This window comes from Jutongia hominis, from assembly GCF_014384965.1.
In the GTDB taxonomy this organism is placed as follows: domain Bacteria; phylum Bacillota; class Clostridia; order Lachnospirales; family Lachnospiraceae; genus Butyribacter; species Butyribacter hominis.
In genome coordinates this window covers 346,029-403,699 of record NZ_JACRSW010000027.1, presented here as the reverse complement: position 1 = coordinate 403,699, position 57,671 = coordinate 346,029, and the positions used below count along the sequence as shown (strand labels likewise).

Annotated in this window: 52 protein-coding genes (1 of these 52 only partly in view); all 52 read right to left on the bottom strand. The window is 39.4% G+C overall.

The annotated features are described in order from the left end of the window. A protein-coding gene (locus H8700_RS07270; protein ID WP_249304739.1) for a hypothetical protein crosses the window boundary here: on the bottom strand, positions 1-632 show its 5' portion. The gene continues 817 nt to the left of window position 1, outside the view; 632 of the gene's 1,449 nt are visible here — the first part of the coding sequence; it begins with the start codon at positions 630-632; its stop codon lies beyond the left edge, outside the window. A 162-nt stretch (positions 633-794) separates the two neighbouring features. Then, complete coding sequence (gene queF, locus H8700_RS07265) at positions 795-1,289, bottom strand: preQ(1) synthase (protein ID WP_249304737.1); 495 nt, start codon at positions 1,287-1,289, stop codon at positions 795-797. A 150-nt stretch (positions 1,290-1,439) separates the two neighbouring features. Beyond that, the gene (gene queC / locus H8700_RS07260; RefSeq protein ID WP_249304735.1) at positions 1,440-2,123 is read right to left on the bottom strand and encodes a 7-cyano-7-deazaguanine synthase QueC; all 684 of its coding nucleotides are present in this window, start codon (positions 2,121-2,123) and stop codon (positions 1,440-1,442) included. 14 nt (positions 2,124-2,137) lie between these two features. Beyond that, positions 2,138-2,746, bottom strand: a complete 609-nt coding sequence (folE, locus tag H8700_RS07255; RefSeq protein ID WP_022142462.1) for a GTP cyclohydrolase I FolE — start codon at positions 2,744-2,746, stop codon at positions 2,138-2,140. A 50-nt stretch (positions 2,747-2,796) separates the two neighbouring features. After that, positions 2,797-3,459 (bottom strand): putative 7-carboxy-7-deazaguanine synthase QueE, encoded by a 663-nt coding sequence (queE, locus tag H8700_RS07250; protein ID WP_022142461.1) that lies wholly within the window; start codon positions 3,457-3,459, stop codon positions 2,797-2,799. Next, a complete protein-coding gene (gene queD, locus H8700_RS07245) occupies positions 3,456-3,878 on the bottom strand; it encodes a 6-carboxytetrahydropterin synthase QueD (protein WP_249304733.1) in 423 nt (140 codons plus the stop codon). Before queD ends, queE begins: the two co-directional genes overlap by 4 nt. Before the next feature lie 894 nt (positions 3,879-4,772). Continuing rightward, a complete protein-coding gene (locus H8700_RS07240) occupies positions 4,773-5,303 on the bottom strand; it encodes a hypothetical protein (protein ID WP_249304730.1) in 531 nt (176 codons plus the stop codon). 133 nt (positions 5,304-5,436) lie between these two features. Further along, complete coding sequence (locus H8700_RS07235) at positions 5,437-5,784, bottom strand: Hpt domain-containing protein (RefSeq protein ID WP_249304726.1); 348 nt, start codon at positions 5,782-5,784, stop codon at positions 5,437-5,439. Between the two features lie 7 nt (positions 5,785-5,791). After that, positions 5,792-6,682 (bottom strand): LysR family transcriptional regulator, encoded by an 891-nt coding sequence (locus H8700_RS07230; protein WP_249304723.1) that lies wholly within the window; start codon positions 6,680-6,682, stop codon positions 5,792-5,794. A gap of 467 nt (positions 6,683-7,149) precedes the next feature. Continuing rightward, entirely contained in the window at positions 7,150-8,091 is a 942-nt protein-coding gene (locus H8700_RS07225; protein WP_022142456.1) for a thiamine pyrophosphate-dependent enzyme, read from the bottom strand. Between the two features lie 13 nt (positions 8,092-8,104). Next, complete coding sequence (gene porA / locus H8700_RS07220) at positions 8,105-9,283, bottom strand: pyruvate ferredoxin oxidoreductase (protein ID WP_249304721.1); 1,179 nt, start codon at positions 9,281-9,283, stop codon at positions 8,105-8,107. Beyond that, on the bottom strand, positions 9,283-9,588 hold the full coding sequence (locus tag H8700_RS07215; protein ID WP_249304719.1) for a 4Fe-4S binding protein: 306 nt from the start codon (positions 9,586-9,588) through the stop codon (positions 9,283-9,285). Before H8700_RS07215 ends, porA begins: the two co-directional genes overlap by 1 nt. 31 nt (positions 9,589-9,619) lie before the next feature. Then, positions 9,620-10,228 (bottom strand): 2-oxoacid:acceptor oxidoreductase subunit gamma family protein, encoded by a 609-nt coding sequence (locus H8700_RS07210; protein WP_249304716.1) that lies wholly within the window; start codon positions 10,226-10,228, stop codon positions 9,620-9,622. A 233-nt stretch (positions 10,229-10,461) separates the two neighbouring features. Continuing rightward, positions 10,462-11,112, bottom strand: a complete 651-nt coding sequence (locus tag H8700_RS07205; RefSeq protein WP_249304714.1) for a hypothetical protein — start codon at positions 11,110-11,112, stop codon at positions 10,462-10,464. A 142-nt stretch (positions 11,113-11,254) separates the two neighbouring features. Continuing rightward, complete coding sequence (locus H8700_RS07200; RefSeq protein ID WP_249304711.1) at positions 11,255-12,613, bottom strand: CHAP domain-containing protein; 1,359 nt, start codon at positions 12,611-12,613, stop codon at positions 11,255-11,257. Between the two features lie 346 nt (positions 12,614-12,959). Then, on the bottom strand, positions 12,960-14,588 hold the full coding sequence (locus H8700_RS07195) for a CHAP domain-containing protein (protein ID WP_249304708.1): 1,629 nt from the start codon (positions 14,586-14,588) through the stop codon (positions 12,960-12,962). Positions 14,589-14,975: 387 nt separating this feature from the next. After that, entirely contained in the window at positions 14,976-15,692 is a 717-nt protein-coding gene (locus tag H8700_RS07190) for a leucine-rich repeat protein (RefSeq protein ID WP_249304706.1), read from the bottom strand. Positions 15,693-15,833: 141 nt separating this feature from the next. Beyond that, positions 15,834-16,655, bottom strand: a complete 822-nt coding sequence (locus H8700_RS07185; protein WP_249304703.1) for a hypothetical protein — start codon at positions 16,653-16,655, stop codon at positions 15,834-15,836. Positions 16,656-16,693: 38 nt separating this feature from the next. Further along, positions 16,694-17,236, bottom strand: a complete 543-nt coding sequence (locus H8700_RS07180) for a hypothetical protein (protein WP_249304699.1) — start codon at positions 17,234-17,236, stop codon at positions 16,694-16,696. 43 nt (positions 17,237-17,279) lie between these two features. After that, positions 17,280-18,164 (bottom strand): hypothetical protein, encoded by an 885-nt coding sequence (locus tag H8700_RS07175; RefSeq protein WP_249304697.1) that lies wholly within the window; start codon positions 18,162-18,164, stop codon positions 17,280-17,282. Between the two features lie 18 nt (positions 18,165-18,182). Continuing rightward, entirely contained in the window at positions 18,183-18,446 is a 264-nt protein-coding gene (locus H8700_RS07170; RefSeq protein ID WP_249304694.1) for a DUF4176 domain-containing protein, read from the bottom strand. 5 nt (positions 18,447-18,451) lie between these two features. Beyond that, positions 18,452-19,660, bottom strand: coding sequence for a hypothetical protein (locus H8700_RS07165; protein ID WP_249304691.1), 1,209 nt, complete (start codon positions 19,658-19,660; stop codon positions 18,452-18,454). A gap of 24 nt (positions 19,661-19,684) precedes the next feature. Then, positions 19,685-20,173, bottom strand: coding sequence for a DUF3592 domain-containing protein (locus tag H8700_RS07160; protein WP_249304688.1), 489 nt, complete (start codon positions 20,171-20,173; stop codon positions 19,685-19,687). Further along, a complete protein-coding gene (locus tag H8700_RS07155; protein WP_249304686.1) occupies positions 20,167-21,255 on the bottom strand; it encodes a hypothetical protein in 1,089 nt (362 codons plus the stop codon). Before H8700_RS07155 ends, H8700_RS07160 begins: the two co-directional genes overlap by 7 nt. Beyond that, the gene (locus H8700_RS07150; protein WP_249304684.1) at positions 21,255-21,533 is read right to left on the bottom strand and encodes a DUF4176 domain-containing protein; all 279 of its coding nucleotides are present in this window, start codon (positions 21,531-21,533) and stop codon (positions 21,255-21,257) included. The genes H8700_RS07155 and H8700_RS07150 overlap by 1 nt, the downstream gene beginning before the upstream one ends. Before the next feature lie 83 nt (positions 21,534-21,616). Continuing rightward, the gene (locus tag H8700_RS07145; protein WP_249304682.1) at positions 21,617-21,931 is read right to left on the bottom strand and encodes a WXG100 family type VII secretion target; all 315 of its coding nucleotides are present in this window, start codon (positions 21,929-21,931) and stop codon (positions 21,617-21,619) included. Between the two features lie 30 nt (positions 21,932-21,961). Continuing rightward, on the bottom strand, positions 21,962-22,279 hold the full coding sequence (locus H8700_RS07140; RefSeq protein WP_249304680.1) for a WXG100 family type VII secretion target: 318 nt from the start codon (positions 22,277-22,279) through the stop codon (positions 21,962-21,964). An 18-nt stretch (positions 22,280-22,297) separates the two neighbouring features. Beyond that, the gene (locus H8700_RS07135) at positions 22,298-23,992 is read right to left on the bottom strand and encodes an FHA domain-containing protein (RefSeq protein WP_249304678.1); all 1,695 of its coding nucleotides are present in this window, start codon (positions 23,990-23,992) and stop codon (positions 22,298-22,300) included. Positions 23,993-24,161: 169 nt separating this feature from the next. Beyond that, positions 24,162-24,410: an EsaB/YukD family protein gene (locus H8700_RS07130; protein ID WP_249304676.1), complete on the bottom strand. Its 249-nt coding sequence runs from the start codon at positions 24,408-24,410 to the stop codon at positions 24,162-24,164. Between the two features lie 129 nt (positions 24,411-24,539). Then, positions 24,540-29,531, bottom strand: a complete 4,992-nt coding sequence (essC, locus tag H8700_RS07125; RefSeq protein WP_249304673.1) for a type VII secretion protein EssC — start codon at positions 29,529-29,531, stop codon at positions 24,540-24,542. Then, positions 29,528-29,704, bottom strand: coding sequence for a hypothetical protein (locus H8700_RS07120; RefSeq protein ID WP_249304670.1), 177 nt, complete (start codon positions 29,702-29,704; stop codon positions 29,528-29,530). The genes essC and H8700_RS07120 overlap by 4 nt, the downstream gene beginning before the upstream one ends. Positions 29,705-29,786: 82 nt before the next feature. Then, the gene (locus tag H8700_RS07115) at positions 29,787-30,101 is read right to left on the bottom strand and encodes a WXG100 family type VII secretion target (protein ID WP_249304667.1); all 315 of its coding nucleotides are present in this window, start codon (positions 30,099-30,101) and stop codon (positions 29,787-29,789) included. Positions 30,102-30,175: 74 nt separating this feature from the next. Further along, positions 30,176-30,481 carry a WXG100 family type VII secretion target gene (locus H8700_RS07110; protein ID WP_249304664.1) on the bottom strand — a complete coding sequence of 102 codons (306 nt, stop codon included), beginning with the start codon at positions 30,479-30,481 and terminating at the stop codon, positions 30,176-30,178. A gap of 76 nt (positions 30,482-30,557) precedes the next feature. Next, on the bottom strand, positions 30,558-30,857 hold the full coding sequence (locus H8700_RS07105) for a WXG100 family type VII secretion target (RefSeq protein WP_249304661.1): 300 nt from the start codon (positions 30,855-30,857) through the stop codon (positions 30,558-30,560). Between the two features lie 137 nt (positions 30,858-30,994). Then, positions 30,995-31,708 (bottom strand): zinc ribbon domain-containing protein, encoded by a 714-nt coding sequence (locus H8700_RS07100; RefSeq protein ID WP_249304659.1) that lies wholly within the window; start codon positions 31,706-31,708, stop codon positions 30,995-30,997. 67 nt (positions 31,709-31,775) lie between these two features. Next, positions 31,776-33,191 carry an FHA domain-containing protein gene (locus H8700_RS07095; protein WP_249304657.1) on the bottom strand — a complete coding sequence of 472 codons (1,416 nt, stop codon included), beginning with the start codon at positions 33,189-33,191 and terminating at the stop codon, positions 31,776-31,778. A 94-nt stretch (positions 33,192-33,285) separates the two neighbouring features. After that, entirely contained in the window at positions 33,286-33,663 is a 378-nt protein-coding gene (locus H8700_RS07090) for an FHA domain-containing protein (RefSeq protein ID WP_249304655.1), read from the bottom strand. Next, positions 33,644-34,369 carry a LytR/AlgR family response regulator transcription factor gene (locus tag H8700_RS07085; protein ID WP_249304653.1) on the bottom strand — a complete coding sequence of 242 codons (726 nt, stop codon included), beginning with the start codon at positions 34,367-34,369 and terminating at the stop codon, positions 33,644-33,646. The genes H8700_RS07090 and H8700_RS07085 overlap by 20 nt, the downstream gene beginning before the upstream one ends. Positions 34,370-34,435: 66 nt before the next feature. Then, the gene (locus tag H8700_RS07080) at positions 34,436-35,947 is read right to left on the bottom strand and encodes an FHA domain-containing protein (protein ID WP_249304651.1); all 1,512 of its coding nucleotides are present in this window, start codon (positions 35,945-35,947) and stop codon (positions 34,436-34,438) included. 104 nt (positions 35,948-36,051) lie between these two features. Next, positions 36,052-37,398, bottom strand: coding sequence for a serine/threonine protein kinase (locus H8700_RS07075; RefSeq protein ID WP_249304649.1), 1,347 nt, complete (start codon positions 37,396-37,398; stop codon positions 36,052-36,054). Positions 37,399-37,459: 61 nt separating this feature from the next. Next, positions 37,460-38,935 carry a serine/threonine protein kinase gene (locus H8700_RS07070; protein ID WP_249304648.1) on the bottom strand — a complete coding sequence of 492 codons (1,476 nt, stop codon included), beginning with the start codon at positions 38,933-38,935 and terminating at the stop codon, positions 37,460-37,462. A 108-nt stretch (positions 38,936-39,043) separates the two neighbouring features. Continuing rightward, positions 39,044-41,107 (bottom strand): protein kinase domain-containing protein, encoded by a 2,064-nt coding sequence (locus tag H8700_RS07065; RefSeq protein WP_249304645.1) that lies wholly within the window; start codon positions 41,105-41,107, stop codon positions 39,044-39,046. A 21-nt stretch (positions 41,108-41,128) separates the two neighbouring features. Continuing rightward, positions 41,129-43,339: a serine/threonine protein kinase gene (locus H8700_RS07060; protein WP_249304641.1), complete on the bottom strand. Its 2,211-nt coding sequence runs from the start codon at positions 43,337-43,339 to the stop codon at positions 41,129-41,131. A gap of 18 nt (positions 43,340-43,357) precedes the next feature. Continuing rightward, positions 43,358-46,033, bottom strand: a complete 2,676-nt coding sequence (locus H8700_RS07055) for a hypothetical protein (RefSeq protein ID WP_249304639.1) — start codon at positions 46,031-46,033, stop codon at positions 43,358-43,360. A 58-nt stretch (positions 46,034-46,091) separates the two neighbouring features. Beyond that, on the bottom strand, positions 46,092-48,464 hold the full coding sequence (locus tag H8700_RS07050; RefSeq protein WP_249304637.1) for an FHA domain-containing protein: 2,373 nt from the start codon (positions 48,462-48,464) through the stop codon (positions 46,092-46,094). A gap of 23 nt (positions 48,465-48,487) precedes the next feature. After that, positions 48,488-50,800 (bottom strand): serine/threonine protein kinase, encoded by a 2,313-nt coding sequence (locus H8700_RS07045; RefSeq protein WP_249304634.1) that lies wholly within the window; start codon positions 50,798-50,800, stop codon positions 48,488-48,490. 3 nt (positions 50,801-50,803) lie between these two features. Beyond that, positions 50,804-51,928 carry an FHA domain-containing protein gene (locus tag H8700_RS07040; protein WP_249304632.1) on the bottom strand — a complete coding sequence of 375 codons (1,125 nt, stop codon included), beginning with the start codon at positions 51,926-51,928 and terminating at the stop codon, positions 50,804-50,806. 15 nt (positions 51,929-51,943) lie between these two features. Further along, positions 51,944-52,801 (bottom strand): FHA domain-containing protein, encoded by an 858-nt coding sequence (locus H8700_RS07035; protein WP_249304630.1) that lies wholly within the window; start codon positions 52,799-52,801, stop codon positions 51,944-51,946. 52 nt (positions 52,802-52,853) lie between these two features. Next, on the bottom strand, positions 52,854-53,840 hold the full coding sequence (locus tag H8700_RS07030) for a PP2C family protein-serine/threonine phosphatase (RefSeq protein WP_249304627.1): 987 nt from the start codon (positions 53,838-53,840) through the stop codon (positions 52,854-52,856). A gap of 2 nt (positions 53,841-53,842) precedes the next feature. Beyond that, the gene (locus H8700_RS07025) at positions 53,843-55,141 is read right to left on the bottom strand and encodes an FHA domain-containing serine/threonine-protein kinase (protein WP_249304625.1); all 1,299 of its coding nucleotides are present in this window, start codon (positions 55,139-55,141) and stop codon (positions 53,843-53,845) included. A gap of 23 nt (positions 55,142-55,164) precedes the next feature. Continuing rightward, positions 55,165-56,943 (bottom strand): FHA domain-containing protein, encoded by a 1,779-nt coding sequence (locus tag H8700_RS07020; protein WP_249304623.1) that lies wholly within the window; start codon positions 56,941-56,943, stop codon positions 55,165-55,167. Then, a complete protein-coding gene (locus H8700_RS07015) occupies positions 56,928-57,563 on the bottom strand; it encodes an FHA domain-containing protein (RefSeq protein WP_249304620.1) in 636 nt (211 codons plus the stop codon). The genes H8700_RS07020 and H8700_RS07015 overlap by 16 nt, the downstream gene beginning before the upstream one ends. Positions 57,564-57,671 lie beyond the last annotated feature (108 nt).

The window sequence follows — 57,671 nt, the reverse complement described above, 5'->3', positions numbered from 1 at the left end:
CGATACGCCTCGGTAAACTCTTCTTCATGTCCTACCTTTAATTCTTCTGCATCCAGATCCATCACAGCTCCGGCACAAAAAACAGTCAAAATATTCGGTGCCTCTTCTTTGATGATCTTACTGAACCGAACAAAGAAATCGCCAATCTCCTGATAAGAAAATCTCTGATTATGAGTAAACCAGTCTCCATCACATTCATGATTGATACGCAGTCGCATGCGTCCAAAATTACGAAGATCTCTTGCAATCTTTCTTAAATACTCATCAGATAAGGAACAGTCTATCGTTAATGTCAATGTAACATCTTGTCCATGTCTTCTGATATCACGGATCTGTTCAAATGGTTGCCCGCTGGTATCTTCTCCGATACCGCCTTCATATGGAAAATAATCATCATAAGGATAATCCCATTGAAAATGAATTTCCATATCTTTGCAAGCTTCACTGATCCTTTGCGGCCATTCTTTATCTTTTGGATAATATGTATACATAATATTAATATTGCGATGCGGACGCCCTAATGTCTGTAAAATATAATCCTGATCAACATATTCAGCACGCTCACTGCCATCACCAAGATCCAGACCACATTTTGCGGGTCGAAGCATCACTTTTGATATTTTGTTTACCATGATAAAATGACTTCTCCTTTTTGTTCTCTCGATATATTCTACACTATTTTCTCCCATAAGTCCAATAATATAGACATTTTTAACAAAAGATTAATGATTGCTGACATAAAATTCCACCAAAAATGCCATCCTGCATCGTCTTCTCTGTACAAGATGATTTTTTTATCTGTTGTCTACTTTTTCCGGATACATATCATGTTCGAAAAGTCTTTTTCTTGCTACTTCTTCCCAATCCGTTCCTTTCTTTCCATAATTACAATACGGATCGATCGAAATACCTCCTCTCGGCGTAAATTTACCCCAGACTTCAATATATTTCGGATCCATTAAGCGTATCAGATCTTTCATGATCACATTGACGCAATCTTCATGAAAATCTCCATGATTGCGGAAACTAAATAAATATAATTTTAGCGATTTGCTCTCCACCATTTTTTCACCCGGTACATATGAGATTGTGATCGTTGCAAAATCCGGCTGTCCCGTAATCGGACAGAGACTCGTAAATTCCGGACAGTTAAATTTTACAAAATAGTCATTGTCCGGATGTTTGTTGACAAATGTTTCCAATACTTCCGGTGCGTAATCATCTGCATATTTAGTATTCTGGTTTCCTAATAAAGTAATACTCTTTTCTTCTTCTCTATGACTTGCCATCGTTTTCTCCTATCTGTTTATTTTTATCCTCTTTTGGCAACAAAGCTTTTCCGGCTTAGCCTGTATGTTTTTTTCTCTTTTCCGAAGCTCTGCCATCTCATTTTTGCAATCTTTTCCATAGCATTGCATTTCTACCGCTCTTCTACTGTCTTATTGTAATAACAACGGATCTGTCACACCATTTTTCAAAAAAGCTTCCTGTCTGTCAATACAGGTTCCGCAGACACCACATGGCTTGTCTTTTCCTTCATAACAGCTCCATGTCAGCTCATAAGGCACTTTCAGATCCAGACCGATCTTTACTACTTCGGCTTTTGTCAGATTAACAAACGGAGCTTCCACGACAAGCTGGTTGCCGCTTCCGATATAAATGGCATCTGAAATGGCTTTATTAAAGCTGCTGCTACAATCCGGATATGCATTTCCGGCTGCATCATCCGCATGCGCTCCATAATAGATCACATTGCATTCTTTGGATAATGCAATACTTGCCGCACAAGATAAAAATAATCCATTGCGAAAAGGAACATACGTAGAAACAGGTTTTCCGTCTGTCTTTTCTAACTGCTCAGCATATGATTCTTCCGGGATTTCCTGATCAGAATGCTGCAAAAGAGAACAATCACTATAAGCAAATATCTTTTCTAAATCCATTTGAAGATGTTCTACTCCATAATACGCCGCAATTTTATTAGAAGCTTCTATTTCTTTAAGATGTTTTTGTCCATAAGAGATCGATAATGCGATCACATTCTCTTTTCCATATTTGTCAATTGCCATGCCAAGACAGGTTGTACTGTCTACGCCACCGCTAAATAAAACCACTGCTTTCATTTCTTTTTCCTTTCTTACTCTGTCTTATTCTGTGGCATTGCTAATGAAGATTCCAGACGCATCTGTAAAAATGAATCCTCACGAAATGCTCCGCGCAGAGTATATGTCTTTGTCGATGCTGCATTCTTTTTAATTCCTCTTGCCGTCATGCAGCTATGTGTTCCTTCTATGACAACAGCTACATCTTTTGTATCCAGGATTTCCTGCATGATCTCTGCTATATCAGAACCGATCCGTTCCTGTAACTGTAATCTTTTTCCAACCATATCAGCGATTCGGGCAATCTTGCTAAGCCCGATCACTTTACCATTCGGCACATATGCGACCGATACTTTCATATCATACATCAACGCAAGATGATGTTCACAATAACTAAAGATTTCAATATCTTTTACCATGACCATATCATTGCCTGCTTCTTCAAAGTCCATTTTGTCCTGAAAGGTCTTGTTAAACATCTGTGCAATCTCATGATTGCTGTAATTCATTCCTTCAAACACTTCTTCATACATTTTGGCTACCCGTGCCGGTGTCTCTTTCAATCCTTCTCTGTCCGGGTCATCACCAAGTGCAACCAATATACCACGAATGTGTTTTTCTATCGCATCCTTATCTATTGCCATAACCAATCGACTCCTTCCTGAATCATCTACTCTGTCTTTTGCTCTTTTTTCTATACACCGCGTGCCTGTGGATCCCATATTACTTTATGCATCTGAATTTGCATTCTGGCTGTCACCCATTTTTTCTCCATCATAAAGGCTACCATATCTGCCGGAATGATTTTTCCAAAGACCGGGCTGATCAATACATGGCATTTCTGTCCCAGAGCGTATTTTTGTTCGATCTCATAAGCACGTTCCAGATCTGTCTGATCCGATACGACAAACTTCACGGTATCGTCCCTTTGAAGCAGGGCAAAATTAGACAGACACATCTGTTCTTCCATGCCACTGCCTTTTAATTTGTAATCCATGGTAAAGATCACTTTACGATCCTTTTTACAAAACGGATCTAAAGCAATGCTTCCATTTGTCTCAATCTCAACACAGAATTTTTCAGACAATGCTTCTAATAATTCCAAAACATGTTCTGCTAACAGAGGCTCTCCGCCTGTCAGCGTCACATTTTTTGTGCCATATGCTTCTGCCTTTTGAACAATCTGCCTGGCTGTCATTTCCTGATATGGGGCATCTTTTTCATTTGCCCAGCTTGTATCACAATAAGAACAATGCAAATTGCATCCGCAAAGACGGACAAATACCGATAATTCACCGGCTTTCATACCCTCTCCATTGATACTTTCAAAAATCTCTACTACTTTATATGTGTTCATGATTCTGTATATGTCGCACAATTATTCGGTGTTTCATACACCTGTACTCTGGCAACATCATATCCTTTCTGCGAAAACAGATCATAAAAATGTTTCGCAAAATTCTCGGCAGTCGGACGAAACTCCAGCTCAACCCAGCTAAAGCCTTCCTCTTTTAAGGCTTCTAATGTTCTCTCTTTTAATGTGTCTTTTTCAATTAAAAAACTGTGATCATATTGATCTGCAACCTCTTTTAATTCATCCTTTAGCGTTGAAAAATCCACACACATACCACGCTGTTGCTGTTCCTCTTTTAGTTTTTCTTCCTGGATCACAAGCAGCACTCTCCAGCGATGCCCATGAATATTTCCGCATTTTCCCTGATAACCGGCCAAAAAATGAGCCGAATCAAAACTCTGTTCTATTGTCAACTGATACATAATTCACCTCTTTTATTTTGTCTGGCAGACATTCACGAAACACCATGCCCCTTCCACGATCGTCCTCACAAAAATAATAGATTTTCCAGTGCGTCATATCACAAACGTTACAATTCATGCTTTCTATTTTCTTTTGTATTTTGAATAGACACGCCAACTGATTAGAATTTCTGATTTTTATGCTTTTTTGCTGATTGGGCGCGGGTTATCACTATAGGGGCGACTCAGCCTGAGTAGCATTGTTGTTTGGGACACGCTCCCGCTTCGCAAAGCCACGTAGCGCACACATAGCATTGCAAAAAGCAAATACACTTTTTGCAACGCAAGTGGCGACGGCCTTTGAGATTCCCAAACAGCAATGTACATCAGACCAGCCTTGCCCCTATATCAGATGAGAGCGCCCATAATCAGGGCAAAAAAGCAAAAATCTTAGAAATTCTTATCAGGTGATACAGTGCTTCAAAATACAAAGAAAATAGAAACATGAAATCAAAACTGATAATATGACGCTTGTTTGTATCCTTTTTTGTGAGGATGCTTTTAAGGGTGTACAGGTGTTTTGTAAATGTCTTTTGTTTGTGCAAAAAAGAAAAAGCAGACCTACGTCTGCTTTTTCATGTAATATGATCTAAAAAATCCCATGTCAGTGCTTTCGCATCAACATAGTCTTTTCTCTTTTAAAATCCATACATTTTGGCAGCCCTAGTTTTATTTTAAGACAGGATGGTACTAATGAACTGTCTGTTACAAACTTAATCAGTATAACATATGCTTTCTTTTTGTCAAGACTGTCGTTCATTTTTTAGTAAAATTTTACAATTCATTTTTCATTACTAAAAGCATAATTTATACATTCACAATACATGATCTGTATATAACTTTGTCATCCCTAAATTAATGCTCCGGTTCCTTGACTGTCATTTTGTATTTCTTAGCTAACGCACGCAGCGAATCGTTATAATCCTGTAAATCCGTTCCAACGTTTGAAATCTCACTTCGTGCCTGTTCGAGTGCCTGTGTATCTTGTGCCGAAGCAGCTGTCGCACATTGAGTCAATGCCTGCTTATAACCTTTCATTGCTTTTAAATACTTATCTTTCAGTGCTTTGATCTCTTTTTGACCGGTCTTGATCGCCTGCGTCTGCTTAATGATATCATCTAACTGCGTCAGCAATGTATCATTGACATAACTTGCATAGATTTCCATGCCTTCTGCATAAGACGGGCTTGCAACATAAGCTTTTGCAAATTTGTTATATGCCACATTAATCTTTGCCATATCCCGATTTGCAAACTTTTCCAAAGCGGCTGCTTTTGTATCTTTGCCACAGGATACAAACAACAGACAGCTGCTAAGCAATAGTAGTACACAGGATATCCTACTAAATAAAACAGACCGTTTTTTCATATTTTTCCGGCTTTTCATAGGCTCTCTACCTCCTGTTCTAAAGTGAATTTTTTACGATTCTTTATTATCTTTTCACGACAACAGCAAACACTTTTCTTCTACAATTTAATCAACACTCTAAATCAGCCCTTGACGTATCTTATCCTGTTTTTCAGGTATCCTGATAAATTTGCATCACACGCTGATATTCTTTTTCCAGCCATTCCATATTTTGAGGAAGCTTATCATATTCTTCTTTTCTGATATTATCCACCACTGCTGATGATGCCTGATATACCTCTTCCATTGCCAAAGTTCCCGAAAATCCTTTTAAAGCATGGATTGCCTTTAAAACACCATCATAATCTTTTTGTTCGTATGCTTTCTTGCCATCTGTAAAATGTGTATTATCTGCAAAACGATACAAAAATTTTTCAAAAATTTCTTCGTTATCTCCAAAGCGCTCCATTGCAATCTTATAATCAATTCCTGCCGCTTCTAGCCTTTTTTCATCTACCATTCCCTTTTTACCCCTTTCTCCATTCTTCCTGCTGGTATTGTTCTAATACATGATTATACATCGTACGTACTGCAGGTGCCATGAATTCCTTATTCATCGCTGCAATTCCAATGATACGATATGCATCCGGTTTGACCGGGTAACAATCCACCTGATATGGGATGTCATTCATAGTGATTGCCGGCATAATACAAATACCAAATCCATGCTCCACTAATGCAACTGTTGACAGATCATCCACCACATGATAATTCGACTGGATATTCAGATCATTTTCTTTTAGAAAATTCTGTATATCTGCGTCCGTAGATTCTCTTTGTGTTACAAACTGGTGGTTACGCATCTCGTCAATACCCATATATTCTTCAGGCTCTCTTTTCGGTGTGCCTTTCGGTACAACGCAGAGCAAAGGATCCTTATACAATGGTTCGATCGGTATATCTTTAGCACTGGAAACCGATAGAAACCCAAGATCCACAACACCATTTTTTAACCAGTAAATGACATCATCATAGGTTCCCTGAAAAACCTCTATGCTGATGCCCGGATATTCATTTTGAAATGAATGCAGAATAGAAGGCAGCCAGTTCGTACAAATACTTGAAAAGCAGCCAACTTTTACTTTCCCCTGCTTCAAACCGTTAAATTCTGCGATTGCCTGCCATAAGCTTTCATCACTGTTTAAAACCGCATTTACATATGGCAGTAAATGTTCACCGTAGTTAGTTAAAGTAACGCCTGACTTACTTCTGTTCAACACAGAAAAACCAAGTTCACTTTCCATCGCTGAAATCGTATGACTGATCGCTGACGGTGTCAATCCTAATATATCCGCAGCTTTACGAAAACTCCCCTGATCCGCAACCGTCTTAAACACCTGATATGTCAAAAGTGTCATATTTCGTTTCTATGCCTCCTGCCTGCTTTCAAACCGATCTCTGCATTTTCTTTTTAACAAAGAACAAATCTGCATAAAATGGTTCTTTTTACTATATTTTTCATACCTATTTTTATTATATACTATACCAGAATACACTGTCAAAATTCTTTGGGCAATTTTGCCCATTTTTATCATATTCCTGTTATTATTTTATTTTTTCGGAAAGCTGTTTTCTTTTTGCTAGATGTGACCAGATGCAGAATTTTTTTCTTATTTTCTCTTTTAACATTAAAAATTTCAACTTTTCCCGATACAATAGGATATAATAACTTTTCTGTTTCTCCGGTTACAATGAAACAGAAAAGTTGTGTAAAGCCTATGGCTGCTCTACACAACTTTCTTATATAATCATTAAGGATTGGAACTAACAAAATTTACATACCGCTTAAACTCACTCTAAACGGTAAGCCTAAAAAATCAATTTATTATCTTGCACATTTATAAAGAAGGTCTTCCCATCTTCTGTCAACTTCCTTTTGGAACTGTTCGATCAGTTCCTCATTTCCTTTCTTGAACAGGTGTTTGAAACGGCCCTGTGGTTTTAAGAAATCTTCGATCGGAAGTTTTTTCTTAGGTTCATAGCTTAATGTCCACTTGCCATGATCTACTTCAAACAATGGCCAGTAGCAGGTGTCAACGGCAAGCTTACAGATCTTCATGATCTCTGCCGTATCATATCGCCAGCCTCTTGGACAAGGTGTCATTACATTTAAGAACGAAGCACCTTCTGTATAAATGGCTTTTTCTGATTTACGATGTAAATCTTTAAAGTCGTTTGTAAATGTTGTCTGTGCTACATAAGGCACATCATGATCTGCAATAATACTTGCAAGATCTTTACGGTTTTGCATTTTACCGTTTGACTGCTTACCAACCGGTGTCGTTGTTGTATCTGCATACATTGGTGTCGCAGAAGAACGCTGGATACCGGTATTCATATATGCTCCATTATCATAGCAGACATACACCATGTCATGCCCACGTTCCATTGCACCGGATAAAGACTGGAATCCGATATCATAAGTACCGCCATCACCACCAAATGTAATAAACTTAAACGTTTCATCTTTTGGCAGTCTGCCTCTCTTCTTTAATGCATGATAAGCTGTCTCAACACCGCTTAATGTGGCACCGGCATTTTCAAATGCATTATGGATATAACTGTCTTCCCATGCTGTATAAGGATACATAAAAGACGATACTTCCAGGCATCCTGTTGCATTACCGATCACAGCATGGTCTCCTTCATGAAGTCCACGCAGCACCGCACGTACCGCGATTGTTGCACCACATCCGGCACACATACGATGTCCCGGTGCCAGACGCTCCGGTTTATTCATCATTGTTTTTAAACTATAATCACTCATTTGCGGCCTCCTCTTAACGTAATCTGATATATTTGTGCTGCTCTACTTCTTTTCCATTTACAACCATATCTTCGAGTTCTGCAAATACACTATTTACATCACTGATCGTAAAATCACGTCCAGCAAGACCATATATATAGTTCACAGCTTCGATATTTACTTTATGATAGAATAATCCGGCAGTCACTTCGCTTCCCAAAGGTCCGCCATTGCCATTGTAGCTTTCACAGCGATCCATGATAGCTGCTGCTTTGCAATTCTTTAATGCCTCGGCAATCTCTTTTGCCGGGAACGGACGGAACACCCTGAGTTTTAATACTCCGACTTTCTTCCCCTGCTCTCTGAGTTCATCAACCGCCTGCTTTGCCGTGCCGGCTGCCGACCCCATGATCAGCATAATATAATCAGCATCCTGCGTCTTATATTCTTCAAAAAGTCCGTATTCTCTGCCTGCCATATCCTTAAACTTCTTAGCAATTTCCAAAATCACTTCTTTGGAATTTTCCATTGCAATCTCTTGATTTTTCTTAGCTTCCATCGCATAGTTACTGACAGAATAGGGACCTACTGCAATCGGTTTGCCCGGATTTAATAAAAACTCTTCCGGTTCGTATTCACCGACAAAATTCTTTACTTTGTCATCTTCTAATAATTCAATATTTTCTACAGCATGGCTTGTAATAAAACCATCCTGACAGATCATAACCGGGAGATGCACTCTTGTATCTTCTGCAATCGGATATGCCTGAATAAAGTTGTCATATGCCTCCTGATTATTCTCGGCATAAATCTGGATCCATCCGGTGTCTCTTGCACCCATACCATCGGAATGATCGCAGTTAATATTGATCGGACCGGATAAAGTACGGTTTACTAAAGTCAGTACCAGCGGAAGGCGGTTCGATGCCGCTAACAAAAGTTCTTCCCACATCAACGCAAGACCTGCCGAAGATGTTGCCGTGAGACTTCTTGCACCTGCTGCCTCTGCTCCTATCGCAGCACTCATGGAAGAATGTTCACTTTCTACCGGGATAAACTCTGTATCCATCTCGCCATTTGCAATATAAGTAGAAACCATCTGTGGGATTTCCGTAGAAGGAGTGATTGGAAATGCCGGCATAACATCCGGGTTTACCTGACGGATTGCATAAGATACCGCTTCATTTCCTGACATACGTTCTTTAATAGCCATTAGATATTGCCCTCCTTCATTTCTATTGCTCCAAAAGGACAGACATTTGCACAAATACCGCATCCTTTACAATGATCCATATCAAACTCCAGACGTTTTGAATCTTTTACCGGAATGCTTCCATCCGGACAAACCGGTGCACACAGCAGACACTGTTTACATAAATCTGCATGAAAGACCGGTGTGTTTGTACGCCATTCTCCGGTTTTAAACAACTTAGAAGTGCCTCCGTTAAAGACCATCAAACCTTCTGTTAAACGATCATGAGGAGTCTTCTCATTTATCTTAGTAATATCGGTTCTCATTTCCTCTTTTCTCCAATCAATTTCTTTTCTCTTATGCGCTCAGGCTGACTTTATCATTTTCAATATCTTCCTCTAACTCTTCAAAAGCCATTTCCAGAGCCTGCATATTTCCATCGATCACTTCCGGCTTCTTTGCAAATTTATGCTGATAAGAAGCACTCATCTCTCTAAAGAAATCTTCTCTTGGCATCACTTCACTAACAGCAACTGTTGCAGCAAGCATCGGTGAGTTCGGGAAGTTCTTTCCTAATGTATCCATAGAGATCTTTCTGGCATCAATTGTATATACACGGCCGGTATAACCTTTCAAATGTTTCTCAATCTCTGCTCTGCTCTTTGCTGTATTGATGATAATCGCACCATTTGCCTTTAATCCGGCTGTGACATCAACCGAATCTAATAATGTCTCATCCACTACTACCACATAGTCGGGATGATATATATTTGAATGAACCCGGATCTTATCACTGCTGATACGGTTATATGCTGTAATTGGCGCACCCATTCTTTCCGGACCATATTCAGGAAATCCCTGTACGTTCTGTCCGGTTTTAAATGCAACATCAGCAAGTAATAATGCAGCTGTTTTTGCACCCTGACCACCACGTCCGTGCCATCTGATCTCAATTCCGTTCTTCATAATGTACTCTCCTTCTTATAGTGAATTTTTTTCACTCACAAATTTTATTTTGTTCAACTTCTACTATTATACCGATGAAAATTAAAATGTAAAGAGGTTTTGCTTAATTTTCTTCATTTTTATCATGAATATTTTTCATCTATAGAGTTTTTAGATGTAAAAATACAAAAACAGAGCCGGTCTTTCGACCGGCTCCGGCATTTAGTCTACTTCTTCTATCTTTTGTAAATCAATTAGCGTAAATATTTTTTTCGATTCTTAGATGTATTTGAATACATGTTTTTTGGATTTTCACTAATTTTAATTTTATATTTTGCTGTTATCATACTCTTTTTGTTTGTATCAAATATACGTTTCGTCACCCTCTTTTTTCCAATATAATATTTCTTTTTTCCAAGCTTTGATGTATCCCAATTCAATTCAGCATACCAACTTTGTACTTCTTTTATTCTTTTTCCATCAAATCGTTGATATATCCCAGCACCACCACCTCTACAATATTCGTAATAAATGCCACCTTTTTTATTTGAATATAATGTTACTTCCCAAATAGCATAAGAAGATAAAAATTTTATTTTTCCATTAACAACACCATAAATAGCTAATTGTCCATCTGCATTACTTGCCCGCTCATCATGCACCAGCAATTCCGGTATGCCATCTGCATTGATATCAAATAAGCGAAATTTAATCCCTTGACTAGTAGTTTTTACAGTTCGGTATGCACTATAACCCCATAATTTATGCGTATGTCCTAAAAATTCATTGTATATTCTAACTGCATGCTCTTTTTTTGAAGCTGCCATTGTAAAAAATGGTGTCATGGAAATGCATATAGCTTGTATAACAAATGTTACTACTATCAATTTTAAGTATTTCTTCATAATTTCTTCTCCTCGTATACCATTTAATTTTTGAAAACAATATATATTATAAATAATAAATCATTACACGCACAGTGTAACAGATGCAAAATTTTCAAATCTTGAATCTATTGTATCACATAATTTAATACATTAAAACCAGTTATCTTCCCGACCAACGGAATACTTTAAATCCTTTCGTCGAATTTGATACACGGCGATTCTTATAACAATATGTCCTGCCACCGCTCTTCCATTTCCAATTCTGTTCGATCACGGTATAAGTTCCATCTGAATTAACAGCTTTGATGATAAACCAGTGACCGCTTCCACGGCTGTTTGTCTGATAACCAATGTCTCCTTCTGCCGGACTCGTTGTCCGATAAAAGCTTCCCGATGATGCAGACGGAGTTCTTCCGGTAAACATATTGGCTACTGTAATACCATATACCGATCTGTAGTAATTGCTGACATATCTTGCACAAGAATAGGTTCCTACATCGGAATACCCCGTAATATATTTTGCTGCTACACCATGAAATGTATCAACAGTCTGTCCGTTGGATGTAATGCAGATCGTCTGTCTTGTATAATTTGTTCCTGATGACTGTGCTGTTCCCTGAATCGTAACGTCTTTTGTTCCAAGTAAGGGATTGCTACTGCCCCCTCCTACATTGATCGCATAGACATAAATCTTTTGTGCTCCCGTTCTTGATACTTTAAATGTTGCATCAAAGCCATGATATTGTCCGACTCCCGGAAAAGCATTATCTACATCAGGCCGATGTACATTTGCTACACATCTATAACCCGGTGCGCCGGAACCTGCCGGACCACCTACATAAACATGAACCTGTAACTTGCTTCCTAAGGAATCTCTGTCAAATGTCCATCCTGATACACGAAGCGTTCCGTTAGAAGGAGATGTAGCAAAATCAACATATCCCTGTGGATTTACACCATAGCTGACTGCTGTCTGTGGACGGAGTTTGCTGTTGACTTCTGATGAAACGGCAAATGCATATTTGTAACCACCGGATACCGGATATTTGATCTGTGTATAGCCGCCACTTTTTCCAAGTATCATAACTCTGTCATTTGCAGCAACATAACCATAATAACTACCACCCGGTCTTCTATATGTATTAAACTTTCCTCTGGATGTATAAGTACTTCCACCTGTTGCCGTTAAGATCGCACTTGTTGCAATATAACCGGTCTTTGTTCTTCCTCTTGAAATAGGATAAGAAACCTGCGACCAGTTCCTTGTTACATTGATGACAGATATCTGGTCGGAATCATAGATCCATCCAATCCCTCTGGATAATCCTGTATTAGAATATACTCTTGTATTGCCGGTACAGATCGAATAACACTTTCTGGATGCTGCTTTTGCTGTATTCCCATTAAGGCTACCGATCAGAAATAGTGCTGTAAGAAATACACCTGCAAATACTACTGTTTTTCTGATTGCTTCTACTCTTTGTGCTACACTTTCTTTTCTTATTCTGATATTTTTCATAATAACCACCCTTTCTGTGAAATCTTTTTTAGGAGTAATCTTTTATAACTCCTGTATCTTCTTGAAAAACTTTTGTTTTCTTTTTGCTGTTTTCTTGTTTGTTATTATCTTTTTGCTTTGCTATTTTCTTATCCTGTATTCACTATAGCAAATGATCTCTGCTAAAATTGCATTTTGCTTTTTTTAGCAATGAAAATGCGTATTTTACCAAAAATGACAAAAATGTGGTAAAAAAGTGCAACACCAGCGTGTTGCAATACCTTCCACTACTGTACAAGCATTTTCCCGGTAATTTAAAAGTGCAACGCAAATGCGCTGCACTCCACTATATTATTATGTATTTATTTTAGTTGCCTGCATATGCCGGTGTTGCAAATCCAACGATCTTGGCTTTACTGTAATCCAAACGATACCAATATGGTCTGCCTTTATAATAGGTATGTGTCTTTACTGTTCTTGTCGCATTCGTTCCAGAACCTGTATTTCCTTCTGCCAATACGATCCGGTCATTGTTTACCGATATCACAATGCCTGTATGATCCGGTCCGGAAGCAATCGCACCATCATTGTCGATTGCGACAAGATCACCCACCTGCGGAGTATAAGAAGATATCGTTGTATTCTTTGTCATGTGGACACCTCTGCTGCTTTTGTACCATGCTACATAAGAATGATATCTTCCTCTCTCTGAATACCACTGCGCCATCTTTGTGGTAGATACATGCTTTGGTACAATACTTACCGCCTGCGATGCCGAATATCCTGCCTGTATCATTGCCTGATTAGCAATATATGTTGCATATGCCACACAGTACGGATCATTGTATGAAAGTCCTGCCCATCTCTGATAGGCTGCTCCCCTGTTTCCAAGACTTGCCATCGCAAGATTGTATATATTGCGCTGTATAGCAGAACAATCGCCATTTACCGTGATCACCGGATCTGAATTGATATTAGAACTTCCTGTACTCATTTCACCGGTCTTAATAAATCCCATTTTGTATTTGCCGCCACCGATACTATAGATGATCTGCGTATATGCTCCACTGCTGCCGACGACCGTTACATTTTCATTTTCCACATAACCATATCGTGCCGAAGACGATGCCCATTTATAAGTATAAGCTCTCTTGCTGATCCAATAGTTTGATACTCCCGAAGAAGGAGATGCCATTATATCAGATATCTTAAAATACATACTCTTTCTTCCACCGGATACCGGATAAGACAAACAAACCGAACCATAGGAAAGATTTACACTTTGCACATAAACTTCATCCGATGCACAGGAAATGTAACTTCCTGTTGTTCTGTTTCTTAAAGCAACATCTTTGTATGCATAAACTTTTCCCTGTGCTGATAATGTATAACATCTGACTTGCTTACTTCCATATGATGCAAGTTTTCCTGCGGCAGAACCACTGCTGTAACCTCCTGATACGCTTCCTCCGGATGAAGATGAACTCTGACTCGATGTAATATAAGAATTACAGCTTGATGTTGCAATAAATGCATATTTATATCCACCGGATACCGGATATTTTACCTGTGTATAATTTCCATATGTTCCAAGTACTTTTACAGTATCTCCACCGGATATATATCCATAAGAACCACCACCGGGATGTTTATATGCTATGATCTTTGCACGAGAGCGATAGGATCCACCCGTTGTCTTCGTCAGAAGTGCTCTTGTCTGAATATAACCAGTCTTTGTTCCTCTGGATACCGGATAAGTCACTTTACAATAACGATCTGTAACCCTTAACACACGTAGTTCATCTGATCCATAAATCGTTCCATAACGTTTACTCAATCCGGTATTGGAATATACAGTTGTATTACCCGAACCAATCGTATAACTACGGATTGTGGCTGCACTTGCTTTTGCCGGATGATTCAGACAAAAAACACTTCCTGCCAAAAGCATGCCGGTTATTGCCATCATAATCTGACTTTTCTTTTTCATGATCATCACCATTCCTTCCTATAAAAAAGTGCAAAGCCAGCGCTTTGCACTCCAAGAATTGCTAAAGCAATTCTTTTTGGTGTACCGCTACTGTACGAGCATTTTCCTATTCCATAAAGAAAAAAGCTTTTGTCTTACTAAATCTTTATCTTGCATTTAGTATAACAAAAGCTTTTTGATGAAATATTTGATTGTATTTTTTAACGGAAGAAATGTATTTTTTGAACAATTTCATCTCTTCTACAAGCTCTGATCTGCTTTTAAAACCTTATTGCAAACAATTACTCAATCTTATGCCATGCCTTATAATAAAGATAAACTTTATTTCCATCCGTCGCTAAAGAAGCCCTGTTCCCCTCTGCTGTTTTGGTCTTCTTTCTTTTTCTCTACTTTTTATCGTATGCCTTTTTTCACTAAGAGCTTTTTATAATAGGCATATTTTTCTTTTGGAATTCTGACTGTCATTCCTTTTCCCATTTTTGCAAACGAATCTTTCCCTATTTTTTTATCTGTAAATTGTTTTGACTTAATTGATAGCTGCTTCACATTTTTACATCCATAGAATGCCTTTTTTCCAATCTTCTTTACATTTTTTCCAATACTAATCTTCTTTAGTTTTGTATTGTTCTTAAATGCATTTGCTGAAATGGAAACAACCTGATATGTTACACCGTTCCATGTAACAGTATCCGGGATGATGATCTGATTTTTCTTTTTAATCCCTGCTTTGCATTCGACCTGTGCACCGGTTACTTTTCCACTCGTTATGGTACCTTTTTTTACAATACTATATTTCAGGTTCGTCTTTTTATCTGAAAAAACAGTACCGACTTTTTTTAATTTGTTTTTTGTGGTATTTGAAACTTTTGGTGTTGAATTACTCTCTAATGCTTCATCATTATCAGATGGAATCAAATCATCAAAACTTGCTGCATCGTTGATCATCGGTGTTTGCTTCGGAATGGATGGTGTATAGTAAATTGGTGGCAATGTAGCCGGAGTTGATATATAGCTCAACATTGCAATATTCTTATTTGCAGCAAATACTTTTATTCCACTTATTTGTATTACACAAAATACCAATACACCTGCTAACAATATTTGTATCATCTTTTTCTTCAGCAATTTAATTTCCTTCTTTCTTTAGAATTGATGGTGCTCAACTTTTATATCTTACTTTCTTGCCCGTTCTAAGATCGTACATGTCTATATTTTTGCTATAAGTTTCTCAACATTATTGTTTCTATTGTCCTACTCTCTCTTAAGCAGCAATGATGAATAATCTAAGTCCTCATCATCGTCTTCCATTCCTTTATATCTGTCATACTCTGATGTACTATAATTTGTGATATTTTGTTTTCGTTTTTTTACCGCTGTCTCCTGTTCTTCTAGCAAACAGTATAGAGGCATCGTATCCATAAAATATTGATCATCCACTTTATATATAAAAGATGGTACCGTCTGTGTGTCTTCTCCATCTGAACCACTTAGCACAAATGTCATATCTGATTTAATACATCGTTGTAAATTACAGTTCGACTCAAGAACATATTTTACCGTTTTATTTAGACTTTCTACAGTATCAACATCTGCTTTGCCAGTACCGTCTTCATCTTCATACTCTACGGCTTCCTGTAATTTTGCAATATCAAATTCTTCAAAAGTACTCTGTTCATAATCAATTTGAACATCTGAACCGTACAGTGTATGTAAAGCTGTTTTTAATTGCTCCAAAGATTCCTGCATATCTTTCTCACTATCAATATCGTCCGGTTCCATACCTGTAACATTTTTATCAACCGAAATATCATACAATTCTGATCCCGAATTATCTTGAACAGCTTTCAAAAATTTTTGTTGGATAGCATCTACCTCTGCATCCTCATCATACACATCCTCTTCTTCGAACTCTGCACTATCATCACCCATATCTTCATCGTTCGAATCAACAGAGTCATTATTGTTATTTTCTGTATCCGTCACCACAGAGTTGCTTGTAGGAACGCTATTTGAACCACATCCTGAAGTTAAAAGCAATGCACAACATATCACACAAATAAATTTTCTTCTCATATCCGTTTTCTCCTTTTCTTATTCCGTCCCATATCCTGTTAATAATTCGGGTTATCTATGCCCTCATGTGCTAATGCACTATAATATTCGCCCTTACTAAATAATATATCCCGCATATCTTTTTCGCTATATCGCCAGTTTCTTCCCTGACTGTAGTTCCAGATTCTTCCCTTTGCATCAATATAACGATACATCTTTCGATCCGGTGCATAATATGCCCTAAGTTCCTGTAATTTTCCTTTGACTTTACGGTAAGCATATGCAAAGATCAGACGTTCATGATTATCATAGTAATATTCTATCGTGTAGCCTCTCATTGCATATGACGATGATTTTGTTGAATACGTGATCGCTTTTACAAGCTTTTTCTTATTCCAATATTCCTTATACGATCCCTTCATTGAATTTTTCGTATATTTTTTTAACTTCTTATTGGTACCATAGTATACTTTTCTGGCATAATTAACCGCTTTTGTTACTTTTGTACTTGCAGCCGATGTCCTTTGTACATTTCCGATCGTTGCAGAGCATACAATAGCCATAAAAAGCATCCATACGATATATTTCTTTCTTTTTTGCATAGTTTTCCTCTTTTCTAATGAACTGACCTATTTGAAATGATCATTATGAAGCTTTTCTTATATATGCTTTTCTTTTATACACACCATTAAAAGATGATTTTTCCACTATATTTTTTCCCTTTTTATTGTTTATTTGTAATTTTAATTTTTTTCCTTTTATATCAAAATTAACATTTTCATAAGCTGTATTATCAGCATCTACTTTTTTTGATACATTGACATTGATCACTTTGTTCTCTCTGTAATAAATTTTTCCGATACGATATCCTGCTTTCTTTATCTGTGCAAGATATTTTTTCCCATTTGTATAACTTGCAACATTCTTTTGTGATATTTGATGTGATTTTACATTTATAAATGTGTTTCCGATCAGCTTAACATAATATTTTTTCCATGTATGACCAGTCCAATCCCATATGTTACTGCCAACAGAACGTCTTGAATGCATACTGTCAAAGTCACTTGGATAAATCGCAAAAAGATTGCCTTTTATATGCGTCAATCCTTCTCCTGCTTTTTTTATTTGAATGACTCTTCCATTTTTAATATAGTAACAGTAAGACCAGCCGCCCCAGCCGCCTGCACTTCCTTCTATTACAAATACTTTTTTATTACTCGTTACTTTACAAATTCCCTGTATACTGCCTGATGTTAATATACTGTCTGATAAATTTTTTATTTGGCTGTCACTTGCATACCATAGTGCAGACATATCTTCCGATATCTCAATTAAAGCAAATGCTTCTTTCTGTCCGTCATAATCAAAGTCATCATAATACATCTTAGAAACTTTCCCATCTGCTTCGTCTTCAATCTTTTGTTTTAACTGTGTTCTAGATGCTGCACTAACCGTTTGTTTTCCGGTGATGGCTGTGACTGACATAATCATACATAAGAAACATAGCATTACTATCATTTGTTTTTTCATATTATGGTTCCTCCTTTTTTACTTTAAGCTGTCTGAAATCCATTTTAAAAATTGCTCCCGGTCTTTTGATTGAAAACCTTCAAATAAAATTTCTTCTATATCAGAGTGGTTAAATTTAAAGAATATATCACGGCTAATATAACCTTCCGGATACATAACTGAGATATAATCGTTTTCGTTGCCATTATCGTCTTTCACCATAATTCCTATGATCATTAACGCATTTTGTGCTTTTTTCAATCGCACAACACTTCCAATAGGAAGAGGTTGTTTCAACTTCATTTTTCTCACCTCACCAAATCAATTAAACTTTTTATTGTCTCTGCTTTTTCTTTTGCAACATCCGCCACTGTTTCTCCTACACTCCAAGCTGCCACTCCCGGCACACACGCTAATGACTTTACTGTCATAAGCCACATAGGTCCACCCTGGTCGTAAACAATAGTATTCGTCTTATCTACATTATCATTGACATGATCAACAAACTTTTGTACATCCAGGTCAACAACGCCTAATGTAGCACCGGAAATCATTGAACTTCCTGCCGAAGCTCCTGCACCCATCCACAAATCTGCTATGTTTTGCGATAAATTCTTGTTATAATCCTGTTCATATCCAAGAGAATACAATGCGATACTGCCGAGTCCTGAATATGCCGAAGCTGCTGACTTTCCAACTGCTTCCCCTTTGTCTTTTGCAACATCCATTAAATCAATAAATGCATCTGCTATTTTAGAAGTTGAACTTGAAAAGTTTCTACACACTTCTTTCCAGTCTTCACTTCCATTGCAAGCAGCGTACGCTTTTGATAAAACAGTAAACGCTGAACTTACATGGCTAAGTGTTCTACTTCCATTCAACAACTCCTGTCCTGCATCTGACTGCATCCATTCTTTCAAAGCCGGAGAGCCAAATTTGTCCAGCAATTTAGTGACGGCATCATAGGATTTTGCACTAAAGCCAAATAAATCTCCTGAATAATCCAACAAATTTCCGCAAAATTCACTAAGGTCTTTGGAATTTTTTAAAATAGCACCAGAAGATAATATGCCAAGCCATGAGATAGCAGCATTCATTTCTTTTGAATCCAGATCTTTGGCTCCATACTTCAATATTTTCTTAATCTCTTTGATTGCTTCTGCCATCTTATTAGCTTCGCTGGATTTTTCAGATGTTGAAGAAGATGGAGGCATTTTGGCTTGAGCATACAATTTTTGATGTTGACCGGTAATTGCTTTCTCTGTATTCGCATACAGCTTAGAAACTTTCGTTAATGTGTCTGCCATTTTTTCTACTTTCTTCTGATCTGATGTAATTTGATTTTCTATTTCCTGCAATAATCCGTTAATTCGAATACTCTCTGATATAGACAGACAGCCATGCAACAATTTTCTACATTGTGACACTCTGCTGTTACAGTTTGTCATTTTTGTTTTTATACTTGCTTGTATATCTGCAATCTGGTTTAAATTTTCTGTATGTACAAAAAAATTCATTATCTCCCCCCCTATCTCAAGACATTAATTATTTTGCTCCATCCAGGCTTTCGGGAATAAAATAATGATTAAACCCGGTATTCCAAATAAACAGAACAATTGTTTTACACCAGTTGTATCTGTGAACAATTTTGCAGATGCAATAGCATCCGATGGATGATCCGGTTTAATATAGACCGTTATACAATCTCCCTTTTGATAGCCTTCCGGCTTTCCTAAGTTAAAATTCCTATATGAAACCGTATATTTTTTATTCGAATATTGATATGTAACATCAAAATTCTGAATATATTTTTGTAATCCGTTTCCAAATCTTCCATGTCTTTTTTTTGTTATTACATGAGATGCTTTTGAAACTTCTGCAGTAATTTTATCTCTTCTTTGAATCTCTTTTGCATGGTTCATACTCTTATATAACGTACTTGCACTAAAAAGCAAAGCAATCAAAACAAAAAAAACACCAAGCAATGAAAGCGGATGCAATATACTATTCTTTATATATTTTTTTACCATGATGAACTGCCACTTCCTCCATCTAATGCATACACTATTTTCTTTTTTGCCTTCTCTTTTGCTTTTCCCTTTACAAAGTCCTTTGGTGCACTATAGATATTTTCCATAAGCTTGTCCGTATACTTCTCTGCAGCTTTTTGAGCATCTTTATATACTGTTTTCGACTTGATCGATCTGTCAGCGATATAATCCGTTGCTTTTTTCGTCACAGTGGTTCTAATCTGTGTATCGCCTGCTTTTGTGATTATTTTTTTTGCTGCCTTCTCACTAAGTTTATCTGTTGCTTTTTCAGCCTTTGTCGCAGCTTCTAAAACTTTATGACCATTCTTCGTACCGTCCACCATTTTTTTGGCAGCATCAGTTCCTTTGTCAATAACCTTTTTTGCAGCAGTTTTTCTGGTATCTGCATTTTTTGCAACATTGCAAAGCTTTTCTGCAGTGCCTCCTGATTTAGCAACCTTAATACCATCTGCAACGCCTTCCATTGACTTAAGAAGTGCACCAAAACTTGCAACATCAGCAACTAATGAAAATGTGTCTAAAGCTAATGTAAAAATTTCTCCTGCTGATAATTTTCCATCTTCTAGTGCTCCTGATAAATCTTTTACAAGATCATACATGTCAATAAGACAATTCACACCGGGAATAATCCCCAAAATAAGTTTTAATGCTTCCATTGCAATATCACTTAAATTAAATTTTTCTTTAAGTTTATCAAGAATGCTTTGCTGATCTTCTGTCTGCTTATCAGATTTTCCATCGTTTTTCTCTATAGAATTTTTTCCTGTTGCTGCGCTTTCTTTATTAAACTCACCGTCTACAATCTCTTTTTCTGTTTTTTGATACAATGATATAATTTCAATCAATGCATTTCCCAGGTTTTCGCAATCTTTGGCATTCTCGTTAACAAGTTCAGATATTTTACGCAATTGTTTTTTTAACTGCCGGTCTTCATTTCCTATTCGAATCTGATTTGCAACGGAAATAATCTGTCTGGAATATGATTGCAATGTTCTTTTTTGAGATTTTATAGTAGACGCATTCCCTTTTGCTTTTTCCGCATCGACCATAAATACAGCCATTATTCCACCTCATCCTCTCCATCTTCGCCGATCAGTGTAAATTTATAATGCAACTCATCTAAATCCTGATATCCGATAAATACAACCAACACTATATCTTCTGCATTAAACAATAAAACATTTTCTCCATCGGTTCCCTGTGGATACAGACAACCGACATAGTCAAATTCTGTATTGTCAGTTGTTCGAACCTGCTGTCGTCCGGTTATCATAACCTTCAATTCCCCTTCTTTTAAAATAACAACACTTCCTATTGGTAAATACTTGTTTTTCTTCATTATTTTTCCACCTTTCCTCTGTAATATTTTTGTACTTCTCTTATCTGGTTTATTTAGCAAACTTAATGACTTTGCAAATACAATCAATTTCGATATGTTCTGATATTTGCAATCTTTTCGGCATCTTCTTCCGCCTTTTTATGTCTCTTGGCCATTTCCCTGATTGCATTTGCCACATTTTTTAAATCTCTTGCTGTCTCGTTAATATCATTTCGGGTCTTAGCACCTTTTTTTATATAATTATCCGCATGGTCACCGGTCCAGTTTCTTGACACCTCCGCCATGCAATCCGCTAAATCTGTTTTTTGCAAATTATCCAGGTTTGCTGCAATCTCATCAAGTTCGTTTGCTTGTTGAAACGCCTTTTCGAAATCCACTTTAATCAATGCATTTGCCATATCCATCCCTCCTACTCTCTATCCGGCTGCTTATGTAATAATGTCAGATGGTAATGCTGTAATATCTTCTTCATTGTTTGTTTCTGTTGCAGAATACAGATTTGCCATTTTTAACAGATCATCAGGATGTTCACTCAGCCTTTTCATTACCTCTTCAACTTCTTCCTGCTCTTTGTTCAGAATATCTTCATTTTTATTACTTGCATCTCCTTCCCAATATCCTTTCATGTCTTTTACAGTTTTCTGTATCTGCTCCCAGTCCTTGCGCATTGTTCTGATTTCTGTTTTTATTGCTTCTGCCTTAGTCAGCATAAGCCCTGTATCCACTTTGATACGCACATCACTCATGTTCATTCACCTCTTTTCCTAGCCTTGTATAATAAATTCAAATGCTTCATTTGCAATTTGTATCCGGTCACCATGCTTGATCATCTTAGGATCTGTCTTTAATCTCTCTCCATTCAAATATGTGCCGTTGACCGAGTTCATATCATATAAAATGTAGCTGCCATTATGCTTTTGAATCGAAGCATGTACCCTGCTGACACTTTTGTTATGCATGATACAATAATTGACTGCCTCTGCCTGCTTGCCAATAAGAAATGGTGTCTTTGCGATCAGTATAAACTCGTCATCTTTGATACGATGCAGGAAAGCTTTTTTCTTTACTGCATATGCCGTATTGTTTTCCGGTATGATACTCTTTTGAACACTTTTTTGCAGCTCACTCATTCCATTTGCATTCTGCATCCTGTTTCTGTTCATGTTATCCTGCACTGGAATCGGCTGTTGCTTTTCGCTTTCGTTTGTTACACCGAAAGGTACGGACTGTTGACTTTGCATAGGCGGTACAGGTGGCTGGCTGACCGGTATATTGCTTTGCATTGGCGGTATCAGCTGCTGGCTGACCGGTATATTGCTTTGCATTGGCGGTATCGGCTGCTGGCTGACCGGACTTTGTATTTGTTTTAACTCTTTTTTCTTCTTATGAAGTTTGCAAAAAGACAACAATACACAGAAAAGAAGGATGCCATCCACTATACCTGCAACGATCATAACGACAAACAGCACCGGTGTTTTCTTTTTTAACTGACTACGTGCTGTCTCTAACTGCTGTTCTAACTGTTTTGCCTGATGTTCTGACAAATTAGCTGTACTTTCTAATGTTCTGTTGACTTCTTCTACCGCTGTACTGAGATTTTCCAACGATGAGGCTTTATATTTTGAACTGGAAAGGATTTTGCTGCACTTTTTTAATTCCTTATTCAGACTGCGTACCGCTTTATCCTTTGATTCGCTCTCATATATAATTCCTCGGTTATCCAGCAAGTTTTGTATCAGACTACCGTTTAGACTATAGAAAGAACCCTCCTGGCCGGAAACGAGATTATTCATCCCGACAAAATAACCGTTCTGGTCTACCAAAGCTCCACCGATCATTCCGGCATCAATGGTGGCTGTATGCTGTATGTAATCTCCTATTGCGATCACATTTCCCTGTGTCCCTGCTACATCATTCTGGTCAAATCTTGCACCTTGTTGTGTTTGTGCCGGGAAACCAAAAGCATGTACTATTGCATCTTTTTTTAATTTTCCGGATGTAGCAAAGCGAACCGGTTCTTTTTCCTGAATCACATTTTCTACACTAAGCAGGCAAAAGTCATTTTCCCGGCTGGATGTTACCACTTCAACATCAGCCCGCATATCACCACTGATCACAACTTTTCGTGCTAATGTGACATCTTCTTTTTTCAAATGATTTGCTTTCAGAAAATCATTGCTTTCCTGTTCTTCTAATATCATTGCATGATAAGGTGCGACCAGATAAACACTGCCTTCTACATTGCTGACAAGACATCCGGAACATTCCTTTGCACTCCGAAAAGTACCGGTTGTATCACTGTTTCCAACATAGCCTGTATATAACTTGACAATGGCATTTTGCGGATGCAATGTATTGTCATCTTTTGCCATACCTGTCTGTCCATTACAAAACATCAGAAAAAATAATACTATTCCACATACAGTCCATTGCAAAATCCGCTTTTTCTTTCCATTCATGACAGCTTGTCTCCTTTGTTTTTCAATATGTTTCCCTTTTTTATACCGGTATCAATTGTTCATTGCTATTTTGTTTCTTCCAACACCTCAGCCATTACCGATTCTTACACCGGTATCAACCGGTTACCGTCATTTTGCATCTTTCAAAACTTCACTTATAACCGATTTTTTATACCAGCATCAAACGGTCACCGCTTCTGATCCCATAAGAATGCAATGAAGCATCATAGGGAAGTGCTGTTCCGGTCTCCTTATCATACAAAAGAAAGTTTTCTACCGGCTCCACATTTTTGCTTTTTGTTCTTCTGACAAGCATTTCCGTCATTTCCCGCATAAGTTCCTGTACTTTCGCATGTTCATCAAGTTCAAAGTCAAGTACTTCGTCAATTGCCGGAATATAAACATCTACTAAGATCATTTTTCTCCTCCTTTTCCTGTTAATACTTTCGGAATCTTTCGCTCAGAAGATTCCGAAAATACATGTTATCTTCCATGCCGGCTTATCAAACCTTTTCCATTAAACTGCTTTTTACAAGCCTGCAAAAAACTATTTACGTGCTAATGGAATCACAATCTTTGCAGCCCGGTTTTCTGACGTAACATCCGGAAGGAAACCGATTCCTGCTTTTTCTCCCTTTGACTGCTCTGTATAATCCATATAATCAAATGACAACAGCGAGTTATCGATTGTCTTTCCGCCAAAATGAATACCGGTATGATAATTTGCAAAAAGTTCAAATCCATGATATCCACGCAGCTCACTTACCTGATTCAATGCAAACTCACCTATAAAGTAAATATGATGGAAACGTCCCTTTTCAAATAATGTTTCTAAGAAACCTTTCATCTCATATTCTGCACCATACACCATTTCAAAGAACCAAAGCATATCTGAAATAAAGATAAAATACGGTGTTTCCTTACTTTGTACCTGATAAATCTCGTCTTCACCCTTCTCCTGCTCTAATAAACTTCTCTTTGTTGCATTTCTCTTCTGGAATACCGGTGTAAGTTCATCCTTAAAATAAGTAAACAGCGATTTTGCATCTGTCAGATAAGAAATATCTTCTTTTTGGTAAACCTTGTATTCTGCCTTTGGGCTGTCTATAATGCAGACTTTGCTTTTTTTATCCAGTACAGACTGTACAAAGACCTTCATAAAGTTTGTCTTGCCTGATCTGCCAGCACCACATACCATATAGCAATAGATCTCTTCCAAAGATATTCCATACACTTCGGCATTTGCTTCATTGTAGCCGACTGCCACATGATCCTTATCCAAAAGCATTTCTTTATATTCATACAGATCCACAAATGTACTCCATACCGGTTTCTTAGGAATTTCCGGTATCTTACGGGCACAAAGACCAGTCCAGGAATCCTTCATCTCATCACAGATCATAGAAATACGTTCCATGCGTGCATAGTTATCAATTGCTTTGAATGCAACCGCTGTCTGAAACTCCAGAATACGCTCTCCATAATGTGCAAGACCTCTTCCTTTCACACCACTTTCCGGCATCACTTCAATTCTCATGTCATGTAGATATTCAGCATATTCATATTTGTCTTTCAATGATAAGCAAAGAACTGTCTGAATATTATCTGCCAGACGGCTGCTGATCTCACTCATACTGAATCCGCCACCTGATACGACCATATAAATACCAAGACTGACACCTTCTTTTGCAAGCTGAATCATTGCATCTTCATAGTTTTCTTCCGTCTTTTCTTTAAATGCTCCATAGTTGTCAACAAATAAAACAATTGCCGGAATATCCGTGTTGCCTGCCTGTACATACTGTTTGTAATTGCCACCGCGGAGTTTCTTCTTACGATCCTCTAAAATATGCATGATCATATTGAAGAATTTTGCAATCTTATCATATTCTCCTTCTACCATGATCCCACCGACATGAGGCGCATGTTCAAAAGAAGAAAGCATTTTGTTGCTAAAATCAATACAATAAATATGCACAACATCCGGCGTAAAACGATGTGTCAATGCATAGACCATGGTCTGCATCATTGTACTTTTACCACATAAGATCGTTCCACAGATCGCAACATTGCCATCCTCTAAAAAGTCCAGGTACAAAGGCATCTGGTTCTGATTTGCCGGATCATCAAACTGACCAAGTAAGATCTTTAAATTGCCTTTCTCAATGTCTTTTGGCCATTCGCCCCATTGATAACTCTGCATCAGATATTCGTCGAAATCTTCCAGATAAATATTTTCTTTTAACACAGGCATCCAAAGCATGATCTTATGATTATAATTATTCTCCTGTGCAAGTTTTGCTAAATATTCTTTAACAACATCAAGCTGAGTCTTTTCTTTTGCCTGTGGCAGACGGATATTTTTCTTTTTGGCAATTGCAAGAATCTTTTCTGCTAATGAGACTTTGCTTTCTATTGTGAGTGCTTTCAGGTATACTTTGACAAAATCTTTTAAGCGGTTTGTGTTATACTCACTTCTGGCATATTCCATTTCCTGCTCTTCAAACTCATCATATAAACTGTCTGTATAATAAACGGCTTTCTGGTCTGCATTATCAATTGCAGCAAGTTGTCGTCCCTGCATGGCTTCGATATTCTGCATTAACTTGCATAGCTTTTCGATCCAGATGACATCAGAACGTTTCTTAAGAAGCCTTTTAATACTGTTTCCTGTCATGTCAACTTTGCCGGATAGTGTAAGAAGTTTTGCGATTTCCTTATTGCCAACTGCCATATTCTCATCAAAGACAGCTCCGCTAAATCCGGACTGGAACAGCTCATACACTTCATCACTGCCTACCTGCAGATAACCACGTCCCGGCTGTGTCAGATATGCCGCATCCGGTTTATGAAGCATATCTTTACTATCCTGCTGATCCTGTACACGAAGACAAAGCCTGAACTTCGAGTTACTCCAAATGTTATCATCTACGGTACCACTCGGCTTCTGTGTAGCTAAGATCAGATGTACACCAAGACTTCGTCCGACCTGTGCAACACTGATCAGTTCACGCATAAAGTCCGGTTCTTCTCTCTTTAATTCCGCAAACTCATCTATGATAATAAACAAATGCGGGATCGGTTCTTTTGCTTCTCCGTTTTTATACAGTTTTGTATACAGATTGATATTATTAACACCATTCTCCGAGAATACCCTTTGTCTTCTTCTGTTCTCGCTCTTGATCGATATCATCGCTCTTTTGACCTGATTACCGGATAAGTTCGATATTGATCCGATCATATGTGGCAGTCCGTCAAATAAGTTTGCCATTCCGCCACCCTTATAATCAATAATGAAGAAACCGATATCGTCCGGGCTGTAATTGACTGCCAGCGATAAAATATATGTTTGCAAGGTCTCACTCTTTCCGGAACCTGTTGTACCGGCTACCAGACCATGTGGTCCGTGGTATTTCTCATGTACATCTAAGTAACATGGTGCACCACCCACTTTTTCACCGAGCTGTCCTTTAATATTTTCATAGGTACGGCTCTTTGCCCATTGCTTCAAAACAGGATATTCTTCAATGCGGTCGATATGAAGCATTTCAAAAAACGTGATCGAATTCGGAACTTCGCCGCCATCTTCCATCTCCACGACTTTCAATGCAGAGATCTTACGTGCAAACCATTCTAATTTCATCGGAACGATCGGATCAAACTGTATCTGCATACGGCTGCTCTTTGATTCATTCACATGATACATTCCGCAAAATTCCGGTGTGTTTTCAATAATAAATTCACATTCATTCGGAAGATCATCATTGCTCTGTGCCAAAAGCACCGTAGTAATACCACATACCGGCTCACGTCCAAAGACATATTTTGCAAAAAGTTCTCCGTTTAACAAAGATGCATCAGATAAAAAGATCACATAATATGGTTTTGGAATGCTTCCTTCTTTTGTCTGTGGTCCGTCTCCGTTCAAACGTCCTCTGGCAACCTTTGTCAGTTCATGAAAAACTTCACTGGCTTCTTCTTTCGTCGAAGCTACAAAACGTGTATTATGATCTTCTGACCATGTATGCGGAAGCCACTTTGCAAAATCCCAGTTGCCACAGTCCTGTGAACTTTCACCATTGTAGATAAATCCCATCTTTACATCGGTATAGCAGTTATTTGCAGCAATCTGTGCAGCAAGGATCTGCATGATCTGCACGGCTCCGGTCTTATTTTGTCCGCCGATCACTCCGACTAGCTTTTCCTGTAACAGATTTAATGTAATCGGAACATTATACAATTTCTGATAATTTTCCTTAATAAATGCCGGCTTTTCTGCTAATTCATCTTTAAACAGCCGAAATTTCTTCTTTGGAATCTCAATTTTGAATGGAAATTCTCTTTCCCCGATACCAAGTCTCTCACACAGAAAATCGTCATGAAAATAATTTCTGTTCCATAACATTCCCGTATGCTCGTCATACTCCATACAATTCATGGTATCCGGATAGGTTACATTCAGTCTTCTTTCTGTTTCTTCGTAAGCTGCTTTGATCTCATCTGTCTTTTCTACAAGATATTCACTATATGCCTCAAAACGATGCTTTTCATTTTCCTGCTCTTCCTTCTTTTGTGAATTTGCATTAATAATGCCCCAGCCAACACCTACCACTGCTGACATGACTGACATAACAAGCCCGGAATACATATAAAGAGAACTTCCTCCGCCACTGGCTTTGGACGCATATACCATAAATGCACATCCAAGAAGCATCGGAAGTGCCATGGTAAAAGATGGTGCGATCATTGCAAGAAGCGACTGTTTCTTCGTCTGCGGCTTCTGTGGCGGTTCCTCGATCTCTATGACACCGCTTTCCAAACTTTCATAATTTCGAGGTATTCGATGAAAAAGCCTCTCTGTTTTCTGCACCGGTCTGTCGGAACCATGAAAGACTATATTTGCTTCTTTCATCGTGTATTTTTTTAATACATTTGGCTTTACCAATGCTTTCGCCGTCGGGTCGATTGCTAACATATTACCGAGAAATACAATATGCAATCCGATAATGTTGATATACGCACCAAAGGAAAGTTCTTTTGTATCATTGACTCTTTCTGCATCAACATACGTTCCGTTAGAACTGTGATTCTCAATACAATACCCTTGTGGAGTCTTTACAATTTTTGCATGAAGCTTTGATACTCTTCCTAAAAAGTCATATGAGATATCATTTTCTTCTCCTTTACCGATCGTAATACTTTGGGCATTGCCAATCATATATTTTGTAAAAGAATGGAAAGCCGACTGCATACCTCTTACAATGATCACAAGCTTTTCTCCATACTCTGTCACAAGCTGTACAATATCGTTAGCAGCTAACGGCTTCTTTTCCATTCTGACGTTTTCTTTTCTTATTGCATAATGGGATGAACTTTTAATGCTCCATTGCTCTGTAAATACTTCCATATGCAATGTGATATCATCCTGCAAATAAAAATCTTTGCTACGCAAAGTCACTTCATAATCTGCATTATCAATTGATGGTAATATATATTCTTTAAATGCCTCTTTTGAATATATTGCTAATATATAATTCAATGTCTCACCCTCTCATTTGTAAGTGCATCCATTAAAGTATGCTCCTGCACTTCTTTTGTCTGCTGTTCAATCTGTTCTGTATATTTTTTCTTTTTCTTACTGATAAGTACAAGAGCTATGATACAGGCACATAGTCCCACTCCTTCTAATCCTAATATGATCCACTCACTCATCCTAGCTCCTCCCTGCTGTCAGGTACGACTAAGAGCACTGACATTTTTATGCCAGCGCCCTGTACCGCATGATCTGCTGTTTTTATGAAATAATATTGTCATTTAATGACTCAGCTAATCCGGCATTTTCTGATTCTGCCTGTTCATATGCCTGTGCAATATTATTCAGATCTTCTACATGCTCATTGATCATCTTTAATAACAATGCAATGTCATCATCCAATGCTTTGAATTTTCTCTTATATGCATTTGCAGCATCACCCTGCCATACGGTTCCTGATATTGTATTGACTGTATTTGTCATACCACTTGTTAATGTTTTGATCGCATTTCCTACTGATCTGAATTCTGATGCTGTTGATCTGAGTTTTTGTGTACTTACTTTTAATGTAGCCATATCGTATCCTCTCTTTCTGATCTGTCCGGCAGATCATATATCTGTTTATCCATTCTTCGTTATCCTGCTCTTTTTTAATGATACGTTCTCTGTGAAGCAATATTGGCTACTTTCTGCTCTGTAGTCTCATACTTCTTAACGATCTCTTCTAATTTGTTGCAATAATTCTGAATTGCAGTATGGAATTTATCCATCTTTGTCTTATCTGTATTAAATGCTGCATGGAATTTGTCATTTGCATCACCGTCCCACTGCTGGTTCAATGCTGCTTCAAGCTCTACAAGCTTTGAGATCTTATTGCTAAGCTGACCATTTTTATTGATCAGATCCTCCTTCTTTCTTCTTAATTCCGATGGTGTTACTGTAAATGTTTTTGCCATAATACATTTCCTCCTTTTTATTGGTGCTTTTATTTAGACGTTTGTAATGGTTCACAAACGCTGCTGCCTTTGTCTCTTATACTTTAATCTCATCCACAAGCTGTCCGACTTTGCTTTCACACTCTTCATATTTGCTTTGTGCATTGGTTTCATATGTATAAAGCTTTGTCAGATTACTGATCATCGTTTGAGCCTTTTCGATATCATCATGAAATGCTTTCTTGAACTGCTCACTACCCGGACCATCCCACATCCGGTCAAGCTCTTTTACATGATCACTGATATCACCTAATGTAGAGTTGATATTGTTAATGCACGTCTGTATCGTCTGTGCATCCTTTGATAAACGGGATGTGTTCACTTTTATCTTGCCCACGTTATATCACCTTCTTTCTGTATGCCATCCTACTCTTTTGTCTATAGCTAACATAGCATAAACTTTCTTTGACAAAAGAATATTTGTCATTTTTTGCTTTGATCTTGTAAAAATTGCAATGCTCTTTCCAATTTTCATCAAGAATTTAGTGATATTACCGTAAAAACCGAAAGTGCTATCATCAACAAGAAGATGCACCCAACGATTAGCAAGACGCAAAAAAACGATCTTGCATAATTTCTAAGATTAACGTTATTACTTAATCCGCCCAAAGCTGTGATCAGCAGAAATATCCATCCTATCAGCGGAATAGCAAATAATAAATTATAGCCAAAATATCCCCACATACTTAATGGTGTATAATCCAAGCTTGGATTATAATCAGGGATAATAGTGTGTATTTGTGGAGACTGTGTCATCATATTGGGGTTCATATTCTGATTCATTCCCCACTGTGTACCATATGGATCATTGTACCCATATGGCTGCTGATACGCTGCATGCGGATCATAATATCCATTCTGTCCCTGTGATGTATTACCGTTTTGCTGTCCCTGTGACGGATAACCGGTATTTTGTTGGTTATATGCATTCTGGTTATTATATGTGTTCTGCTTTTGTGACGGATAGCCGGTATTTTGACCGTTATGCATATTCGTGTCTGACATTTTAGGCTGTGCAGATACCTTTCTGCTTTGACTGTCACCATCTGAATTATTCTTTACCGGCTGTGTTGAGATCTTAGCAGGCTGTACTTTTGCACTATTCTTTGGCTCTTCAAAAATCTGACCACACCACATACAGAATTTTGAACCTTCTTCGTTTTCTTTTCCGCAATGTTTACATATCATATGTATCTCCTCCTTTAGTTGCTATATTCAGGCATTTACGAAAATGCCATCCGCTTTATTTGTATTTTTAAAATAGCATGATCATTTCCTGATTCTGACCAAATGCTACTCTCGTACCTTTTCCTACTCGAATCTTCTGATTCATACTAAGATTCTGTGACTGTTGTCCGCTATATAGGATTGTTCCATAACCAAAACTGACAATCTCATAAAACATTCCGGACAGATCCATCCGTATTGCACATTGTTTTACCGCTACCGACGGATTTGACAAAACAAGCTGGCAAGACTTCGCATCCCGTCCGATCGTTATTGTTTCTCCTTTCTTTAAAGTAAGCTGTGCACCTTTTAGTTCACCTAACTCGTAGTGAAGCTCTCCTGAAACCATCCTATCTTGTCTAGGCTGCTGCAAGCCCATATTGTTCCGGATATTTTGTCCTGCATGATCTCTTAGCTGCACTTCCGATCCGGTGCTTATACCATTTTTACTATTCGGATTGGAATTGTAAGATATCTCTCCTAACTGCTGACCGACCGGGATATTTGGCATTATGCCATCCTGGATGATCTGTCTGGTCGGCATCTCATCTGTTTCAACTTTATCTTTCACAAAAAATGTGATCACCATCCATACTGCAAGAAGAACCACTCCTACTACTGTTACATACAACGCTGTACCATCAAAGGATTTGAGTAAACCTTTTGTCGTATCCGTAGATACCTTCATCGTGGCTGCAAGCTTCTGAATGTCTATTCCGAGTTCTTTTAATTGCTTGTACATTTCGTACAGCAATTGGTTATTTTTTGTTGTATTTCCAATATATCTGTTTAGCTTAACCGCTATCTTTGCCGGGATTGTCAGATACCAGACTGCCTGTTCTATGATATAAAGGAGCAGATAGCCACCCGATGCGATCAATGAAACGGTAATCTTTTTCTTTTTTAATCCCGATAGTAAAATGATGACAAAAAGAGTAATCGAACCAACCAGGAAAAAGGTAACACGTACCTTATACAGATTGATAAGCTTCACTGTCTGCTCTCTTGCACTTTTGTTAATTGCTCCGACAAAAATTCTGTCATCATCATCCCGGCTAAAAATCCTATTTGCAATGGTCTGTGATGATGTTGTCAATAATTGCAATCCGCTGTAAGAATAGTCCTGTAATTCTGAGTTTTTATTAATCTTTTTTCGCTGCTTTTTGATCTCTTTTTCTGTTTCTTTTCTGACAAGATCTGCTGCTGTAGAATTTGCAGAATTCCACAGATCTGATAAAATATCATCGCTATCTGATTTTAATTCTTCTTTGAGTACATCATAGAACTCATCACCCATGCAATCTTCCAGCATATCGATTACGCTTAATGCAATCTGCTTTTCCGATACATGAAAAACCGGAGAAAAAATCGGTGTGAAAAGGATCACACAGATCAGACAGCCGACAGCCATCTTCCATGTATTCATTTTTCTTATACGCATCATATGTATCTCCTTTTAAGTTTTGACTTTTGCACTTGTCTTTTGCTATTCTCTTTATACACTTTACAATCGTTCCTATGGTTGCTTTGTCTGTTTCTCACCGTAATTTGTATAAATTGTCCTCATTTCCGAGATAAAGCTCTTCTGTCGATGCAAGATAATATTCTTTTCCTTTCTCTAATCGTGTGCCATCTCCTAAAAATGTGCCATTTTTCGAAAAATCGGTAACACGATACTTATCCAATGCACCCACATATACGATCTCGCAATGTTTTCTGCTTACCTGTGTATCCGTGATCACATACTGGCATTGTGTCACATCACGTCCTAACACAACTTTGACATCACTCGGAAGTGGTATCAGCTGCCCGATATGACTTCCTCTGATACAGATCAAGCCACCGGTTTTATCTTCTGATAAAGCAAGACTCTTTGTTACCTGCATTGTTGACATATCATTTTCCAAGTTCCCCATATTCCCCATCCTTTCTTGCATCCAGCTGTAATCTGACACTTTCTGTATATTTCCTGCTGATTGGAATTGTAATATCTTCCAGACTGATTTCTGTTCGTGAATACCCTGATATAAACATCGTATTTACCAGATAACTCTGATGACATCGTAAAAAGTCATACGATTCCAAAACCTTTTGCAAGTCAGACAGCTTCGCATAAAATGTCACTTCACCATGCAGCAAATGTGCGATCACTTTTCTGGTATCTGCTTCAAAATATTTCACCTTATCAAGAAGAAGCTTTTCCTTGCGTCCATTGATATTGACATGTAAGCAGCGGGAATTCTTAGAACGCTCATAAATATAACGTCCCAACTCATCTTCTAATCGAGGATATTGTATCGGCTTTAGCAAATAGGAAAATGCCTGATAAGTATATCCATCAAAAACATGCTCTTTTGAAACAGTCACAAATATAATATCCACATCAACCTGATGCATACGGATATACTTTGCCGTCTCAATGCCATCCCGTTCCGGCATATGTATGTCTAATAAAAGCAGATCACAGGTAAATGTTTTCTCTTCTACTGCCTTGACCACATCCTTTCCGGATGAAAATGTTGAAAATTCCACTTCACCATATTGAAAAACAATATGACTGACCATATCTTTCAATTCATCCTGTATGATCTTTTCATCATCACATATTCCAATTCGCAGCATACGCTCCTCCCTCTTTTCGTTCTCAGACCGTCTTATCTTTTTTTCTCTCTAATTTTTCTTTATTCCTTATCCGACCTGAATTGCTTCATGCTGGTTGCCAAGATAGATCACAGTTCCCGGTGTGATCGTCGTATAACTACCTGCAGATACCATTGCTCCGTTCGATAATCTGGTTCCGTTAGAAGAATAGTCCGTCACCTGATAATTTCCACTAGCTGCATCAAAGCGAATACCACAATGTCTTCTGCTTACCTTCGGATATTGAAAAACGATCGAACTAAGTGCCGGATCACGACCAAGTATCATTTCCTCTCCTGCGCGGAAAGTAAAAGTCTTTCCCTGATGTTCACCACTGACTACCGTAATTCTTCCTTCCGGCTGCGAAGTTTCAAAATAATATGGACTTGTACTGTCTCCGGTAAAACCTCCATTCGCTCCGACATTATTCATGTCTCCGGCAAAGCCTATGTTCGCTCCGACATTATTCATGTCTCCGGTAAAGCCTCCGTTCGCTCCGACATTATTCATGTCTCCGGCAAAGCCTCCGTTCGCTCCGACATTATTCATGTCTCCGGCAAAGCCTCCGTTCGCTCCGACATTATTCATGTCTCCGGCAAAGCCTCCGTTCATTCCGTTATTATTCATATCTCCGGCAAAGCCTCCGTTCGCTCCGACATTATTCATATCTCCGGCAAAGCCTCCATTCGCTCCGACATTATTCATATCTCCGGCAAAGCCTCCGTTCATTCCGCCGTTATCTCCAAATACGTCTAAATTTTCCTGTGAAAATTGCCAGTCATCGGAATCATTAGCGACTTTTGGTCGAAATGCTGTCAGAAAAAGAACTCCCATTACGATCAAAACAATGCCAAGAACCAGCGACAACATACTTCCCCAGCTAGAAAAAGCTGCTGACATCTCCGAAATTGCATATTTCCCAACTCCGCTGATATCGAAAAGTCCGCCTTCCATGCACTCGGCACTTTCAATATATTTAGAAATCTTTCCCCACATCATGCCCGGAAGTGCAAACTGAATGAGCAAATTCGATAGTACCGTCAAAGCACCAACTCCGATCAGACCCGGTGCAACCATTTTTCGAAGTGCAAGCACGAGGATCATAACGATCAAAGCTGCTGCAACCGGCAGAAGCAGCAAGATACCATTCAAACGCAGACTGCTTTTAATTCCGCTTTTTGCAACATCATCTTTCTTTGCTGCATCATATTGGATCACATCAAAAAGCATCTTGTCATTCTTATTTACCGTCAACATCCACTTTGCTAAGGCAAGTGTTGATTTACTTCCTACATTTTTGTCTCCCAGTCTGGAGCGTACTTCTTCCAATGTATCTTTTCGTTCCGAACCGCCGACATCAAATTCTTTGATCGCATCCTCTGCTCCGGCTTCCAATGCTTTTTTCTTATTCTGTTCCTTTGCATGTTGATTCACCTTGACTGCTGTATCTACATATTTCACTTCTGTCACATCAATTCTCGGCAAGAAAAGTGTGATCACAAGGAGTAAGAGCAGTCCTGCTCCGGTAACAATCTGCCAGTTCAATTTTTTTCCTTCCATCTCAACCTCTTTTCCGCAGTTACTTTCCACTGCTGTTATTCATTTGTCTTTCATAAACATGCTTTTTAGCTGTTATCTTTTATAGCATCTCTTATCGCATTCTTTTATAACGCTTCGATAAGAGCTTTTTTCAGTTCTGTTACAGACCGGTATCTGTTATGAAAGTCCACATCCATACACTGTTCTACGATGCGAAACCATTTTTTCTTAATATGAACCTTATATTTTCGAAACGGCAGAAGCTTTATACTGTCGCTTTCTAGCCTTGTGATCACATCGGGAGGTTTATGCCCTGTCAGCATGTAATACATCATTGCTCCAAGTGCATAAATATCTGTCCACGCCCCCTCATCTTTTGGCACGCCAAGTTTTGCCGTCCGGTATTGCTCCGGTGCCGCAAAGTCGGGCTTTAGAAATGCTGCTGCCAGATTCGGTCTGGTATCGTACCAGTATTTTGCTGCTCCAAGGTCGATCAAAACTTCCCTGCCTTCTTTTGTCTCCATAATATTTCCCGGTGAAATGTCACTATGTACAATCTTTCTGTCATGCAGCTTATCAAGGCTATCTAGTACCGGAAGAAGGATCTCACATACTCTTTCCGGCGAAAGTGCCTGCCCCTTTGCTTTCATCTTTTTTCCGATACTTGTCCCGGATATATATTCCATCACCAGATATGCCGTATCATTTTCTTCAAAATAATCGTAGGCTGTCACAATGCCTTTCTCATGAATAAACTTCGCTGTCATTTTTGCTTCTTTTCGAAAAGAATCCATGCCAAAACGATACGGTTCGATCATGGCAGAAGACTTTACTGTTACAAAGCGATCTTCTCTTTGTGCCCATTCCGAAGGAAAATATTCTTTGATCGCAACATTTCTTCCAAGATTGATATCTTCACAAAGATACGTGATTCCAAATCCGCCAATCCCTAAAGGGCCGATCACACGATACCGTTCTTCTAAAAAAGTATCTGTCGGAAGTACCTGCTTTGCTTCTTCATAATGCATGGTCTGGATCACAGGCTGTATCTTCACTTCCTGCTGTGTCATATGTTTGATCGATTCTAACGATTCTTTTGCATCTTCTTCTGTCTGATAGGAAACTTCTAAAATTTTATATTCATCATAATCTGCATATTGAAGAACCTTTTGAGCGATCGTTTCCTGCTTTTGACGGATAATGTCTGCAACTAACAGTAACGAACGGGCATAAGCCTTTCGTACCGTAAACAAAAAGCATTTGATCTCCAAGACAGCATCGTAGGCACGCCAGATACGCAGATTCTTCCTTTCAAAGAAAAGACTGCCGATCATAAAACGTTTTCCGATAATATCACCACGAAGCCATTCTCCTTCCTGCCTCTCCTCTTCAAAAGAAAAGCCGCATACAGGACAATGTTCCCATTCTTCGTCCCATTCCTGAAAACATCCCTTACAAATTTTACTCTTCATGCTCCTTATCTCCTCGTTTCCGGTTCGTGATCGGATTCCTTCTTCTGTCTGTTTATTCTGTCTATTGATTATCTAACTGCTGCCGCAGATACTCCATTGCTGCTTCTTCCCTGCTCTTATCCGGAATATATCTGTCAGAAACAGATGCAGTCTGATAAACCGGCTCATTACCATCCGCTTTCTGTCTTCCCGGATAATTCTGATATTCCGGCTCCGTAGGCTGGATTCTTTCTATTACTGCCTGATTAGTTGTGTATATATTGTCATTGGGTGCCTGATTTGTTGTATATGCACTTCCGTTCGATGCCTGGTTTGTTATGTTTGTGTTATCATTTGACATCTGATTTACCGTATATATACTTTCATTCGATGACTGATTTGTTGTGTTTACATTGTCATTTGATATCTGACCTGTCATGTATACATTTTCATTCGACATCTGTTCATTCTGTCTTTGCTGCATTTCAGCTTGCCAGTTTAGCGGTACTTTTTCTCCCGGAATGCATTCACCATATAACGCATAATACAGATCTGCCATGCTTTGAAAACGGTCTTTGATCTGAACACTCATTCCTTTTAATAATGCCATGTCCTGTCTTTCCGATATCGGAATGCCCAATGCCCGAAGAGATTGCAATTGATCATCTGCAACACGTTCGAAAGCTTTTTGCAATTTGACATGGCTTAGCAGATAATAAATACTTGCACTCAGGCTGTAGACATCCGTCCATGGTCCCTGATTGCCGTTCCGGTCATACTGCTCGATCGGTGCATAACCATGCTTGAGTAAGATTGCATTGTCCTTTTCGCCATGAAATTCTTTGGCAGCACCAAAGTCAATAACTTTGACTTCAAACTTTTTATTGATCATGATATTGTCAGGACTGATATCACGATGAATGATATTTTCTTTATGTACAGTATTCAATGCAATAATGACATCTTTTAGCATCGGCAACAGAATGTTTGCCGGAATTCGCTTTCCTTCATAACACTTGGCATATTGCCTGAGGTTAATCCCTTCTATATATTCCATGACAATATAGGCTGTCCGGTTTCCATAAAAGAAATCACGGATCGATACGATTCCCGGAAGTGCATAGAATCGGGAAAGATTCTTCGCTTCATTGATATACGAACGAAGACCGCCAAGATAGGCATTGACCGCTTTTTGCGTCTTCGTTGTCAAAACATCCATGCTGTATTGTGTAGATGTAGATGTCGTCGTAGACGCTGTTGTCATCATTGCCTGTGTAGTATCTCTGGCTGCCACGCCTCTTGGAAAATATTCCTTGATACATACCCGCTTACTTTGATAAAAATCCCAGCCGACATAAGTAATTCCAAACCCGCCAATACCGATCACACTTCCTATCAGATATTTTCCATTCAGGATCTCATAGGGTGGCATACTGTTTGCCGGCTTTTGGTATCTTGATAAGACAAAACCGCACTTCGGGCAGGGTTTTGTGATATCCTCCACGATTTCCATGCATCCCATACAAAGCTTGTTGGGATCTACCAGTTTCTTTCCCATAATCTTCCTCGTTTCTATCGGTGAGTAGTTGTTTTTGTCTACCTGATCATTGTTTACTGTCTGCGTTGCTTTTGCATCCGTGTAAAGTAAAAAGATCGAACGAATCAATTAATATATGGATTTAGTATTATTTTCATTCGTTTCAAACCTAACACTATCTGAATCCTTCTTTGCTTTCTTTTTACTTGATGATTTCTTCTTACTTACTGACCTGTCCGTCGTTGGTGCCTGTGTCTTTGCCGGCTTCTTTGTCGGTGCAACGGTAGGCTCTACCGTTGGTTCCGGTGTCGGTGTTGCTTCCGGGCCTTTGCTTACCCAGAGAATGACGGTATCTACATGATTGACATTCAGCTTATCTGCCATATTCGTATTGACTTTCGTTCCTTTTTTCGGTTCCTGTCCGTCTCCTACGATCGTGCCAATCTTTGCCGTATCATCGAAAAGCTGATTGATCTTATACTTTACTTTGATATTTTTCTTTGCAAGTACCTTCTTTGCCTGTGCAACCGCCTTACCTGTCAGATCCGGCATCTTTACCACATAGTCAGATTCTTTGCCCCATGACAGATACAGCTTAAACTGATCCATATTCGATAATGCTAAGACCGAGCCGGGCTGTACGGTCTGGTCATAGCAGATATCTTTTGGAACATCCTTGTTATAGTGTTCAAAGATCATCTTGTCTTTGTTCTTGTTATACAGATCACCAAAACGCACCGCCAGATCCTGTTCGATCGCCGCTTTATCACTGTTTTTATAATCAATAATGCTTACTTTGCTACTGCTTGCGACCGTAAAGTTTAAGGTCGTTCCTTTTGTAACCTTCTGTCCCTCGTTACTGTCCTGTCCATCAATCTGGCAGCGAATGATCTTATCTTCCGGTTCATCCTGATGATATTCATAGTTGTATGCTGTCTTTAAGCCAAGGTTCTTTGCTTTCTGGTCGGCTTTTTCAATCTGCGTGCCGAAGCTTACCCAGTCAGGCATACCATTTGCACTTTTACTTTCTCCGGTCTCGATCTGCTTATGCTGTGTCAGGTTCATGCCAAGAGCAACCGAACCACCCGCCAATGCGATCACGGCAACCACGATTCCGGCTTTCGCAGCAACCGGTAATGATGCGATCTTTTTGCCAAGGGCTTTGATGCCTTTTTCACTCTCTTTCATATCATCCGGCAGGATCCACTCCGGTTCATATACCGGCTCAAAGTCTGCTCCGTCCAATGCTTCCATGAACTCCTGTGCACTCTGTAAACGAAACTGTGGCTGGATACTCAGACACATCATAATCGCAAACTCTGCCTGCTGTGGAATCTTCACACCAAGCTCTGACAGACTTTTTAACTGATCATTTGCAATCCTTTCATTGGCTGCCTGAGGTTTCTGCCCTGTCAACAGACGATAAAATAACGCGGCCACTGCGTACAGATCGGTATAAGGTCCCTGCTTTGCTTTCTTGGAATACTGCTCGATCGGTGCATAACCGACTTTCAAGACAATATCCGAATGCGGATTTGCCATCTGTGTCACATACTTTGCCGCACCAAAGTCGATCAGCTTGATCACACCTTCTTTTGTCACAAAGATGTTGTCCGGTGCAATATCCCGATGCAATACACCTCTTTTGTGAATATCACGCAGGATATGAAGTACGGTTAAGACCACACGACGACTCCACTCATATCCGGCTTTGTTGTTCGTTTCTTTTAAGATCTGCTTGACATCCATTCCTTCTAAGAATTCCATCACAATATAACCGGTGCCGTTCTCTTCAAAGAAGTTAAAGATCTTAATAACGCCTTTGACATCCTGTAAGTTGGCAATGCTCTTCGCTTCTTCTAAGAACTGGTGCAAGCCGAGCCGGAAACGCTGCTGTTTCGTTGTATCCGTCAGTGTCACGGTCGCACCATCCTGCGAACGCTTTGAAAGCATCCGCGGATAATATTCCTTGATCGCGACACGACATTGTAATACCTGATTCCAGCCAATATAGGTGATGCCAAAGCCACCTGCTCCCAAGACCTTCCCTACCACGAATTTGTTCTGTAAGACCGTCCTCGGCTTTAAAAACTTTGTCGTATCACAGGAAAGCTGAAGCGGTTCACCACAATGAGGGCATGTCGTATTCTCTTTGTCATCAATGGGCTGCATACAGCTGTAACATAGTTTCATATGTATTCCTCATTTCTATTTCTAATTATCCATTAAACTATTTGTATTTTTAGAAGAATTTTGGCTACTCTTTTTCTTTAGTGGTTTATTTCTCGATGGATTAGTTGGTGCCTGTGTTTTCACCGGTGGTGCTTGTGTTGCCTGCTGTACCGGTGCCTGCGTTGGTTTCGGCGTTGGGAGTTTGATATTAACGATTACCGTATCGCCCTTCTTAAAGCATCCATTGATCTGACCACTCTTACTCTCAATCTTTCGGACTGTCTCGATGATCTCTTTCTTTGCCGGTACATTACCCTTGCCATCCTTGACATTGACACCAAGTGCTTTTAAGTCTCCGACTGTCGTACTGCCAAGTGCCAGACGCTTACCTACGATAGAAAAGATTGCTCCCGGTGTCTTACGGGCATCATAGATCTGTCCCTCCTTTAAGCTGTCACTAAGGCTGACAATCGTGTTCGCATTTGTCTCAAAACTATAATAATGTTCTTTGATCAGCTTGCTTCTTTCCTGCGCAGTTCCTTTCTGTGCCTTGACTTTCGCAGGATCCGTACCATACTTCATCGGAACTGCTGTATAATCCTTGCCAAGAAAATCGTTACGTTTCACTTTATCTACATAGAAGAAAGGACCTGTATAAATTTTGATTGTTAGAGACGATTTATTTGCCACTTTTAATGGATTTGGAAGACTTTCACTATCTTTTGGTTCATATGTCTTATTCTGATACGATACAGACTTTACTGTTCCGTAAGGCTGTGAATTATTCTGCTCTTTATCATCTAATGTATATGGGATCTCATCACTTGACGGACAGAAAGACCACCAATTCGATAAGAACGTACATTGCTCTTTACTTTCTACTTCAAGCTCTGCTGCCGGCTTTTTCGCACTATAGCCATCCTTCTTCATGGCACTTGTGATCGTATTCCATTTCGTACCACCGGCAAGCTTGTTATTCTCTGTATGATCTAAGAAAGATGTAATGAGATCTTTCTTCGCATCTGCTGTATAATAATATGTCACGTCCAATGTATCTTCTTTCAGACCATTCTTTTTCCATGTCTTTAAGAAAGACTGGATCGTAGTCTTATCATCCGGCTCCTGAAAGGTTGCTACCTTAGTATTCTCAGATGTCACATCTCCTCTTTTACGATTCATGAAGACAAAGACACCACCTGCAATCACGACACAGGTAAATACAGCGACCAGACCTTTGACCCAGATAGGAATCTTTCCAGTATCATTCTTCTTTTTCTTTACTTTGATCCGCTTTGTGTTACCGGAAGTCAGTTCTTTCATAAAGACTTCCGCAGAAGGTGTTCGATCCTTCTGATAAATGTTTAATGCATTCATCAATGCATTCTCATCACTTTCCGAAATCTTCACACCCAACTTGGATGGAGCTTCTAATTCATCCACCAAGGCACGATCGACAGATTCTGCAGGCACTTTGCCTGTGATCATACGATACATGACTGCACCCAGTGCATAAACATCCGTCCATGGACCTCTGACACCACGACTTCTGTATTGCTCTTCCGGTGCATAGCCCTGCTTTAAGATAATGGCAAGACTCTTTGAGTTTGCTGTTGTGACATAGCGTGTCGCACCAAAGTCAAGCAGTTTAACCTCTCCGTTATTACAAAGGTAGATCGTCTCCGGTGCGATATCACAATGGATGATATCCATCGGATGTACTTTTGCAAGTCCCTGTAAGAGCCGGAGTAAGAGAGCTTTCGCTTCCTCTACGGTGTATTTTTTTCCTGCATTTAAGACTTGTGCTAATGTCTGTCCTTCTAAATATTCTGCGATCACATATCCGGTATCATTCTCTGCGACACAGTCATATACCTGTGTGATACCATCCACTTTGCCTAACTGCTGGATACGGTTTGCTTCATTTAAAAATGTCATTAAGCCCTGATTAAACTGCTCTTCCGCATCTCCCGAATAAATCGTTACTTCGAGTTCTCCCTCGGAACGTGTCGAAAATTCACTGGGCAGATATTCGCTGACTGTTACTTTCTGATTCGTCTCGGCATTCAGTCCAAGATATTTGATAATGTAGCCGCTATATTGTAAAACACGTCCTACAATATATTTGCCGCCAACAATACTTCCGGGTACCAGATAATAGGACTCCTGTGTCAAAGTTGTCTCATCATATCCACAGTGAGGACACTTTGTCAGTGCATCATCCATCTGTTCCATACATCCCATGCATAATTTCATATTCGTCTTTCCTCACTTTCATTTGACTGTTAAATAAAATTCGCTGCTTTGATGCTTATATTTATTAAGAAGCTTGCCATTTTTAACAGGTTTTCTCGTACTCCAAAAAGTGATTCTGAATCCATACTTCCCTTTTGGATATTTTCTTCCACCTGCACCAATCAGCTTAAATTTGTTTGTATCAATATATACATACTTATTCTTTGTATTTTTATTTTTTGCTTCTACGGTATAACAGCCTATTTTCTTAGCTATTGCCTTATTTTTAATTGTTAAAGTAAATTTGTTTTTTGCACCATTCACTTTAACCGTAAATTTCGGTGTTGGAATCTCTGTTTTGATCCAAATCGCTATTTTTTTATTTCCTTTTTTTATAACAACCTTGATCTTTTTCGCACTATAATCATTTACCTTAATCGTTCCCTGCTTATTCTTAACACTAACCTTCAAGCATTTCTTTTGACTCGTTTTGCCTTGAGGAATCAATTTGATCTTGGCATTGGCACTAACTGTTATTTTATTTCTTATGGATACAGCAAATGTCTGATTGTTCTTAACTTTTTTTCCATTGATTGTAATCTCTGGAATCGGAGTCGCTGTTGGGGTTGGTGTTTCCGTCTGCTGTGTTGGTGCAGGTGTAGATGGTAGCAACGGATTTTTTGTCGGTGAGGGTGATGGATCTAATGGGTTATTAGATGGGGATGGATTATCCTTCTTTGCTGTTACTGTAAAGTAACACGTATCCTCACCATCTTGATAATTATCTGTCTCTGCTACTTTTGCTTTTAATGTATAGTCTCCTACCTCTAAGTTTCTCAATTCAGAGACATCTGTCAATTTTACGTAGTCTGCACCTTCTTCGTTCTTTTTCGCATAATAAGTTACTTCACCATTTTCTGGATTTTTCTCTATTTCCGGAAATTCTATATTTTCATCTCCTTGCGTCCAGCTTGTTGACCAATCTGTTTTGATAGTAGGTTTTATGGTTGCCTTCGCAATTGTAAATTCGGCAGTATCTTCTCCTGATGCATATGTATCTTTCACTGGAACTACTACTTTTACATAATAGGTTCCTGCATTCTTTGGTGCTTCTCCGTCTTTCGCTGCACCATTAGCTTTTGTTGTTTCTTTTGTGCAATCTGCATCTGTGTAATATGAATAAACAAAATCTCCTGATACATATTTCGTTGTTATATCATCGTTTCCAGCTTTAATGATTGTACTTGGAGAATTTGCTTCACTTTCAAAAATCCAGCCATCCATAGCTACTGTAACTTTTATCGCTTTCTTAGCTGTTACCGTAAAGTCACACGTATCCTCACCATCTTTATAATTATCTGTCTCTGCTACTTTTGCTTTTAATGTATAGTCTCCTGCATCTAAGTTTCTCAATTTAGATACATCTGTCAGTTTATTATACTTTGTATCATCTTCTTCTCGCTTTTTTGCATAATAAGTCACTTCACCATTTTCTGGATTTTTCTCTATTTCCGGAAATTCTATATTTTCATCTCCTTGCGTCCAGCTTGTTGACCAATCTGTTTTGATAGTAGGTTTTATGGTTGCCTTCGCAATTGTAAATTTAGCAGTATCTTCTCCTGATGCATATGTATCTTTCACTGGAACTACTACTTTTACATAATACGTTCCTGCATTCTTGGGTACTTCTCCGTCTTTCGCTGCACCATTAGCTGTTGTCGTTTCTTTTGTGCAATTTGCATCTGTGTAATATGAATAAACAAAATCTCCTGATGCATATTTCGTTGTTATATCATCGTTTCCAGCTTTAATGATTGTACTTGGAGAATTTGCTTCACTTTCAAAAATCCAGCCATCCATAGCTACTGTAACTTTTATCGCTTTCTTAGCTGTTACTGTAAAGTTTAATGTTGTAGCTGTTTCTCCTGCACTATGATTCATTGATGCTGCTACAATTGCTTTGATCGTATATTCGCCCGGATCTAAATTCTGCAAATCTGTTTCTGTCAATTCTTTATATTCTGTATCTGGCTCTGACTTCTTTTTCACACTATACGTCACCGTACCATTTCCCGGATTGCTGCATTCTGCCAATTCCGGTAATTTTATATTTGTATCTCCTTGTGTCCATTCACTAGTCCAGCCAAATTGAAATGCAGGTGTTATAGATGCTTTTTCAATTGTAAATTCCTTTTCTATCGAAATTGGAGTACCATCATTTTGAACACTTGCAGTATTTTCAGATCCACTACTACTCGTTTCAACACTTGCAATTACTTTATAAGTTCCTGCATCTGTAGGACTTTTCCCCTCACCCAAATTAACATATGTATCATTTGTAACTTTCTTCTGATATTGTATTGCAAGTTTAATCCCCATATCTTCCAATTGTGTCTTAACAGAACTGTCTTTAGTTGCTGTTATTGACGTGCTATTCTTTCCACTTACCGTTGTTGCAACAATTATCGCAGGATGCTCTTTTCCATCATAAATCTCATCCGTATTGCCTAATTGAATCGTTACAGATTCTACACATCCAGAATCAGAACAACTGGCAGTAATAGTATTATTATCTGATCTTGCATACGTCCAGTTGTGTGCATTAGCATCTGAATTTCCACTTTCTCCCTCTGCTCGTGCCGGCACGGCACACAAATTCAGCACCATCACCACCGCCAGCACATATGCCAGCACTCTTTTCTGTCTTATCTTCATAGTTTTCTTCCTTTCCGTAACCCTTCGTTACTTTATGCTTTATCGTTCTTTATGATTGCTATCTTCTATCTTTCTTCAGATTGTGGAGCATGATCACGCTGATGATTCCGCAGATCACAGCCACGACACCGAGGATTTCCCAGGTGTGTGCCAGATGCCCCAAGCCTCTGTTGTAGAAATCATTGTGCTGCACCGGCTGGTTCGGTATTCCGCTGTCGAGTGCATTTAAATTCGTTATATTGCCAAGACCCTCCATTGCCCAGCGGCTTACGGTTACTAATGAAATCTTCTTTGACATTCCTTTCAATTCGAAGAGAACACCGGAGAAGAGTAACTGTATGATCAGGACAAACGGTGCGATCGCCATTGCCCGGTCGCCATTTCTGACAACTGCCGATACGATCAGTCCCATGGCTGCCGAAGCATAGATCGTCAGAAACATCGTTACCCAGATCTCTAACTGCGGTGTCGGCATAAAGAGGGCTTTCTTTGGTGCATGTTTCATCAGACACAGGAAAACCGTTGTCAGGATCGTCGCCTGCGTCAGACAGATCACCCCTTGTACGATATATTTGGAAATGATATATGTCCAAAGCCTTAAATTTCCCATGTATTCACGTTTTAAGATCGGTCGTTCCTTACAGATCTCCTGAATCGTATTGAAAAGTCCGATCCAGATACCGGAGCACGATAACGCAAACATGATCGACTGTGTCGCACCAAAGACTTTAAAAGTCTCGGACTTTGCAACGACTTTTAGCAAAAGTGCGATCAAAAGCGGCTGCATCAGTAAAAGCGTCAGCCTTTGCTTATCGTTCCAGATCAGTTCAAAATATCTGGCGGTAAGCACTCCTAACTGCTTGATCGCAGATACCTGCTTTGCTGCTTTCTTTGGTGTCGGTCTTTCCTGCGGTGTCTGCGCTTTCTGTCTGTATTCTTCGATATAATTTTGCAAATACAGACGGTTCCAGCTATCCACATTGCCGGCAAGCTCGTCATATACTTCTACGAGATCCTTTTTCCCGAAGTAGGAAGTGATCTCCGATGGGGCACCACAATAACAGATCTTTCCACCCGGTCCCATGAAAATGACTTTGTCACACAGATGAATGCTCTGTGTCGTGTGGGTTACCATGATGATCGTCTTACCTTCGGTCTTAGAAAGTTTTGCTAAGGTATGCATCAGACTTTGTTCGGTATCGGGATCTAGTCCCGATGTCGGTTCGTCTAAGAAGAAAAGTCCGGGATCTGCAAGCATCTCGACTGCGATACTGGCTCGCTTCTTTTGACCTCCGCTTAACTTTCGGATATAAGTTTGTGCATGTTCTTCTAAGTCAACCATTTGCAATACCTTTGTGATACGAAGAAGCATCTCTGACTTACTCGTATCAGGCGGCATCTTCATTTTAGCTGTATAGTAAAGCATCTTTTTTAATGTCAGATTTTCATAAATGATATCCTGCTGTGGCACGAAACCGATCATGTTTTTCATCGTGTTAAAGTTCTTTTGCAAATCTATTCCGTTACAAAAGATCTTGCCGGTAATCTCGCTGTCAAAACCACTCATGGCATTCATAACCGTTGTCTTTCCGGCACCGGAACCACCGATGATTGCTACGAACTCATTGCTTCCGATATCACAAAAGACACGGTCTAAGATCTTCTTTCGGTTCTTGTTAGAACCTACAATCTTATCTACATTTTGCATCGAAAGCGAGATACCGTTCATCGCATTCTGGTACAAAAGCTGGCCATTCAGGATAAAGAATAAAGAATTGGCAATCTGGATCAGATCTTTTTCACCGACCTGACAGCTTCCCATGACACGCTCACCATTGACATAGACACCGTTCGTACTGCTATAATCAGCGATCATATATTGACCATACTCTTTCTTGATCGCTGCATGTTTTCTTGAAAAACTGCTGCTGTCAAGTGCGATCGTATTCCTTGGATCTCGTCCGATCGTTGTGATCCCTTCCTGTAACGGTACGCACTTCCAGGCACTTTTGTTTTCCGAATTTGTAAAGATCATCGCAACCGATGCTCCTGTATTATGATCCGGTGATTCGATACGCAGGATCATGTCGGCTGCATTCTTATGATAATAACGTTTTGCATCCATTCGGATATAGGTGTTGTTTTCTAAAATCCATGTACCGGTTGTGCTTCCCATATCAGCAATATACATATCACTTCCAGTCATCTTGATCTTGCCATGCACAGGGGATACAACATTGCCTGCCGGAATTGTAATGTCGCAGTTTGCTTCATCACAACCAAAATACAACCGGTCTTTGTCAAAAAGACTCAGATCGTATTCATACATTTCTCCGTTTGCCAGTATGATCAATCGGTTTGCCTGTCTGGTATCGGTACTGTTGATATTGCCCAGATACGTTGTCGGTTCCAGCTGTTCTATTTTTGCCATAATCTTTCTCCGTCATTTGTAGCTTATTTTTGTTCTCCAAGATATGTTGCACAGATATCGTTGATCTCTTTTTCGGTATATCCGGCAGCACGATCAAAATTTGTAAGTCTGTTCGCATAATTGCTGATATTACCGGTTCCTTTTCCAAGCAGAATGCAAGCCTGTGAACGGTCGATCAGTTTCTTGATCTTAGTCTGTCTTGCATTGTTTCCTGTCTGGAAGAATGTCTCAAATTTCTGCTTACGGATCGGATATGCATCATTTGCACTGACCTTTACATCCGACTGGTCAAGCAGACACCAGAGCAGTCTCTTACAGATCAGCTGACTGTTCTTATCGGACTTTGCCGAAATCGCATATTTATCTGCATATGAGATCAGCATTTTATCATCTACAGTGGCTGCATATGTGACATACGCTAACTGCTTTAATGCATCATTGCTTCCATTTAGTTTAGAACGGTACCCGGCACCGGCAAGAGCACTGCTGCCATATAATCCGGATGGTTTGCCGTCAAAGATCCATGGCTTGCCGTTTGCTTTTTGGTTCATTGTGCTAAACTGTGTCATCTTTCCCGCAAATGCACCATCAAAATTTAATGTGCCTTTCTTATAATCAAAGCCTTCCCGATTGGTTAAGAATGTTGCAATCGTACTAAAGTAGGCATCTGAATATGTAATCTCCTGCTCATTATTTGCTTCGATCACATCTTTGATCTCTATCGTATCTTTTTTGCGGTCAGCAAAAGAACTGCTGCTCATTCCTGCTTTCTTTTTTATCTGCTCATCCATGGCAGATGTGTCATAAACATAAAGCTGTAAGACATCCAAAGCTGTCGGCATTTCTTTATAGTTTTTAAAATACGTCGGATACTGTGACATATACAGATATTGCGAAGTATCGATCGTATCATAGATATCTTTTAAGGAAGTAAGCGAATACTGCTCTGGATCAGCAACCCGATCCGATAAGAACATATCCGGGAATTCTTTCGTTCCTTTCGTTGCCTGTAATGCTGCATCCATCGTTCCATAAGATGTCTCTGTTGTGACATCTACGACTTTGATCTTATCTCTGACTTTTGCATTTTCCTTTTTGATCTTTGTCAGCTCTTCTGATTCGCCGCTGACCGGTTCGGAAAATACTTCTGCAATATCGCTGTTGATCTCCTCTTTTACATCTGCATTGTCAACCCATACTACGACTTCCTCTGACTTGATCGATGAATCGATCAATGGATTTGTCTTCTTCCAGACCGTCTGGAAAAGCCCGATCACAACGAGGATTGCTAATGTCAGGGAAACCGAAAGTCCGATCATCCAGTTTCTTTTTCTCTTTCTCTTTTTTAACTTGACTTTCGGATATTCTGCAATCCTTTTTCCTTCGATCGCATCCGATAACTGCTGGATATTCTGGAAGCGGAGCTCCGGTTTGACCGCCAATGCTTCCATGATCGCACGGTCAAAGTTACTATCTATCTTGATTCCTAATTCCAATGGGGATTTTAATTCATCTTTATATTCACGCTCTGTCGATTCTACCGGTTTGATTCCGGTAACCATCTGATACAGGATCGCACCGATTGAATAAATATCGGTATAATACCCTTGTTTACTCCGGTCACGGTATTGCTCCGGTGCGGAATAACCGACTTTGATCACCTTTTCGCCTGCCATACCTTCTTTGGTACTGTTTAATTGTGCCGCACCAAAGTCAAAGACCTTAACGGATTCATCTCCTGCGATAAAGATATTGTCCGGGCTGATATCCCTGTGAATGATTCCTTTCGCATGAATCTTTTTCACTGCTTCTATAACCGGTGTGATAATACTTAATACCGTATCCATATCATGAATTCTGCCCTGCTTTTCTAAGTAATCTTTTAAAAGCACACCATCAATGTATTCCATGATGATATAAGCAGTATTGTTTTCTTCAAAATAATCATAGACATTTACAATGTCTTTTGCCTTGCCAAACTGGGCAATACTTTGTGCTTCTACCATGAAACGTTTTAATTGTTCCTGATATTGTGTCTTTTTCTCTCCTGACAGTAAGCCGACTCTTCTTTCTCCCGGTGCACGGTTTACAAGTCCTGCCGGATAAAATTCCTTGACTGCTACGATCACGCCTAATGTCGTATCATAACATTTGTAGGTGATACCAAAACCACCCATACCGATCACGGTACCTACGATAAAATGATTTCCAAGAATAGTTCCCGGAACTAAATAGTGCGGCTGGCTTGGAGGTGTCCCCTCTGCATATCCGCAGAAGGGGCATACTTCATATTTGCCTTTGACACTAAAGCAATTCATACATAATTCACTTGCCATAGTTTACTCCAATCTAAATTCGTTATCTTCATCTCCGATATCGATCACTGTACCGGGCTGTAACATGATCTCGATATTCTGTGGAAGGCAGTCCGCCTGTCCGTGAATAAAGCTTCCATTGCTGGAACGATCCAAAAAACCATACTGCTGTTTGCTTTCATGCCATGTGATCATACAATGATGTCTGCTGACTCTCGGTGCATCGGTAAAGACCAGATCATTACTTGCATCGCGTCCTAACCGGATTGATTCTTCTGCCCGAAACGGGATCTCGGCACCGGCATACATTCCGCGTATACCGACTAACACACCTCTTGGTACACCCGGCTGGTATGGTGCTGCGACCGGTTCTTCCTCCTCGATCAGAGCTTCTGTTACCATATCCTGTGGCTCTGCAACAGTTCCCGGTATGTTTTGTGGTGCGATTGGCTGAGCCGGAATATTTGCATCTGGCATCATGCCATTGTCTCCCGGTATATTCTGTGGCATGATTGGCTGAGCCGGAATATTTGCATCCGGCATCATGCCATTGTCTCCCGGTATGTTCTGCGGCATGACTGGCTGATCTGACACCGGCTGGTTAGACGGATCTGCTTCATCTAAGAAGGTATACTTTGATTCAATCTGTTCCTTACGAATCTCTTCCACATCCGGTATCACAAGATCTTTTTTCTTTTGCAAACGAGGTTTTACAAAGAACCCTGCTACTCCTAATGCCGCTGCGATTCCTGATGATGCCAGATAAGCATATAAAGCCCATCCGTTTAAGAATTCCTGTGCATCATTTTTGGCTTTTGGCCATAAGATACTGCCTTTGACGGCAAGCAGGATATAACATGCACATACAAGAATCGCTAAGATCCCACTGAGATTCTGACGGATTCCGCCGACAATACCGATCACACCGCCTACCAAAGCAAGCAACATCGGAAGCAGAATACAAATGCCAAGAATGATCAGTTGTTTCTTACTGTCACCGGCGTACTGTGTGATGTATTTCCATGCCGTATAATTCTGGTCACTATAGTTTTCCTGTCGTATGATAGTCAAAGGTGCGATCACGAAAAAGAGACTTACGATCATGCACAAACCACCAAGTACACGAATTGTCTTTGCAGCTCGATTCATATTTCTCACCTCTCGCTATGATCTGTGTTTCAAAATGTCTGTCCAGTTGAACTGCTCTCCGCAAAGCGGCATAAAGATCAGATTGACTTCACCGATCGTAATCTTGTCATATGCTTTTAATTTCATCGGACTTAATACGACTTCATCATTCAGATAAACTAATTCGCTTGATTCACCCGGCTGTACCAGATATAAATGCTGCTTTGGCTCATAGACAACGATTGCGTGTTTGTTTCTTGATACGCTCTTATCTCCAACTAATGCAACATCCATCTTACTGTCTCGTCCAATAAAGTTCTTGCCGACTTTCAGATGGAAATCCTGTCCTAAATGGTTACCGTTGATTGCGATAAGCCAGCCGGTGCAAGGAGTTGTTACCGGCTGTGGTGTTGACGGCATTTGTACATTAGAAGCTGCTGTGGTTTTTGCTGTAGCAGATGAAGTTTCCGGTGTAAATAATTCCTGATAGTCATAAATACCAATTGTATGATCATCATCCTCATCATCTGCTGCCACATTATTCATAACCGGCGCTGTCTGGATCTCAACACCTGTTGCAACGCCGCCACTAAAAGCATTATTTCCTGTTGCAACAGTTTCCGATGCATCCCGCATAAACTGCTGGCTGCCGTTCTGTGTCACATTGACATTCTGTGGCTGGATGTTTCCCATTCCTGTATCATTATTATTAAATCCTCCTGTGTTAAAATCGGATGGATCTAATGGTTCCGTTGCTCCGACACCATCTAATTCTTCTGTTACAAAAGCCTGTGTCACATCTTCTGCTGTTTGCACGCCTGCTGCGCAATGAGGGCATGTAGCGTACTTTTCTTTGTCATAAAAGTGTCCATTTTCACATCTGCATAAGTTCATAGTAATTCTCCTTTTCCGAATAGACAGAACGAAAAACTTTATAAGCTTTCTTCTATCTTTCTCTTGTAATTGTAGTTTCTTTATATTGTAAAATAGCAACGGACGTATTATCCTGCGAATGCGTATTCTGACGCACTGCTGCCATTACTAAATTCTCTGCTTTCTTTTGCATAGATACGTTAGGATTGTTAATGATCTCCTTGATCTGTCCATCCGGTAATGTCTTAGTGATCCCATCGCTGCAAAGCATCACAACATCTCCGTATTGCATCTCAAACGGTGTATCATTGACATCCATCAGACTGACATTTCCAATTCCCAAAAAGCTGATCAAAGCTTCTTTCTGTTTCTTTGCCTGTGCTTCCTGTAAACTCATCTGACCGCTGTTTACCATTTCCTGTAAACGAAGCATATAGTTGTGATCTCTTGTAACCTGAATCATCTCATTGCTTCTAAGAATGTAGATACGGCTGTCACCCACCGATGCCCAGTAAAGCTTATTATCCTCTGCGATCACGGCAACCATCGTCGTGCCGGAACCCTTTCCCCCTTCTTTTGGAAAGTCATGGATCGTACGGTCGATCGCTTTGATTCCCTGGCGGAAAAATAGAGGGATGTTGACATTTGGTTCTTTTTCAATCTTTTGAAATCCCTTTTTTAACATCTCTATTCCGGTACGGCTTGCTTTTCCGCCATCTGCCATACCACCCATACCATCACATACAACTGCCAACACCCTAGTCTTTTTATTTGCTGACAGCTTTTTGCCGGGTGATACATAGACCGCATCCTGCTGGTATTTTCTATTTCCTGTGTCTGTATATGACAAAGTGATCAACTCCGGTACGGTACGAACCACATGATGCGAAGCCTGTACTTCCGGTGAATGCATTCCGGCCGGTCTACCTGTCATTCGTGCATTTGCCCCAGAACCTGACTGCATGGAATGACTTGTCATTCCACTATTGGCGATTGCACCCGACTGCATGAAATGACCTTCCGTTTCATTTTTCTTTGCCTCTTTTTTTCTTCCAAACACGATTAATTCACCTCCATCTTGAAACGATATTTATCGGAAACCAGGAAAATCTCAGATCCCATCATTAGTCGCTGAAACCTGTTTTTCCCGATAAGTCCCATTGCTGTATAAGTCCCATTGCTCGAATAATCCGTCACATAAATCGCGTTTTCCAAAGCTTCATAACGGATAGAGCAATGTACTCTGCTGATCATGCCATCTTCAATGCAAATGTCGCATTCCGACATTGACCTGCCGATACGAACAGTCCGCCCCGGCAGCATATGCCATTTTCGAACCATTTTTCCATTCTGGTAAAAATACATATGTGCTTTTGGTGTTTCGCTAGAAAGTACCGCATTACGAAATAACTCTAAGAACCGGCCCATATTTTGCGGACGTTTTGTATAGTCCATATCCAGACAGGTATTGATCACATTACTGACTGCCTGTGGTACATTACTTTGTCTGTCATGCAGGCTTTTCATCGTCATGCCGGAACATCTTTCATTTGCCGTAAGCGGCTTTTTGCCACTCAGCACATAATAATAGGTTGCTGCCAGTGCATAAATATCTGACCATGGTCCCTGATTACCTGACCGTGAATACTGCTCTAACGGTGAAAAACCTGTTTTTACAAGTACAGACATATCCACTGTCTCATTCGATACATATTGACGCGTAGCACCAAAGTCGATCAGCTTCATGTTTCCGTCTTTTGTCAGCATGATATTATCCGGACTGATATCCCGATGAAGCAGTCCTTTCTTGTGAATATAGCCAAGCGCGGATGCCATGTTAAAGATCATCCGGTTTGCCTCGTCATAAGATAAAGGCTTTTTTTGCTTCATGATATGCTGTGCTAATGTTTCTCCTTCGACATACTCCATCACCAGATATGCTGTCTGGTTCTCCTGAAAGAAATCACTTACATTGACCACTGCACTGTTATCCCGCAGACCATATAAAATTTTGGCTTCATTCAAAAAGACTTCCAGCCCATGCCGGTAATTTGCCTCAAACCTGCTGTCTGTAAGCATCACTCTCTTGGTCATTGGCAATCTTTTTACCCATTCTCCCGGAAAATATTCCTTTATGGCACAGATCCTGCTATACCTCCGGTCCATACAAAGATAGGTAATACCAAAGCCACCGGTTCCAAGTACTCTGCCGACCGTATACGTTCCATGAAGATCATCTCCGACTGACAGACTTCTTTCATCCTGTGTAACGGTCAGCGAATAACCGCATGCCTTACAATGTGTCTCCTGTGGAGAACAAAGTTCAAAACAATTAGGACAATATACAATCTGCCTATTCATTTCTTATCATCCCCCGGTACTTTCTATAAATTATCTTCAGCATCATTTACAGTATGGAAGACAAACTTCTCACGACCTGCTGTGATCACATCACCGTCTAAAAGCATTCTTCTTGCCGTGATCTTGACACCATTCACAAAAGTGTCATTTGTCGTTTCTAAGTCTTCTATGTAACAAGCCATCTTGGTAACCTCGATGACAAAATGCTGTCTGGATAAACGGTCATCATCAAAGAAAATATTACAGATATCAGAACGTCCGACAAAAATACTTCCTTCGACATTCCACTCTACATCTTTGACCGTTCCTTTCCGGTCCGTGATCGTTAAACGTATCTTCTTTGTATCTGCTTTGACTAAGTCTTTTGCATCTACCTCTACTATTTTTCCCGGTTTCTTCTTGATAATGATGATCACTATGATTCCCACCACTAAAACGATAACGATCAATAAGATCCACCAATACTTTTGTATCAATTCTTTTTGCTTTTCTTTGGAAGCATCTAATCCCTTAAAATGAAAACCGTACTTTTCAGTGATCGCATTGGCTTCCTGTGTGTCATCTGTGATATTGTTACAGCTTAAAACATAATCATCGGTATACAACTTCTGTGCAAAGTCCATCGTAACTTCATTTGACACCTGATTATAGGTAACTTTTTCTACCTTCCAGTTTGTATCGCCCTTTTTGGTTCGTACTGTATAATTTTCCGCTTTATCTGCGCCAACGATCGCACTGCTGTCATCTGTGATCTTAAAAGTGATCGACTTTGCCGTCTTCTTTTTGATATCAGAAATGACCGGTGCCTGTGTATCAGCAGTATTTTGTGTATAAACAAAAGCTCTTTCAAGATCAACCGCTGTATTTGTCTCTGTCAGAGAAAGCGTTGCACCTTCTACCGTACGGTTCGTATCTGCCTGCATTCGTAAAACATAGGTATCTTTCTTTAATGTCTTATTCCATATTTTAAAACGGTTCTTTACAAACTTCTTTAAATCCCCGGCTTCATACTTATCACAATATCCATGTCCGTTACCGGTGCTAAGCATATTTTCGGTTGCTTTCATCTTTTTCTTGTCCGGCTTGGCACTCACATTTTTAAAAAGCATGCCATAAACCGGTACATGGGAATCCTGTACGGATTTTAATGTCTGTTCTTTGCTGTTATTTCTCCCGATCGAATCATCTTCTCCGTCTGTCAGTAAAAGAACAACCGTTCTTACAGAAGGGGTTGCATTCGAAAACTCTCCCAGTACGGTATTCAAAGAACGATATAACACGGTCTTATTCTTGTTGCGTTTGATCTTAGCAAGTTTTTTACTGTCTGTAGCGGCTTCTTTCTTTCCCTGTGAATCAACCACTTTTACCATGTTGTCATTGGATCCTTTGGCACCGACTGTATAAACAGTCATCGCATCCTGCTCTCTCATGCTCTTTCTAAGTTTTTGCAATTGCTTCTTTGCCTCTGCAAATTGCTTTTCATCTACCGACTTAGAATTGTCGATCAATACAATATACCGGATTCCTTCCTGACTCTGTGCAAAGGAAACACATTCGGTCTGCGTAAGCTTTCTTTCTTCGCCATTTCCTTTTACACTTCCGTTAAACACCATTGCTTTGTCAGCATTCTTTCCTGTCACATAGACCGATACATTTGGTGCTGCACCATTTGCCTGTTCAATCACATAGGGATCTGTATAAATATCTGATTTTGCAAATACTGTATTAGCAGCAGCATTGCAAACTCCCATGCATATGATCATCATCAAAATGTACTTTATTTTTCCTACTCTTCTTCCCATTGTCTGTCCTCCTTGCAAAATGGTATGAATATCAGCTTCGTCTCTCCAAGCTGGATACAGTCTCCTTCTTTAAGCTTCTGACTGCTTTCTACAACCTGATCATTGCAATAGATGCTGTTTCCATTCTCTGCGGCAACATAATATCCGTGTCCTTTTGGATCATATGTCACAGAACCATGTTTGTCTCTTGCGATCGTTTTATCATCCGGCAGGACAATATCCATAGAAGTCGCCCTTCCGATAAAGTTCTTACCGGAATGCAGCCGAAAGTCACTTCCCTTCACTTCGCCATTGACTGCGACAAGCCAGCCGACAACCGGCTTTTTACTTCCCATCTGTCCAAAGAAGCCAAACGAAACAGTCCGATCATCATCCTCTTCTTCCCCATCCGAACCGGATGCTTTCAGCATTGCATCAGTTTTTGTATGACCACCGCCTTGGATCAGACTGCTTAATTCTTCTCCGAGCGATACATCCACTTCAGCAATAGATACCGTCTTATCATCTTCTTCTACGCTGTCTATCGTCAAACTCAATTGTTCACTTTCTCTTTTACAATGCGGACAATAAGAGTACATTTTGGCATCATACCAATGTCCGTTTTTACATTTTTTAACCATTTTGCTGTCTTCTCCTCTGTTTTTTGTATTTTTATCTGACTGTATTTTTTAATACGAAATAAAATCCATTCACTTACTTTCTTTTTCCTCTTTCAAAATAATTCTATT

Excerpts from the sequence above, each read along its gene's own strand:
- queC (WP_249304735.1), bottom strand. The coding sequence starts at position 2,123 with ATGAAAGCAGTGGTTTTATTTAGCGGTGGCGTAGACAGTACAACCTGT.
- H8700_RS07175 (WP_249304697.1), bottom strand. The coding sequence starts at position 18,164 with ATGAAAAAACAAATGATAGTAATGCTATGTTTCTTATGTATGATTATG.
- H8700_RS07020 (WP_249304623.1), bottom strand. The coding sequence starts at position 56,943 with ATGGGAAGAAGAGTAGGAAAAATAAAGTACATTTTGATGATGATCATA.
- H8700_RS07100 (WP_249304659.1), bottom strand. The coding sequence starts at position 31,708 with ATGATATGTAAACATTGCGGAAAAGAAAACGAAGAAGGTTCAAAATTC.
- H8700_RS07240 (WP_249304730.1), bottom strand. The coding sequence starts at position 5,303 with ATGAAAAGCCGGAAAAATATGAAAAAACGGTCTGTTTTATTTAGTAGG.
- H8700_RS07040 (WP_249304632.1), bottom strand. The coding sequence starts at position 51,928 with ATGAATCGAGCTGCAAAGACAATTCGTGTACTTGGTGGTTTGTGCATG.
- H8700_RS07215 (WP_249304719.1), bottom strand. The coding sequence starts at position 9,588 with ATGAGAACCGATATTACTAAGATAAATGAGAAGACTCCTCATGATCGT.
- H8700_RS07160 (WP_249304688.1), bottom strand. The coding sequence starts at position 20,173 with ATGGTAAAAAAATATATAAAGAATAGTATATTGCATCCGCTTTCATTG.
- H8700_RS07035 (WP_249304630.1), bottom strand. The coding sequence starts at position 52,801 with ATGAACTTATGCAGATGTGAAAATGGACACTTTTATGACAAAGAAAAG.
- H8700_RS07050 (WP_249304637.1), bottom strand. The coding sequence starts at position 48,464 with ATGGCAAAAATAGAACAGCTGGAACCGACAACGTATCTGGGCAATATC.
- H8700_RS07135 (WP_249304678.1), bottom strand. The coding sequence starts at position 23,992 with ATGAATGGAAAGAAAAAGCGGATTTTGCAATGGACTGTATGTGGAATA.
- H8700_RS07170 (WP_249304694.1), bottom strand. The coding sequence starts at position 18,446 with ATGAAGTTGAAACAACCTCTTCCTATTGGAAGTGTTGTGCGATTGAAA.
- H8700_RS07015 (WP_249304620.1), bottom strand. The coding sequence starts at position 57,563 with ATGGTTAAAAAATGTAAAAACGGACATTGGTATGATGCCAAAATGTAC.
- H8700_RS07235 (WP_249304726.1), bottom strand. The coding sequence starts at position 5,784 with ATGGTAGATGAAAAAAGGCTAGAAGCGGCAGGAATTGATTATAAGATT.
- porA (WP_249304721.1), bottom strand. The coding sequence starts at position 9,283 with ATGGCTATTAAAGAACGTATGTCAGGAAATGAAGCGGTATCTTATGCA.
- H8700_RS07110 (WP_249304664.1), bottom strand. The coding sequence starts at position 30,481 with ATGGCAAAAACATTTACAGTAACACCATCGGAATTAAGAAGAAAGAAG.
- H8700_RS07045 (WP_249304634.1), bottom strand. The coding sequence starts at position 50,800 with ATGGCAAGTGAATTATGTATGAATTGCTTTAGTGTCAAAGGCAAATAT.
- H8700_RS07205 (WP_249304714.1), bottom strand. The coding sequence starts at position 11,112 with ATGAAGAAATACTTAAAATTGATAGTAGTAACATTTGTTATACAAGCT.
- H8700_RS07180 (WP_249304699.1), bottom strand. The coding sequence starts at position 17,236 with ATGCAAAAAAGAAAGAAATATATCGTATGGATGCTTTTTATGGCTATT.
- H8700_RS07210 (WP_249304716.1), bottom strand. The coding sequence starts at position 10,228 with ATGAAGAACGGAATTGAGATCAGATGGCACGGACGTGGTGGTCAGGGT.
- H8700_RS07085 (WP_249304653.1), bottom strand. The coding sequence starts at position 34,369 with ATGCTGCGAATTGGAATATGTGATGATGAAAAGATCATACAGGATGAA.
- H8700_RS07200 (WP_249304711.1), bottom strand. The coding sequence starts at position 12,613 with ATGAAAAATATCAGAATAAGAAAAGAAAGTGTAGCACAAAGAGTAGAA.
- queF (WP_249304737.1), bottom strand. The coding sequence starts at position 1,289 with ATGGCAAGTCATAGAGAAGAAGAAAAGAGTATTACTTTATTAGGAAAC.
- H8700_RS07225 (WP_022142456.1), bottom strand. The coding sequence starts at position 8,091 with ATGAGTGATTATAGTTTAAAAACAATGATGAATAAACCGGAGCGTCTG.
- H8700_RS07120 (WP_249304670.1), bottom strand. The coding sequence starts at position 29,704 with ATGAGTGAGTGGATCATATTAGGATTAGAAGGAGTGGGACTATGTGCC.
- H8700_RS07080 (WP_249304651.1), bottom strand. The coding sequence starts at position 35,947 with ATGGAAGGAAAAAAATTGAACTGGCAGATTGTTACCGGAGCAGGACTG.
- H8700_RS07230 (WP_249304723.1), bottom strand. The coding sequence starts at position 6,682 with ATGACACTTTTGACATATCAGGTGTTTAAGACGGTTGCGGATCAGGGG.
- H8700_RS07055 (WP_249304639.1), bottom strand. The coding sequence starts at position 46,033 with ATGAAGATAAGACAGAAAAGAGTGCTGGCATATGTGCTGGCGGTGGTG.
- H8700_RS07150 (WP_249304684.1), bottom strand. The coding sequence starts at position 21,533 with ATGAAGAAAAACAAGTATTTACCAATAGGAAGTGTTGTTATTTTAAAA.
- H8700_RS07195 (WP_249304708.1), bottom strand. The coding sequence starts at position 14,588 with ATGATCATGAAAAAGAAAAGTCAGATTATGATGGCAATAACCGGCATG.
- queD (WP_249304733.1), bottom strand. The coding sequence starts at position 3,878 with ATGTATCAGTTGACAATAGAACAGAGTTTTGATTCGGCTCATTTTTTG.
- folE (WP_022142462.1), bottom strand. The coding sequence starts at position 2,746 with ATGGCAATAGATAAGGATGCGATAGAAAAACACATTCGTGGTATATTG.
- H8700_RS07025 (WP_249304625.1), bottom strand. The coding sequence starts at position 55,141 with ATGAATAGGCAGATTGTATATTGTCCTAATTGTTTTGAACTTTGTTCT.
- H8700_RS07075 (WP_249304649.1), bottom strand. The coding sequence starts at position 37,398 with ATGAAGAGTAAAATTTGTAAGGGATGTTTTCAGGAATGGGACGAAGAA.
- queE (WP_022142461.1), bottom strand. The coding sequence starts at position 3,459 with ATGAACACATATAAAGTAGTAGAGATTTTTGAAAGTATCAATGGAGAG.
- H8700_RS07190 (WP_249304706.1), bottom strand. The coding sequence starts at position 15,692 with ATGATACAAATATTGTTAGCAGGTGTATTGGTATTTTGTGTAATACAA.
- H8700_RS07065 (WP_249304645.1), bottom strand. The coding sequence starts at position 41,107 with ATGAAACTATGTTACAGCTGTATGCAGCCCATTGATGACAAAGAGAAT.
- H8700_RS07165 (WP_249304691.1), bottom strand. The coding sequence starts at position 19,660 with ATGAATTTTTTTGTACATACAGAAAATTTAAACCAGATTGCAGATATA.
- H8700_RS07145 (WP_249304682.1), bottom strand. The coding sequence starts at position 21,931 with ATGGCAAATGCATTGATTAAAGTGGATTTCGAAAAGGCGTTTCAACAA.
- H8700_RS07130 (WP_249304676.1), bottom strand. The coding sequence starts at position 24,410 with ATGATCTTAGTAGATGTTTATATTCCGGCAATTGACGAAGTACTTGAC.
- H8700_RS07115 (WP_249304667.1), bottom strand. The coding sequence starts at position 30,101 with ATGGCTACATTAAAAGTAAGTACACAAAAACTCAGATCAACAGCATCA.
- H8700_RS07185 (WP_249304703.1), bottom strand. The coding sequence starts at position 16,655 with ATGAGAAGAAAATTTATTTGTGTGATATGTTGTGCATTGCTTTTAACT.
- H8700_RS07140 (WP_249304680.1), bottom strand. The coding sequence starts at position 22,279 with ATGAGTGATGTGCGTATCAAAGTGGATACAGGGCTTATGCTGACTAAG.
- H8700_RS07070 (WP_249304648.1), bottom strand. The coding sequence starts at position 38,935 with ATGGGAAAGAAACTGGTAGATCCCAACAAGCTTTGTATGGGATGCATG.
- H8700_RS07090 (WP_249304655.1), bottom strand. The coding sequence starts at position 33,663 with ATGGGGAACTTGGAAAATGATATGTCAACAATGCAGGTAACAAAGAGT.
- H8700_RS07155 (WP_249304686.1), bottom strand. The coding sequence starts at position 21,255 with ATGGCTGTATTTATGGTCGATGCGGAAAAAGCAAAAGGGAATGCGTCT.
- H8700_RS07060 (WP_249304641.1), bottom strand. The coding sequence starts at position 43,339 with ATGAAATTATGCATGGGATGTATGGAACAGATGGATGATGCACTGACA.
- H8700_RS07095 (WP_249304657.1), bottom strand. The coding sequence starts at position 33,191 with ATGATGCGTATAAGAAAAATGAATACATGGAAGATGGCTGTCGGCTGT.